At 72.3% G+C, this 57,464-nt stretch carries 46 protein-coding genes and 1 pseudogene (2 of these 47 cut by a window edge); 26 read left to right on the top strand and 21 right to left on the bottom strand.

Translation table 11 applies throughout. The features are described from left to right. On the top strand, positions 1–98 hold the final stretch of the coding sequence (locus tag ACGF8B_RS20765) for a thiamine pyrophosphate-binding protein (protein ID WP_392740460.1). The gene continues 1,588 nt to the left of window position 1, outside the view; 98 of the gene's 1,686 nt are visible here — the last part of the coding sequence; its start codon lies off the left edge, out of view; its stop codon occupies positions 96–98. Positions 99–133: 35 nt separating this feature from the next. Here the strand turns inward: ACGF8B_RS20765 and ACGF8B_RS20760 are convergent, their stop codons facing one another. Further along, positions 134–508: a hypothetical protein gene (locus ACGF8B_RS20760; RefSeq protein ID WP_392740457.1), complete on the bottom strand. Its 375-nt coding sequence runs from the start codon at positions 506–508 to the stop codon at positions 134–136. Between the two features lie 166 nt (positions 509–674). Between ACGF8B_RS20760 and ACGF8B_RS20755 the strand changes: the two genes are divergently transcribed. Next, entirely contained in the window at positions 675–1,646 is a 972-nt protein-coding gene (locus tag ACGF8B_RS20755; RefSeq protein WP_392740454.1) for a serine hydrolase, read from the top strand. 186 nt (positions 1,647–1,832) lie between these two features. Here ACGF8B_RS20755 and ACGF8B_RS20750 read toward each other — a convergent pair whose 3' ends face one another. Together ACGF8B_RS20750 and ACGF8B_RS20745 are read right to left on the bottom strand one after the other, a co-directional pair. Then, positions 1,833–2,291, bottom strand: a complete 459-nt coding sequence (locus ACGF8B_RS20750) for a helix-turn-helix domain-containing protein (RefSeq protein WP_392740451.1) — start codon at positions 2,289–2,291, stop codon at positions 1,833–1,835. Between the two features lie 13 nt (positions 2,292–2,304). Next, positions 2,305–2,674, bottom strand: a pseudogene (locus ACGF8B_RS20745) (type II toxin-antitoxin system RelE/ParE family toxin); the annotation flags it as partial. A gap of 240 nt (positions 2,675–2,914) precedes the next feature. Between ACGF8B_RS20745 and ACGF8B_RS20740 the strand changes: the two are divergent. Then, entirely contained in the window at positions 2,915–6,670 is a 3,756-nt protein-coding gene (locus ACGF8B_RS20740; RefSeq protein WP_392740448.1) for an ABC transporter ATP-binding protein, read from the top strand. A gap of 30 nt (positions 6,671–6,700) precedes the next feature. Here the strand turns inward: ACGF8B_RS20740 and ACGF8B_RS20735 are convergent, their stop codons facing one another. Beyond that, positions 6,701–7,201, bottom strand: coding sequence for a hypothetical protein (locus ACGF8B_RS20735; RefSeq protein ID WP_392740445.1), 501 nt, complete (start codon positions 7,199–7,201; stop codon positions 6,701–6,703). Between the two features lie 336 nt (positions 7,202–7,537). Between ACGF8B_RS20735 and ACGF8B_RS20730 the strand changes: the two genes are divergently transcribed. Together ACGF8B_RS20730 and ACGF8B_RS20725 are read left to right on the top strand one after the other, a co-directional pair. Then, on the top strand, positions 7,538–7,909 hold the full coding sequence (locus tag ACGF8B_RS20730) for a hypothetical protein (RefSeq protein ID WP_317866989.1): 372 nt from the start codon (positions 7,538–7,540) through the stop codon (positions 7,907–7,909). A gap of 119 nt (positions 7,910–8,028) precedes the next feature. Then, positions 8,029–9,498 carry a S28 family serine protease gene (locus tag ACGF8B_RS20725; RefSeq protein WP_392740442.1) on the top strand — a complete coding sequence of 490 codons (1,470 nt, stop codon included), beginning with the start codon at positions 8,029–8,031 and terminating at the stop codon, positions 9,496–9,498. A 62-nt stretch (positions 9,499–9,560) separates the two neighbouring features. On the opposite strand, the gene ACGF8B_RS20720 is transcribed toward ACGF8B_RS20725, so the two are convergent. Together ACGF8B_RS20720 and ACGF8B_RS20715 are read right to left on the bottom strand one after the other, a co-directional pair. Continuing rightward, on the bottom strand, positions 9,561–11,414 hold the full coding sequence (locus tag ACGF8B_RS20720; protein ID WP_392740440.1) for a glycoside hydrolase family 3 protein: 1,854 nt from the start codon (positions 11,412–11,414) through the stop codon (positions 9,561–9,563). A 213-nt stretch (positions 11,415–11,627) separates the two neighbouring features. Next, the gene (locus ACGF8B_RS20715; protein WP_392740438.1) at positions 11,628–12,536 is read right to left on the bottom strand and encodes a LysR family transcriptional regulator; all 909 of its coding nucleotides are present in this window, start codon (positions 12,534–12,536) and stop codon (positions 11,628–11,630) included. Between the two features lie 126 nt (positions 12,537–12,662). Here ACGF8B_RS20715 and ACGF8B_RS20710 point away from each other — a divergent pair, with 126 nt between their 5' ends. Further along, positions 12,663–13,580, top strand: coding sequence for an EamA family transporter (locus ACGF8B_RS20710; RefSeq protein WP_392740436.1), 918 nt, complete (start codon positions 12,663–12,665; stop codon positions 13,578–13,580). A gap of 162 nt (positions 13,581–13,742) precedes the next feature. Here ACGF8B_RS20710 and ACGF8B_RS20705 read toward each other — a convergent pair whose 3' ends face one another. From ACGF8B_RS20705 to ACGF8B_RS20685, 5 genes are all read right to left on the bottom strand, one after another. Then, positions 13,743–14,531 carry a sugar phosphate isomerase/epimerase family protein gene (locus ACGF8B_RS20705; RefSeq protein ID WP_392740434.1) on the bottom strand — a complete coding sequence of 263 codons (789 nt, stop codon included), beginning with the start codon at positions 14,529–14,531 and terminating at the stop codon, positions 13,743–13,745. A 452-nt stretch (positions 14,532–14,983) separates the two neighbouring features. Then, positions 14,984–17,905, bottom strand: coding sequence for a helix-turn-helix transcriptional regulator (locus tag ACGF8B_RS20700; RefSeq protein WP_392740432.1), 2,922 nt, complete (start codon positions 17,903–17,905; stop codon positions 14,984–14,986). Positions 17,906–17,975: 70 nt separating this feature from the next. Further along, a complete protein-coding gene (locus tag ACGF8B_RS20695) occupies positions 17,976–18,209 on the bottom strand; it encodes a hypothetical protein (RefSeq protein ID WP_392740429.1) in 234 nt (77 codons plus the stop codon). 257 nt (positions 18,210–18,466) lie between these two features. Next, positions 18,467–21,685, bottom strand: a complete 3,219-nt coding sequence (locus tag ACGF8B_RS20690; protein ID WP_392740427.1) for a type 2 lanthipeptide synthetase LanM family protein — start codon at positions 21,683–21,685, stop codon at positions 18,467–18,469. A 309-nt stretch (positions 21,686–21,994) separates the two neighbouring features. Further along, positions 21,995–23,128, bottom strand: a complete 1,134-nt coding sequence (locus ACGF8B_RS20685; protein ID WP_392740426.1) for a LacI family DNA-binding transcriptional regulator — start codon at positions 23,126–23,128, stop codon at positions 21,995–21,997. 130 nt (positions 23,129–23,258) lie between these two features. Here ACGF8B_RS20685 and ACGF8B_RS20680 point away from each other — a divergent pair, with 130 nt between their 5' ends. The 7 genes from ACGF8B_RS20680 (at position 23,259) to ACGF8B_RS20650 (ending at position 30,372) form a co-directional block, all read left to right on the top strand. Beyond that, positions 23,259–24,410, top strand: a complete 1,152-nt coding sequence (locus tag ACGF8B_RS20680; protein ID WP_392740423.1) for a Gfo/Idh/MocA family protein — start codon at positions 23,259–23,261, stop codon at positions 24,408–24,410. A gap of 43 nt (positions 24,411–24,453) precedes the next feature. Continuing rightward, positions 24,454–25,596: a dihydrodipicolinate synthase family protein gene (locus ACGF8B_RS20675; RefSeq protein ID WP_392740421.1), complete on the top strand. Its 1,143-nt coding sequence runs from the start codon at positions 24,454–24,456 to the stop codon at positions 25,594–25,596. Then, on the top strand, positions 25,593–26,420 hold the full coding sequence (locus ACGF8B_RS20670; RefSeq protein ID WP_392740418.1) for a sugar phosphate isomerase/epimerase family protein: 828 nt from the start codon (positions 25,593–25,595) through the stop codon (positions 26,418–26,420). The genes ACGF8B_RS20675 and ACGF8B_RS20670 overlap by 4 nt, the downstream gene beginning before the upstream one ends. 655 nt (positions 26,421–27,075) lie before the next feature. Continuing rightward, the gene (locus tag ACGF8B_RS20665; protein ID WP_392740416.1) at positions 27,076–27,606 is read left to right on the top strand and encodes a hypothetical protein; all 531 of its coding nucleotides are present in this window, start codon (positions 27,076–27,078) and stop codon (positions 27,604–27,606) included. A gap of 67 nt (positions 27,607–27,673) precedes the next feature. Further along, on the top strand, positions 27,674–28,519 hold the full coding sequence (locus ACGF8B_RS20660) for a DUF4097 domain-containing protein (RefSeq protein WP_392740414.1): 846 nt from the start codon (positions 27,674–27,676) through the stop codon (positions 28,517–28,519). A gap of 81 nt (positions 28,520–28,600) precedes the next feature. Beyond that, a complete protein-coding gene (locus tag ACGF8B_RS20655) occupies positions 28,601–29,593 on the top strand; it encodes an ATP-binding cassette domain-containing protein (RefSeq protein ID WP_392741016.1) in 993 nt (330 codons plus the stop codon). Then, positions 29,590–30,372, top strand: coding sequence for an ABC transporter permease (locus ACGF8B_RS20650; RefSeq protein WP_392740411.1), 783 nt, complete (start codon positions 29,590–29,592; stop codon positions 30,370–30,372). The genes ACGF8B_RS20655 and ACGF8B_RS20650 overlap by 4 nt, the downstream gene beginning before the upstream one ends. Before the next feature lie 27 nt (positions 30,373–30,399). On the opposite strand, the gene ACGF8B_RS20645 is transcribed toward ACGF8B_RS20650, so the two are convergent. Continuing rightward, complete coding sequence (locus ACGF8B_RS20645; RefSeq protein WP_392741014.1) at positions 30,400–30,801, bottom strand: winged helix-turn-helix transcriptional regulator; 402 nt, start codon at positions 30,799–30,801, stop codon at positions 30,400–30,402. 126 nt (positions 30,802–30,927) lie between these two features. On the opposite strand from ACGF8B_RS20645, the gene ACGF8B_RS20640 reads away from it, so the two are divergent. From ACGF8B_RS20640 to ACGF8B_RS20630, 3 genes are all read left to right on the top strand, one after another. Then, complete coding sequence (locus tag ACGF8B_RS20640; protein WP_392740408.1) at positions 30,928–31,584, top strand: NAD(P)-dependent oxidoreductase; 657 nt, start codon at positions 30,928–30,930, stop codon at positions 31,582–31,584. A gap of 54 nt (positions 31,585–31,638) precedes the next feature. After that, on the top strand, positions 31,639–33,960 hold the full coding sequence (locus ACGF8B_RS20635; RefSeq protein ID WP_392741013.1) for an ATP-dependent RecD-like DNA helicase: 2,322 nt from the start codon (positions 31,639–31,641) through the stop codon (positions 33,958–33,960). Positions 33,961–34,089: 129 nt separating this feature from the next. Next, on the top strand, positions 34,090–35,379 hold the full coding sequence (locus tag ACGF8B_RS20630; protein WP_093548651.1) for a citrate synthase: 1,290 nt from the start codon (positions 34,090–34,092) through the stop codon (positions 35,377–35,379). Between the two features lie 549 nt (positions 35,380–35,928). Here the strand turns inward: ACGF8B_RS20630 and ACGF8B_RS20625 are convergent. The 6 genes from ACGF8B_RS20625 to ACGF8B_RS20600 form a co-directional block, all read right to left on the bottom strand. Then, a complete protein-coding gene (locus tag ACGF8B_RS20625) occupies positions 35,929–38,364 on the bottom strand; it encodes a heavy metal translocating P-type ATPase (protein WP_392740404.1) in 2,436 nt (811 codons plus the stop codon). A 118-nt stretch (positions 38,365–38,482) separates the two neighbouring features. Next, on the bottom strand, positions 38,483–38,791 hold the full coding sequence (locus ACGF8B_RS20620) for a heavy-metal-associated domain-containing protein (protein ID WP_392740401.1): 309 nt from the start codon (positions 38,789–38,791) through the stop codon (positions 38,483–38,485). Between the two features lie 103 nt (positions 38,792–38,894). Further along, positions 38,895–39,899 carry a PrsW family intramembrane metalloprotease gene (locus ACGF8B_RS20615; RefSeq protein WP_392740398.1) on the bottom strand — a complete coding sequence of 335 codons (1,005 nt, stop codon included), beginning with the start codon at positions 39,897–39,899 and terminating at the stop codon, positions 38,895–38,897. A 177-nt stretch (positions 39,900–40,076) separates the two neighbouring features. Beyond that, positions 40,077–40,274: a helix-turn-helix transcriptional regulator gene (locus tag ACGF8B_RS20610; RefSeq protein ID WP_392740396.1), complete on the bottom strand. Its 198-nt coding sequence runs from the start codon at positions 40,272–40,274 to the stop codon at positions 40,077–40,079. 300 nt (positions 40,275–40,574) lie between these two features. Beyond that, entirely contained in the window at positions 40,575–41,003 is a 429-nt protein-coding gene (locus ACGF8B_RS20605) for a peptidoglycan-binding protein (RefSeq protein ID WP_392740393.1), read from the bottom strand. Positions 41,004–41,106: 103 nt separating this feature from the next. Next, positions 41,107–42,057 carry a sugar phosphate isomerase/epimerase family protein gene (locus ACGF8B_RS20600; RefSeq protein WP_392740391.1) on the bottom strand — a complete coding sequence of 317 codons (951 nt, stop codon included), beginning with the start codon at positions 42,055–42,057 and terminating at the stop codon, positions 41,107–41,109. Between the two features lie 132 nt (positions 42,058–42,189). Here ACGF8B_RS20600 and iolC point away from each other — a divergent pair, with 132 nt between their 5' ends. From iolC to mmsA, 5 genes are all read left to right on the top strand, one after another. Continuing rightward, on the top strand, positions 42,190–43,173 hold the full coding sequence (gene iolC, locus ACGF8B_RS20595) for a 5-dehydro-2-deoxygluconokinase (protein ID WP_392740388.1): 984 nt from the start codon (positions 42,190–42,192) through the stop codon (positions 43,171–43,173). Continuing rightward, complete coding sequence (locus ACGF8B_RS20590) at positions 43,170–44,105, top strand: deoxyribose-phosphate aldolase (RefSeq protein WP_392740386.1); 936 nt, start codon at positions 43,170–43,172, stop codon at positions 44,103–44,105. The genes iolC and ACGF8B_RS20590 overlap by 4 nt, the downstream gene beginning before the upstream one ends. Beyond that, positions 44,102–44,983: a 5-deoxy-glucuronate isomerase gene (gene iolB / locus ACGF8B_RS20585; RefSeq protein WP_392740383.1), complete on the top strand. Its 882-nt coding sequence runs from the start codon at positions 44,102–44,104 to the stop codon at positions 44,981–44,983. Before ACGF8B_RS20590 ends, iolB begins: the two co-directional genes overlap by 4 nt. 146 nt (positions 44,984–45,129) lie before the next feature. Beyond that, positions 45,130–47,013 (top strand): 3D-(3,5/4)-trihydroxycyclohexane-1,2-dione acylhydrolase (decyclizing), encoded by a 1,884-nt coding sequence (gene iolD, locus ACGF8B_RS20580; RefSeq protein WP_392740380.1) that lies wholly within the window; start codon positions 45,130–45,132, stop codon positions 47,011–47,013. Positions 47,014–47,025: 12 nt separating this feature from the next. Further along, positions 47,026–48,525: a CoA-acylating methylmalonate-semialdehyde dehydrogenase gene (gene mmsA / locus ACGF8B_RS20575; RefSeq protein ID WP_392740378.1), complete on the top strand. Its 1,500-nt coding sequence runs from the start codon at positions 47,026–47,028 to the stop codon at positions 48,523–48,525. A gap of 66 nt (positions 48,526–48,591) precedes the next feature. Here the strand turns inward: mmsA and ACGF8B_RS20570 are convergent, their stop codons facing one another. Together ACGF8B_RS20570 and ACGF8B_RS20565 are read right to left on the bottom strand one after the other, a co-directional pair. Next, on the bottom strand, positions 48,592–49,014 hold the full coding sequence (locus tag ACGF8B_RS20570; RefSeq protein ID WP_392740375.1) for a hypothetical protein: 423 nt from the start codon (positions 49,012–49,014) through the stop codon (positions 48,592–48,594). A gap of 190 nt (positions 49,015–49,204) precedes the next feature. Further along, the gene (locus ACGF8B_RS20565) at positions 49,205–49,933 is read right to left on the bottom strand and encodes a VC0807 family protein (RefSeq protein WP_392740373.1); all 729 of its coding nucleotides are present in this window, start codon (positions 49,931–49,933) and stop codon (positions 49,205–49,207) included. A 229-nt stretch (positions 49,934–50,162) separates the two neighbouring features. Between ACGF8B_RS20565 and ACGF8B_RS20560 the strand changes: the two genes are divergently transcribed. Next, positions 50,163–50,768: a DUF4291 domain-containing protein gene (locus ACGF8B_RS20560; protein WP_392740370.1), complete on the top strand. Its 606-nt coding sequence runs from the start codon at positions 50,163–50,165 to the stop codon at positions 50,766–50,768. A 103-nt stretch (positions 50,769–50,871) separates the two neighbouring features. On the opposite strand, the gene ACGF8B_RS20555 is transcribed toward ACGF8B_RS20560, so the two are convergent. Continuing rightward, positions 50,872–52,032, bottom strand: coding sequence for a DUF3103 family protein (locus ACGF8B_RS20555; RefSeq protein ID WP_392740367.1), 1,161 nt, complete (start codon positions 52,030–52,032; stop codon positions 50,872–50,874). Between the two features lie 262 nt (positions 52,033–52,294). Between ACGF8B_RS20555 and ACGF8B_RS20550 the strand changes: the two genes are divergently transcribed. The 4 genes from ACGF8B_RS20550 to ACGF8B_RS20535 all read left to right on the top strand — a co-directional run. Then, the gene (locus tag ACGF8B_RS20550) at positions 52,295–53,017 is read left to right on the top strand and encodes a DUF981 family protein (protein WP_392740365.1); all 723 of its coding nucleotides are present in this window, start codon (positions 52,295–52,297) and stop codon (positions 53,015–53,017) included. A gap of 173 nt (positions 53,018–53,190) precedes the next feature. Further along, complete coding sequence (locus ACGF8B_RS20545; RefSeq protein ID WP_392740362.1) at positions 53,191–55,851, top strand: alpha/beta fold hydrolase; 2,661 nt, start codon at positions 53,191–53,193, stop codon at positions 55,849–55,851. Continuing rightward, on the top strand, positions 55,848–56,726 hold the full coding sequence (locus tag ACGF8B_RS20540) for an ABC transporter permease (protein ID WP_392740359.1): 879 nt from the start codon (positions 55,848–55,850) through the stop codon (positions 56,724–56,726). Before ACGF8B_RS20545 ends, ACGF8B_RS20540 begins: the two co-directional genes overlap by 4 nt. A 132-nt stretch (positions 56,727–56,858) precedes the next feature. Beyond that, positions 56,859–57,464 carry the start of a von Willebrand factor type A domain-containing protein gene (locus ACGF8B_RS20535; protein ID WP_392740356.1) on the top strand. The gene runs 1,002 nt beyond the window's last position, so only the first 606 of its 1,608 coding nucleotides appear in the window; it begins with the start codon at positions 56,859–56,861; its stop codon lies off the right edge, out of view.

Genomic DNA, 57,464 nt, shown 5'->3' with positions numbered 1-57,464 from the left:
CACTCACCGCCGACCTGGCCGCGTCCCTCGCGGCGCCCGGACCCTCGGTGGTCGTGCTCCCGGCCCTGCTGAGGATGTTCGAGCCGACGCACCTGTAGGCGCCGGCCCGCTCGGCCGCAGGCGGGCGGCGCGTTCACCTGAGGGACGGATGCTCCTTCGCGAGGAGCGCCGCCTGCTCCTCCCTGCCCCGGTGGAAGTCCGGCCGCTCCTCCGGACGGAGGCTGGTGGGGACGCTCCTCGCCGGGGGCAGGAAGTCGGTCAGCGACCGGAAGACCGGGTCCGCCGCCGCTCCCTGCCCCCGGATCCGGGCCTGCACCAGGTAGTGGACGATCTCCCGCAGGGGCTCCCGCAGAACGGGTTCCGGCCGCGCGGCGGCCCTCTCCGCGGCTCCCGGCTGTCCCAGCCCGTGGTGTTCGTTCTGCGCGAGCCTCTGCAGGGCCGCGACCGCCGCGAAGAGCCGGCCGCAGTGGTATGCCTCGGCGTGCCGGACCGGCTGAGCGCTCGTCACGTTTCTCCCTCGGTCGATGTGCCGGGTCGCACCCGGTGACCGATACCCGCCCGACGGCGGCGAATCACAGCCCGCATCGCGCAACTTTCCGGCGCACCGGTGAGTCGTTACTCCCGGGTGCGCCGGGGGGCGCACCGTACCGATCCACCCATGGGGGACCAGCCGCATGAAAGAACAGCCCTGCATATCCCGTCGCGCCAAGGCCGCGCTCTCCGTCGCGCTCGCCGCGGGCGTGCTCGCGCCCGTGGCACTCGGCGCCGCGCCGGCCGTGGCGGCGACGCCCACGGTGAGCTGCACGTCCGGCAAGGCCGGGCTCGCCGCGAAGCTGACGAAGGACATCACCGCCGCGCTCAAGGGCCGGAAGTCGACGACGGCCGTGGCGCTCTACGACCGCAGGACCAAGACCAACTGCACCCTGCGGGCGACGACGAAGTACGACTCGGCCAGTGTCGTGAAGGCGACCGTGCTGGCGACGCTGCTCTGGGACAACAAGAAGCACAACCGCTATCTCACCCAGCGTGAGACCAACCTCGCCACCGCCATGATCACCAAGTCCGACAACAACGCGACCACCAGCCTGTGGAAGCAGCTCGGGGTGACCAAGGTCAAGGCGTTCCTCAAGGCCGCCGGGATGACACACACCGTGCCCGGCTCCGGCGGCTACTGGGGGCTGACCCAGATCACCGCCCAGGACGAGCTGCGGCTGCTGACCCTGCTGACCGCCAAGAACTCCGTGCTGAGCGACAACTCGCGCGCCTACGAGCTGGGCCTGATGCGTAAGGTCGTCTCCTCACAGCGCTGGGGCACGCCGGCCGGGGCGCCGTCCGGGACGACCGTGCAGGTCAAGAACGGCTGGCTGCCGCGCGCCACCCACGGCTGGCGGGTGCACAGCATCGGTGCGTTCACCGGTAAGGGGCACGACTACGGGATCACCGTGCTCACCCAGGACAACAAGACGATGAACGACGGCATCAACACCATCCAGGCCGTCGCCCGCGCCGTGCACAAGGACCTGAACCCGGCCGTGGCCGCGAAGACGACCTCGACCATCGCTCCGCCCGCCGCCCCGCAGGAGGCGGTGCCCGCGGTGCCGGAGGCCCCGGCCGTACGGATGCTCACCGCGACGCCGCGGCCGTAGGGACCGGCTTCGGCGGGGGGGGGGCGGGCCGGCCCCCCCCCCCCCCCGGGGCCCCCCCCCCCCCCGGGGGGGCGGGGCCCCGGCCCCCCCCCCGCCCCCCGCCCCCCCCCCCCCCCCCCCCCCCCCCCCCCCCCCCCCCCCGGCGGCGCCGCCCCCCCCCCCCCCCCCCCCGCGCCGGGGCCCCGCTCAGCCATGGGCTGCGCGGGCCCCGGCAGCCTCCGCGTCCGCGGCCCCGCCGTCCGTTCCCGCGTCCGCCCCGCCGTCCGTCCCCGCGTCCGATGCCGACCCCCCGGAACCCGCGTGCGCGGTGAAGGCCACCCGCATCGTGTCGCCGTCCAGCTCCATGCTGAACGTGGAGTCCATGGCCCGCGCCAGGCGGGCGAGGAGCGGAACCGTTGGCATGGTGCCTCCGAGTTCCAGCTTGGAGACCTGCGGCTGGGTCATCCTGGCGCGCCGCGCCAGTTCCGTCTGCGCGATGCCGAGCTCGGTGCGGCGGTCGTAGACCGCTTGCCCGAGATCCCAGGCCAGATCGAGCTCCTGGCGCCGCCGCACGCGCTCGGCACTCTCGGCGCCGTCCTCCCCCTCCGAGATGCTCTCTGCGACCTTCCGGTCCCGGGCGAGCTTCCACTCTGCGTGACTGACCACGTGCTCTTCCTTCCTGGACGTCGCGGGTGAACACGTCATGTGCCGGTTTGTGTTCCTCTTCGCAGACGGCCTTCGCCCGCCTGGCACGGACGACCTCGGCATTCTCGCGCTGCCGCGTCTTGCGGAAGACGGTCAGCAGCACGATGCGGCGTTCGGGCGCCAGCCGGTACGAGATCCGTACGGCTTCGCGGCTGCGCCCCAGATCGAAACGCAACTCCGGCACACCGTCGCCCAGGTGTCGTGCGGTGCGGCTCGACCAGCGTGGTCGCGCTCCGCGCGAGTCGGCCGACGGCGTGCTCCGCGCGTTCGTAGTCGGCCGCTGAGAGGTTGGTCAGCCACAGACGGACCTCCGGCTCGATCTCGACGGTGAAAAGATCATCCATGTAAAGAAGCGTATATACAGGGAAGCGTATATCGCCGTGAGGTGCCAATGAAGTCAGCAGGACGAGTGGGCGGGGCGCGCACGGTTGACGCAGTCGGTCGAGGGTCGGTCCTACGCCGGCCGTCGCACCCGCCCTACGTCAATGGCCCCGTCTTCGGCCCGCCTGTGTAACGGCGGGATGAAATCCGCTGCCCATGGCGTTGGTGCCTTCCGGTAGAGCAGGTCGGACGGGGAGGCACCGGTGACGGACGCAGGGGACGTACAGGGCGCGGCGCGGGCCCCGGGGTGGGCCCGGCGGCTGTGCGGGTACGCATGGCGCTACCGGCGCAACGTGCTGCTGGCGCTCGGCTCGTCGCTGGCCGGCATGGCGGTGATGGCGCTCGTCCCGCTGATCACCAAGGTGATCATCGACGACGTCGTGGTCGGCCACACCCGGTCCCTCGCCGTCTGGACCGGGCTCCTCATAGCCGCCGCCGGGCTCGTGTACATAGCCACGTACATCCGCCGGTACTACGGCGGCCGGCTCGCCCTCGACGTGCAGCACGACCTCCGTACCGAGATGTACGGGACGATCACCCGGCTCGACGGGAAGCGGCAGGACGAACTGTCCACCGGCCAGGTCGTCGGGCGCGCCACCAGCGACCTCCAGCTGATCCAGGGGCTGCTGTTCATGCTCCCGATGACCATCGGGAACGTACTGCTCTTCCTCATCTCCCTGGTGATCATGGCGTGGCTCTCGCCGCTGCTCACCCTGGTCGCGATCGCCGTCGCCCCAGCCCTCTGGTTCATCGCCCGCCGCTCCCGCGCCCGGCTCTTCCCCGCCACCTGGTACGCCCAGGGGCAGGCCGCCGCCGTCGCCGGAGTCGTCGACGGGGCCGTCTCCGGGGTCCGGGTCGTCAAGGGGTTCGGGCAGGAGGAGCAGGAGACCGGCAAACTGCGCGAGGTGGGGCGCAGGCTGTTCGCCGGGCGGCTGCGTACCATCCGGCTGAACTCCCGCTACACCCCCGCCCTCCAGGCCGTCCCCGCGCTCGGCCAGGTCGCGATGCTGGCGCTCGGCGGCTGGCTCGCCACCCGCGGCGAGATCACCCTCGGCACGTTCGTGGCGTTCTCCACGTACCTCGCCCAGCTCGTCGGGCCGGTCCGGATGCTCGCCATGGTCCTCACCGTCGGCCAGCAGGCCCGTGCCGGCGTCGAGCGCGTACTGGAGCTGATCGACACCGAGCCGACCATGAAGGACGGCACCAAGGACCTCCCGGCGGACGCCCCCGCCAGCGTCGAGTTCGACGACGTACGGTTCGGCTACGACGCCGAGCGCCCCGTCCTCGACGGGTTCTCGCTGACCATCGAGCCCGGCGAGACCGTCGCCGTCGTCGGCGCCTCCGGCAGCGGCAAGTCCACCGTCTCGCTGCTGCTGCCCCGCTTCTACGACGTGACGCACGGCGCCGTCCTGGTCGGCGGCCACGACGTCCGCGAACTGACCCACGCGTCGCTGCGCGCCGCCATCGGCCTCGTACCGGAGGACAGCTTCCTGTTCTCCGACACCGTCCGCGCCAACATCGCCTACGGATTCCCCGACGCCACCCGGGAACAGATCGAGGAGGCGGCCCGCGCCGCCCAGGCCGACCGGTTCATCGCTGAGCTGCCCGAGGGCTACGACACCAAGGTCGGCGAGCACGGGCTCACCCTCTCCGGCGGCCAGCGCCAGCGCGTCGCGCTCGCCCGCGCCATCCTCGCCGACCCCCGGCTGCTCCTCCTCGACGACGCCACCTCCGCCGTCGACGCCCGGGTCGAGCACGAGATCCACGAGGCGCTGCGCCAGGTGATGGCCGGCCGCACCACCCTGCTGATCGCCCACCGCCGCTCCACCCTCGGCCTCGCCGACCGGATCGCCGTCCTGGAGAACGGCAGGCTCGCCGACATCGGCACCCACGAGGAGCTGGAGCGCCGCTCCCCGCTCTACCGGCGGCTGCTCACCGACCCGGACGAGCTGGGCGGCACCTCGCCCGGACACCGGCCGGCGGCCGCCCCGGCCGACACCAGCCCCGAGGACGAGCGCGCGCTCCAGGAGGAACTGGACGCCGAGTTCGATGCCGAGCGCGGGATCAGCCCGCACCTGTGGGTGCGCAAGGAGGAGCCGCGCGACACCGACGCGGCCGGCATGCCCGCCACCCCCGAGCTGCTCGCCCAGGTCGAGGCGCTGCCGCCCGCCACCGACACCCCCGACATCGACGAGGCACGGGCCGTCCGCGCCGAGGACTCGTACGGGCTGCGCAGGCTGCTGCGCGGCTTCGGGCTGCCGCTGCTGGTGAGCCTGGCGCTGGTCGCGGTCGACGCGGGCGCCGGTCTGCTGCTGCCGGTGCTGATCCGGCACGGCATCGACCAGGGCGTCTCACAGCTCGCGCTCGGCGCGGTCTGGGCGGCGTCCGCGCTGGCCCTGGTGGTCGTCCTCGTGCAGTGGGCCGCCCAGATCGGCGAGACCCGGATGACCGGCCGGACCGGCGAGCGGGTGCTGTACTCGCTGCGGCTGAAGATCTTCGCGCAGCTCCAGCGGCTCGGCCTGGACTACTACGAGCGCGAGCTGACCGGCCGCATCATGACCCGGATGACGACGGACGTGGACGCGCTGTCGACGTTCCTGCAGACCGGTCTGGTCACCGCCTTCGTCTCCGTCGTCACCTTCTTCGGCATCATGGTCGCGCTGCTGGTCCTCGATGTGCAGCTGGCCCTCGTGGTCTTCGCGACGCTGCCGCTGCTGGTCATCGGCACGTTCTTCTTCCGCCGCAGGAGCGTCAAGGCGTACGAGCTGGCCCGCGAGCGCATCAGCGTGGTCAACGCCGACCTCCAGGAGTCCGTCTCCGGGCTGCGGATCGTGCAGGCGTTCCGCCGCGAGCACGACGGGGCGCAGCGGTTCGCCGGGCGCAGCGACCACTACCGCGAGGCCCGGGTCCGGGGCCAGTGGCTGATCTCGGTCTACTTCCCGTTCGTGCAGCTGCTGTCCTCGGTGGCCGCGGCAGCCGTCCTGATCGTCGGCGCGGGCCGGGTCGACAACGGCACGCTCACCACCGGTGCGCTGGTCGCGTACCTGCTCTACATCGATCTGTTCTTCGCCCCGGTGCAGCAGCTCTCCCAGGTCTTCGACGGCTACCAGCAGGCCACCGTCTCCCTCGGCCGCATCCAGGAGCTGCTGCGCGAGCCGACCTCCACCGACACCGCGGACGAACCGCTGGACGTGCTGTCGCTGCGCGGCGAGATCGCCTTCGAGGACGTGTCCTTCGCGTACGGCTCCGGTGACGGCGCCGAGGAGGCGCTGGCCGGGGTCGACCTGCGGATACCGGCCGGACAGACGGTCGCCTTCGTCGGCGAGACCGGCGCGGGCAAGTCCACCCTCGTCAAGCTCGTCGCCCGCTTCTACGACCCCACGGGCGGCCGGGTCACCGCGGACGGCACCGATCTGCGCCGCCTCGACCTCACCGCGTACCGGCACCGGCTCGGCGTCGTGCCGCAGGAGGCGTACCTCTTCGAGGGCACGGTCCGGGACGCCATCGCCTACGGGCGGCCCGAGGCCACCGACGCCGAGGTGGAGTCGGCGGCGCGGGCGGTCGGCGCCCACGACATGATCGCCACCCTGGACGGCGGCTATCTGCACGAGGTCGCCGAACGGGGCCGCAACCTCTCGGCCGGCCAGCGCCAGCTGATCGCGCTGGCCCGCGCCGAGCTCGTCGACCCGGACGTCCTGCTGCTCGACGAGGCGACCGCCTCACTGGACCTGGCCAGCGAGGCCCTGGTCAACCAGGCGACCGACCAGCTCACCGGCCGCCGCACCACCCTGGTCGTGGCCCACCGGCTGACCACGGCGGCCCGCGCCGACCGGGTCGTGGTGATGGACCACGGCCGGGTCGTCGAGGACGGCACGCACGACGAGCTCCTGGCCAGGGAGGGGCACTACGCCGTGCTGTGGCGCACGTTCATCGGGGAGGACGAGCCCGCACAGGTATGAGCGGCGGGCCCGTCCCGGCGGGTCTCCGGGTCAGTCGCCGATGCCGGAGATCTTTGCGGTCTGCAGGTCGGAGCGGACGGTCAGGTACGAGTACGTCGGGTGCTTGCCGGTGCTCCAGGTGAGCCGGACCGTCGACCAGGTGTGGCCGGCGGCGCTGTCGCCCGGGGTGACCCGGAAGGCGAGCGGGGTGTTCTGGGCGCGGAGCACACCGTCCGCGTGGTTGCGCTGCTCCCAGGTGCTCAGCCGCTCGCGCAGCTGGCGGGTCAGATAGAAGTTCCGCAGGTCGGTGGCGAGCCTGCCGCCGTTCTCGGCCGTGACGGCATCGATGTAGGCGCCGTAGAAGTGGGCGACCTGCTGGTACGCGGGGGCGCCGGTCGCGTTGCGGGCCGGGGCCGCCGCGGTCGCCGGGGTCTGCGGGGCCGCCGCCGCTGCCGGGAGAGCGGCGACGGCGGTGAGGAGAGCGGAGGCGAGCAGTGTCCGGCCGATGAGGCGCCGGGCGCGGGGGCCCTGTGCGTTGCGGAGCTGAAGCATGACAGTTCCTGCCTTTCGTATGGCTCTGTCCTGTTGGAGTCATGCTGTGGCGGTTCGGTTGCCCGGGGTGCGGAGCGCGCCGTGCGCAACCTCCGGATGGCCTCCTGCGTCGTACGCATGTATGCGTATGCGCCGCGCAGGGGCGTAGGTGTTCGAACGGTGATGGAGTTGCTGGTGCTCAGAGGGACGCGAAAGTCCGGAAAGGTCGAAATTTCCGACGAGGGTCACGGCAGAGGCAGAGGCAGAGGCAGAGGCAGAGGCAGAGGCAGGGGGACGGGCGGGGACGGAGGCAGAGGCACGGGCCGGGACGGAGGCGGGAGTGCTCGCACCCGTCGGATGCTGGTGTGTTCGGTGGTCCTGCCGCTGGTGGCCGCCCTCGGCCTGGTGCTCGGCGGCCCCTCGGCCGGCCGCGCCGACGCCGCTTCGGTCTGCGCCGGTCGCCCCGCCAAGACGGTCTCGTTCAAGACCGGCGAGCTGCGCGTCTACAAGAGCCGTTCCTACGCCTGCGCGATCGCGGTCGCCAAGAAGTCCGGCCCGCGCCGCGCCATGTCCGTGACGCTCCAGGCGCGCGGCGGCAGCCCCGTCGTCGACCGGGGCCGGTACACCAAGCAGGCCGGCCCGGTGACGGTGCACGCGCTGAACCGGTGCGTCAGGGCCTCGGCCACCATCTCGGGGAAGTCGGGCAGCACGGGCTGGATCCTCTGCTGACCCGGAACCTCCCGTTCGGACCGTGCCCGACCCGCAGCCGCTCCGTGTCGACCGGGTCTGGCGGCACGGGTGTCGCCCCGCTAGGTTCACGGCGACTGTTGTGACTCCTGGGAGGGCGTATGCGCAAGGCGTTCAGAGGGTTCCTGTCGCTCGCGGTGCTCATCGGCACGGTGGGCGTGACGGGTGCCTCGGCCGGGGCGGCCACCGCCGCGGAACCGGCCGCGATCCGGACCGGCCCCGCCGCGGACGACGGCACCGGCACGGACATCAAGGACCGCATCCTGGCCATCCCGGGGATGAGCCTCATCGAGGAGAAGCCCTACGCGGGCTACCGCTACTTCGTCCTCAACTACACCCAGCCGATCGACCACCGGCACCCGTCCAGGGGCACCTTCCAGCAGCGCATCACCGTGCTGCACAAGGACACCTCCCGTCCGACGGTCTTCTCCACCAGCGGGTACAACGTCTCCACGAGCCCCGGCCGAGCCGAGCCGACCCGGATCGTCGACGGCAACCAGGTCTCCCTGGAGTACCGCTACTTCACCCCGTCCCGGCCGGCCCCCGCAGACTGGTCCAAGCTCGACATCCGGCAGGCCGCCGACGACCAGCACCGCGTCTTCACCGCGCTGAAGCGGATCTACACCAAGAAGTGGCTGACCACCGGCGCCTCCAAGGGCGGCATGACGGCCACCTACTACGAGCGCTTCCACCCCGGGGACATGGACGGCGTCGTCGCGTACGTCGCGCCCAACGACGTGGTGGACAAGGAGGACTCGGCCTACGACCGGTTCTTCGAGAACGTCGGCACCAAGGAGTGCCGTGACCGGGTGAACGGTGTCCAGCGCGAGGCACTGGTCCGCCGCGAACCGCTGGAGAAGAGGTACCGGGAGTACGCCGCCGCGAACGGCTACACCTTCGACACCACCGGTTCGCTCGACAAGGCGTACGAGGCCGTCGTCATGGACTACGTCTGGGCGTACTGGCAGTACAGCCTGCTGTCCGACTGCGACACCGTCCCGGCCGACGCCGGATCCGCCACCGACCAGGCGATCTGGGACTCCATCGACTCGATCTCCGGCTTCTCCACCTACACCGACCAGAGCCTGGAGCGGTACACCCCGTACTACTACCAGGCGGGCACCCAGCTCGGTTCGCCCGACATCCGCCAGCCGTGGGTGGGCGGTCTCAGCCGGTACGGGTACCAGCCGCCGCGCACCTTCGTGCCGCGTTCCATCCCGATGAGGTTCCAGCCGTCGGTGATGCGCGACATCGACAACTGGGTGAAGCACCACGCCGACCGGATGCTGTACGTGTACGGGGAGAACGACCCCTGGGGCGCGGAGCGCTTCCGGGTCGGCGCGGGCTCCCGTGACAGCTACGTCATGACGGAGCCCGGCGGCAACCACGGCGCCAGCGTGGCCGGGCTCGCCGAGAACGACAGCGCGAAGGCCACCGCGGCCATCCTGCGCTGGGCGGGCGTCGCCCCGGCCGCCGTGCGGGACGACCCGTCGAAGGCGAAGCCACTCGCGAAGTTCGACGCACGGCTCGACCGGCAGGACGTGATGAACGAGCGCAGGCTGCGGCCGTAGGGGCCGCCGTCCGCCCGTGACGGGGAGGGGCCGCGCATCGCGCACGGCTCCTCCCCGTTCCGTCAGTACCTCAGCCCGTAACCCACCGGGTGCAGCACCACGGCCGGGTCGTCCGCGCGCTGCACCGGGACCGGCAGGGTGCCCCGCGGTTCGGCGCGGCCCGCGATCACCCGGGCGGCGGCGCGCAGTTCGACATCGGTCCAGGAGTACGTGGCCAGGTTGGCCGCGAACCCGGTCCCGGCCAGCTGGGCGATGTCGTACGGATTGCGGATCGCCACCGTGATCACCGGGACGCCGGTCGCCGCCAGCGCGCTCACCAGGGTGCGCTGCGAGCCGGTCGCCGAGACGTTGTACGTCGCCACGACCACCGCGTCCTTGCCCTGTGCGGCGGCCACCGCCTCGGCGATCTTCGCCGCGGTGGGGGCGGTGCCGGTGGACAGCGCGGTCGCCGCGTACCCGAGTTCGCCGAACGCCGTGGCCAGGGTGGTGGTCGGCGGTCCGGTGGTGCCGGACGGGGAGGCGGGATCGGCGCCGACCACCAGCAGGTCGCGGTGCGAGCGGCGGGAGAGCGGCAGCAGTGCCCCGTCGTTGGCGAGCAGCGTGGTGGTGCGCTCGGCGATCCGGTCGGCGGCGGCGAGGTGCGAGCGGGTGCCCACGGTGCGGTCCACTCCCGAGCGGCTGACGAACGGGTCGTCGAACAGCCCGAGCTTCGCCTTCAGCCGCAGAATGCGCAGGATCGATTCGTCAATCCGGGCCTCGCTGATCTCACCGCCCTTCACGGCCTCCAGCACGGCGTTCCAGGAGACGCTCAGGTCCGGCGGGTTGAGCAGCTGGTCGACGCCGGCCTGAAGGGCGAGGACCGGCACGCGCTCGTCGCCGTACTTCGTCCGCACCCCCTCCATGCCGAGCGAGTCGGTCACCACGACACCGTCGTAGCCGAGCTCCTCGCGCAGGATGCCGGTGAGGATCGGGCGGGACAGCGTCGCCGGGTCCTCGGCCGGGTCCAGGGCCGGGACCACGATGTGCGCGGTCATGATCGAGTCGATGCCCGCGGCGATCGCGGCCCGGAACGGCGGCTCGTCCAGCTCCGCCCACTGCTCCCGGGTGTGGGTGATGACGGGCAGCCCGGTGTGGCTGTCGGTGCTGGTGTCGCCGTGGCCCGGGAAGTGCTTGGCCGTCGAGGCGATCCCGCTGCTCTGATACCCCTTCACCTGCGCGGCGACCATGGCGGCCACGGACCGCGGGTCGGAGCCGAAGGAGCGAACGCCGATCACCGGGTTGGCCGGGTTGACGTTGACGTCCGCGTCCGGGGCGTAGTTCTGGTTGATGCCGATCGCGGCCAGTTCGGCGCCCGCGATCTGCCCGGCCCGGCGGGCGTCCGAGCGCGAACCTCCCGCGCCCAGTGCCATCGCGCCCGGCATCAGGGTGGCCGGCTCGCCGACCCGGCAGACGATGCCGTGCTCCTGGTCGGTGGAGACGAGGAGCGGCAGGGGAGTGGGGCCGGCCAGACCGGCGCGCTGGATGCCGTTGGAGAGTTCGGCGATCTGGTGCGGGTCGCGGGTGTTGTGCGCCCAGGTGAAGTAGATGATCCCGCCGACGTGGTACTTGGCGATCATCTCGGCGGCGGTGCGAACCCCGATCTCGGCCAGGTTGGCGTCGATGTCGGCCTGGTCGGGGTCGGTGGCGGAGTGCCCGTACACCCGCATCACGAAGAGCTGCCCGACCTTCTCCTCCAGGGACATCCCGGAGATGATCCGCTTGAGGCGCCTGGTCGTGGCGGCTGAATGGTGCTGTCCGCTGCTCGCGGACCGCTGGGCGGCGACCGCGCCGGGGGCGAGGCCCGCGCCCGTGACGGCGGCGACTGCCGTCGCGGCGGTGGCGGTGAGGAGGGTGCGTCTGGAGGTGCGGTGGTGCACGTGAGCTCCTTCGGCCGTACTCGGGGACGAGAGGTGGTGAGAACTGGTGAAAGAAACTTCCAAGGAGCACGGATATCCAGAAAATAACTTCCGGTCAAGGGTCCGGACCGATTTGAGCCCGTGCGGCGTGGCAGCGGACGCGCTCCCGCCGGGCGCGCCTGGCGCCCGTTGCCCGGCGCCTGTTGCCCGTTGCCCGGGGGTGGGGCGCCGGGCTCAGCTCAGTCCCACCGCTGCCCCGTGGGCCCGCAGCGCGGACACCGCCGCCGTGATCGCCGGCCGCCGGGCCGCCTCGGTGCGCCACAGCGCGTACAGCCGACGCACCGGTACGGGATCCAGCGGCACGGCCACCACCCCCGGCGGCAGCGCCCCCCGCCCCAGGCGCGGGATCATCGCGACCCCGAGGCCGGCCGCGAGCAGGGCCAGCTGGGTGTGGTTCTCCTCCGCCTGGTGCCGGATGTCCGGCTCGTAACCCGCCGCCCGCAACGTCCGTACGAGCCAGTCGTGGCAGACCGTCCCCGGCGGCTGGCAGATCCACCGCTCCTTCGCCAGTTCCTCGCGCCGTACCGCGTCCCGCCCGGCGAGACGGTGCCCCTCGGGCACCAGCAGATCGCAGCGGTCGTCCCCGATCACCGCCTGCGCCACGCCCTCCGGGGCGGGCAGCGGAGCGATGTCCCAGTCGTGCGCGACCGCCAGGTCGATCACACCCTTGGCCACCAGGTCGACCGAGAGATGCGGATCGACCTCGGTCATCCGGACCTCCAGCGCCGGGTGCTCCCGGTCCAGCCCCGCCAGCACCCCGGGCAGCAGCCCGCGCGCCGCGGACGCGAACGCGCCGATCGACAGCCGCCCGGTCGGCAGCCCTCTGCGCTCCTCCAGCGTGGTCTCCGCGCGCTCCACGATCGCCAGCAGCTGCTGGGCCGTCGCGGCCAGATGGAGCGCCTCCTCGGTCAGCGCGACCCCGCGCCCGCGCCGTTCGAGCAGTGTCGTACGGGTCTCCCGCTCCAGCTTGGTGATCTGCTGCGAGACCGCCGACGGGGTGTACCCGAGCGCGGCGGCGGCGCCCGCGACGGAGCCGTGGACGGAGACGGCGTGCAGGGCGCGCAGCCGGGCCAGATCGAGCACCGGACCTCCCGTTCCCCTCAGGGGTGCTTCATGGGTGACTCATGAGCGATTCATTAGCGATGCTCAATTCCACCATGAAGAAGTCCGCGCTGGTGCTACATGGTCGGTGCGGGTGATCCTCGGTGCATGCGTCCCCTCCACATCGCCCTGGCCGCCCTGGTGGCAGCCGTCTGGGGCGTCAATTTCGTCGTCATCGAGGTCGGCCTCGGGCACTTCCCGCCGCTGCTCTTCTCGGCCCTGCGCTTCCTGGTCGCCGCGCTGCCCGCGGTCTTCTTCGTCGGCCGGCCCAAGGTCGCCTGGAAGTGGATCGTGGGCGTCGGGCTGGTCCTCGGGGTGGCGAAGTTCGGCCTGCTCTTCATCGGCATGGACCGGGGGATGCCCGCCGGCCTCTCCTCCCTCGTGCTCCAGGTCCAGGCGGTCTTCACCGCCCTGTTCGCCGCCCTCGCGCTCGGTGAACGGCCCGGCAGGACACGGGTGCTGGGGATGGCGGTGGCGCTCGCGGGCATCGGGGTCGCCGCGGTCGACGAAGGGGCGGGCGGGCCCGTGCTCGCCTTCGTCCTGGTGATCGCGGCGGCGGCCTGCTGGGGCGTGTCCAACGTGCTGACCCGCAAGGCCGCCCCGCCCGACTCGCTCAACTTCATGGTCTGGGTCTCGACCGTGCCCGTGCTCCCGCTGCTCGGCCTCTCGCTCCTCTTCGAGGGCTGGGACCGCGACGCCCGGGCACTGGCCGGGCTCGACTGGAGCGGCGCCGGGATCATCGTCTACGTCGCCTGGATCACCACCGTCTTCGGCTTCGGCGCCTGGGGCTTCCTGCTGCGCCACCACCCGGCCTCCTCGGTGGCCCCCTTCACCCTGCTCGTCCCGGTCTTCGGAATGTCCTCGGCCGCTCTGCTGCTGGACGAGTCGGTGAGCCCGCTGCGGTGGTGCGCGGCGGCGCTGCTGGTCGGGGGAGTGGCGCTCACATCGCTGGCGGGCGCGCGGCGGTCACGCGCCGCGGCACCGCAGTCCCCGGAACCCGAGCCGGAGGTGGCGCGGACCGGCTGAACCCGGGCCTGAGGTGGGACGGACCGCGCGAGTTCGAGCCGGAGGTGGCGCGGACCGCCCGGACCCGGGCCGGAGGTGGCGCGGACCGGCTGAACCCGGGCCCGAGGTGGCGCGGACCGGCTGAACCGCGCGGGCCGCGCCACCTCCGGGCAGGGGCGCCGCCTACTGCCCGCGTGCCCCCAGCCGCAGCAGGTGGTCCCGCCCGGCGGCCAGCAGCCCCGGCAGTTCCGGTGCGTCCGGGTGCCAGCGCTTCTCGTACTCCCAGCAGACCCAGCTGTCCGGGTCCAGCGTGTCCAGGCAGGCCCCCAGCGGCAGCACCCCGGCGCCCAGGGCCAACGGCGCGGCGTCCTCGGCCGACGCGATGTCCTTCACCTGTACGTAGCCCAGGTGCGGGGCCAGCACCGCATGGCTGGCGGCCGGGTCCTCGCCCGCCAGCCAGGTGTGCATGATGTCCCAGAGCGCGCCGATCTGCCGGTGCCCGACCGTCCCGACGACCCGGGCCACATCGGCACCGGCCCGGTGCGAGTCGTGGGTCTCCAGCAGGATGCGCACGCCCTGGTCGGCGGCGTGCGGGGCGGCGGCGGCCAGTCGGCGGGCGGCGGTCGCGTCGGCCGTGGCGGGGTCCTGGCCGCCGCCGCCCGGGAAGACCCGGACGTTCTGCGCGCCCAGGTCGTGCGCCAGGTCCACCAGCCCGGCCAGCTCGTCCAGCGCCGGCGCGTCGTCGCCCTCGGCGGCGGCCCGGACGTAACCGGCGACGGTCAGGATCTCGACGCCGCCCGCCTCGAACTCCTGGACGACCGAGGCCCGTTCTGGCACGGAGAGGCCCGGGTGCACCGGCTCCTCGGGATGGGCGCGCAGCTCCACCCCCTGGTAGCCGTGCCCGGCGGCGAGCCGGACGACATCGGCGACCGGCATCCCCGGGACTCCGAGGGTCGAGAAAGCGAGCTTCACGTGCGTGGTCCTTCCGTCGTCGTCCGGCCACCCTTCCGGCCCGGCCTCAGCAGGGCTCCCGGAGCGGCTGCCCCAGCCTATCCAGCAGCCTCGGCGCGCCCGCCCGCTGCCGGGCCCGGCCCTCCCGCCCGGGCTACGGTGCACCGGCGCCGCCCGGGGCGTACGCCGTCCGCCGCGACGCCGCCCGCCGCCGCCCGCCGCCCGCCGCCCGCGCCGCCGCGCCGGGCCAACGCCGCGAGCAGATCCGGTCCCCCAGCCCGCCGTCACCCGGCCCGTCGTCCCGCGACCGGCCGGGAACCGGCAGCCGTCAGGAACTCCTCGCCCCGGCCCGAGACCGCCGGGAAGCCCAGTCCGTCCGCCTCCTCGTCGGGCGGGAGGGCCGGACCCACCGGCCCGGCGCCGAAGCTCGCGCGGGGCCGACAGGGCGGAGGCCGGACGGGGGTGCCCCCCGGTCAGTCGCGTTCGGCCGCGCATTCGGCGGAGAACTCGCACAGTGCCGCACGGTCCGCGCGTCCCGTCTTGCTCAGCAGACTCGCCATGTGCTTCTCCACCGTGCGCGGCGATATGGACAGCCGCCGGGCGATCTGCTGATTGCCCGGCCGCTCCGTCAGCAGTACGAAGACCTCGTACTCACGCGGTGTCACCCCGCTCGTCCGCAGCTGGGCCGGGATGCGGTCCCAGCCGCCCCGGTGCTGCCCGACACTGGCGCCCGCCTGTCGCAGCGCCGCCCGGCACGCGGCGGCGACCGGCTGGATGCCCGCCCCGTAGAAGTACTCCTCCGACGCCCGCAGCCAGCTCACCGGCTCGCCCCACTGCTCGGCGAGCGCCGCGCCGGCGACCAGTCGCAGCCCCAGATGGCGGGCGAGCGGAAAGGCGGCGGCGTCGGCGACGGCCGCCCCGACCGACCGGGCGGCCCGGTCCGCATCGCCCGTGCGGCCGTGCAGCACGGCATCGGCCAGCCGCAGGAACAGCTGGTTCCACGCCAGGTCCGCGCCGGGGCTCTCCAGGATCGCGTCGAGCTCCGCCCGGCCGTCCAGGCCGTCGAGTATCCGCAGCAGCGGACGCAGACCGTAGCGCCCGCTCAGGTAGAAGAAGCTGGGGTGCTCGCGCTCCCAGACCAGCGAGGTGTCCAGGTCGGCCAGCGCGCCCTCGCGGTCCTCCTCCAGCAGCGCCGCGAAGGCCCGGCAGAGCCCCAGTTGCAGCGGGACGAGTAAGGACTCCTCGCCGCCCGCCCGGCGGAACCGGACCATGGCCCGGTCCAGGTCCCGTCTTCGGCCCCGGTGCGCGGCGAGCGTCGCCGAGGCCAGCAGCAGATAGCGGTGCGCCCCCAGATTGCGGACCCGCGCGCTGGCGGCCAGCGACCGCTCGATGATCTCGTGCGCCCCGTCCCACTCGCTGCGCATCACCGCGTTCATGGCCAGCAGCCCGTCCACGGTCTGCGTCGGCACCAGCGCGCCCAGCGACTGGGCGGCGGTACGCGCCGTCTCCAGCCCGGCCGGGTCACCGGTGCGCATGAACGTGTTGGCGCCGAGCCGGACCAGCGCCTCCACCCGCCACACCGGCAGGGCGTGCTGCTCGGAGACCGCGAGCATCCGTTCCAGGCACGCGTCGGCCTCGTCGAAGCCACGCTCCCGGGAGAGCAGTGCCAGTAACTGCCAGGCCTGGCAGGCGACCACGGGGAGATTGCGTTCCTCCGCCACGGCGGCGGCCCGGCGCGCGGCGTCCTGCGCGGACTCCTGCCGCCCGTGGCCCTCACGGCCGGGCAGCAGCGCCAGATGACCGTGCACCACGTCGAGCGCCGCTTCCTGCTCGGGGCGGACAGCCGTACCGAGCACGTTCCGCGCGGTCCGGATCTGCCCGGCCGCCTCGTCCACGCGCTCCGCCATCACGGCCGCCCAGGCGATCCGGATATGGGTCTCCCCGCGCTGCTCGGAGGCGTCCGAGCGCGACGGCACCGGGGGGAGCTCCGCGGTCAGCGCCAGCGCCGTGTCCAGCTCACCGGCCTCGGCGTGGGAGACGGCGAGCGACTCCGTGATGCTCCGCAGATCGCGCTCGTGGGCGAGCGAGCGGGCCCGTTCCAGCAGGATGACCGCCGAACCGGACGCGCCCGCGGCCAGCATCCGTCGGCCGACGTCGGCGAACTGACGGGCCGCGCCGTGCCGGTCGCCCCCGGCCAGTTGCAGCGTTGCCATCAACTGTCGCTGCTCATCACCCAGTTGATGACCGGCGGCGGCCAGGGAGTGCGCCGCGCGGCGGGCCGTCGCGGCCCGCTCCGCCGGTGCCAGCGAGGCCACCAGCGCCTCGGCGGTCAGCGCGTGCCGGAAGGTGTAGCGATCGGGGTCCGCCCCGTCGGGGGCGATGATGTTCGCCTCCACGGCGGAGCGCAGATGGCTGAAGAGCGTACGGTCGTCGAACCCGGTGACCGTCTGGAGCACGGTGACCGAGAACCGGTTGCCCAGCGTGGCCGCGCACAGGAGCAGTTCACGCACCGGCTCGTCGAACCGGTCGAGCCGCCGCGACCAGCTGCGCACCACCCCGGTCGGCACCGACGCGTCCGGGTTGACGTGCTCCTCCCAGCGGCCGCCGGCCCGGCGCAGCTGGCCGGAGTCGAGCAGATCGGCGAGCAGCACCTCGACCAGGTACGGATTGCCGCCCGCCCGGCCGGCCAGTCGTTCGTGGGTGGCCTGCGGCACCTCGTCCGGGGCGGCGGCCTCCAGGCAGGAGGCGGTCATCTCCCGCACGTCCGTGTCCCCGAGCGGCGCCAGCTCGCGCACCGTGGCGACCTGCCGCCGTTCCGCCGAGCGCACCAGGTCGAGTGCGACACCGGGCTCCGGGCGCAACGTTCCCAGCAGCAGCACCGGCAGGTCCGCCACGTTGTCGATGACGTACTCCACCACCGCGATCGTCTCGGTGTCGGAGTCGTGCAGGTCCTCCAGCAGGATCACGCAGCCGTGCTCCTGGCCGAGCACCGACAGCAGCCGCAGCAGCGCCTCGGCCAGCTCGACCACGGTCTCCGGATAGCCGGGGGAGGAACCCCGGCGCCACTCCGGCACCAGCCGGGCCAGCGCCGGACGGTACGGGTCCAGCTCCGGGTCGGTGGGCGTACCGGCCGCCCGGAACCGTGAGGACAGCGCCTCGATCAGCGGGCGGAACGGCACCACGAGCCCGGTCGACGTGGCCCTGCCGCGAAGCACCGGCATGCCCCGCTCGTACGCCTGGTAGGCGCACTCACCGGCCAGCCGGGATTTCCCGATGCCCGCGTCACCGACGAAGAAGACCGCATGCCCCGAACACCGCGACGCGGCGTCCAGGGCATCGCTCAGCAGGCCGGTCTCAGCGACACGCCCGACAATCACTGACGAAGTGGCACGCATGGACGCAGGCTACTTGAGGCACTACCCAGCAGTCAGTGCGTCAAAGCCCTTGATCCCCAAAGGAATTGACTCAGGACCAGGTCATTGTGGTCCACGGCAGGTCTCCGGTGCAGTCGCCGATGCCGTCCGCGGCGCCGAGGATTCTGCTGCGCAGCCCCAGCCCGCCGCTCGCACCCAGGGAGATCCTGCCGACAGGGTGCTCGTCCGCGAACTCCGTGAACTCCGTGAACTCCGCGAACCGGTCGACCTCGGTGAAGTCGTCGAACCGGGCGGCGTGGAAGGCGGTGGCTTCGGTGGTCTGCATGGTCTGCCTCTTCTCGTGGGAGGTTGTCGTTGCGTGAGTCGAGCGACGAGCTGTGTACGACGTGGTGGTACCTGAGAGGTGAGTAAGTACGTTCGTTGGTCCGGGAGTTACGTGCGAGGGGCGAAGGCGTGAGGGAAGGGCGGGGCGGGTCCGGTGCGGGGCGGGCGGTGAGGTGTGAGCCGCGCGTGGACGCCGGCTCAGGGCGTTCGCCCGCCTTCGCCACGGTCCCGTCCCCGCCCGCCCCGTCCCGTGACCGTTCAGCCGGGCGCCGCCGAAACGGTGGGCCCGGCGAGCAGCAGCATGGACGGCACCCGGTCGGGGAATCCGGCCCGCAGCAGCCCGTGCCCGATCCCCGCGAGGCCGGTCAGCAGCCCCGGATGCGACACCTGGCCGGGCGTTCCGCAACGCGGCTTCGCCCGGTCGGCCGCCGCGAGCAGCGCCCCGGCCCGCTCCACCCAGCGGGTGCGGACACCTGGCGGCTCGCCCCGGCGCAGCAGTTCGAGAACGCCGAGCTCGCCGTGGCACAGGCTGTCGTCCGGCGGCGGTTCGGCCCGTGCGATGTCCGCCGCCGCCTCGTGCGCCCAGGCGGACAGCACCGGGTCGGCCCGCGCCGCCGGGCTGTCCAGCACGGCCAGTGCCACGCCCGTCCTGCCCCGGCACCAGGAGATGTCGCGGTCCACGGAGCCGGTCGCGGCCCGCAACGCGGCGAGCCCCGAGGCGCGGTACGGCTCGCCGCCACCCGCCTCGGCGAAGCGCAGCAGCGCCCAGCCGATTCCGGCGGATCCGTCGGCGAACCCCGATGCGTCCGGCAGCGGCGCCTCGCGCAGCAGCCCGGCGCAGCGTTCCGCCGTACGCCACACATCGGCCCGCCCGGTGACCCGGTACCCGGCGAGCAGACCGGCCAGCCCGCCGGCCGTACCCCCGCGCACCCCGTACTCGCTCTCGCCGACGGCCGCCGCACCGGTCAACCGCAGTGCGGGCAGCACCAGTCCACCGAGGCTCGGGTCGTCCAGCGCGTCCGCGACCTGGGTCAGCGCGTACGCGATCCCGCCGATCCCGGCGAACGCACCCGAGCCCACCGGGCCCAGGTCGTCCGGGCGCGAGTGCAGCGAGTCCAGCAGCCCGGTGAGGGGTACCAGCGCGTCCCGGGCGGCCGCGGCGTACCGGTCCGCCCCGGTCAGCGAGGCGAGCTGGGCGAGGAAGCACGCCGTACCGGTGTAGCCGCCCGCCAGATCGGCGGCCATCGGGCCCAGCCGCCAGTACCGCTCGTCGAGCAGCTCCAGGCCGATCCAGTTGAGCCGGGTGGGCCCGGAGTAGGCCTGGGACACCAGCGCGTCGCCGACCGACCGGGCCGCCGCGAGCAGCTGGTCCGGATCCGGCGCGGTCGCGGCCGTACGGACCCGGCGCGGGCCCGGCCGGGGTTGGTGGGCGGGCCCCCGCGAGGTGGTCGCCATCGCGGCGCGGATGATCCGTTCCTGGTCCTTGCGGTCCACCGCGCCCATGGCCGCCAGCTTCGCGCGGACCAGGGACAGCCCGGTCCGGGCGAGCGTGCCGGGCAGCATCCGGCCGGTCCCGCTCCACAGGTCGGTGCCTTCGGGCAGGGCGGTGAACAGCGGCACGTCGCCCGACCAGAGCTGGGCGATCTCCTCGTCCAGCAGGCCGGGCAGCGAGGCGGATCCCAGGGTGTCGGTGCCCAGCAGCGCGAGCACCTCGTGCCGTTCGGCGGCTTCCTTCATCAGGTCCGGGTGCGTGGACTCGTCCAGGAGTGAGGCGTAGATCCAGGTGGGCCGCACCACGACCCGTACCTCGTCGCGTGCGAACCGGTCCAACAGGCCTCCGGGGCGCAGGAGTTCGGCGCGGGCTTCCTTGATCGCGGTGTAGCCGGCGCGGAATCCGGCGCACAGCGCCCGGGTGAAGGCGGACGGGTTGGCGGGCGTCCCGGTCAGCCGGGGCCGGTTCGCCGAACCGCCGAACCGGGCCGCCCGGCGCACCAGCCGCATCCGGTCGGTCCCCGCGTCCGCCCAGTCCACGCCGCGCACCGGGGAATCGGCCGCCTGCCCACCACCGATCCCGGACATGTCGAGCGCCGACTCGTCCCCGACGAGCAGCTGCGGCAGCAGCCCCACCCGGTGCACCGAGTCGTGCAGGGCACGGGCCGCCGGATCGTCCGAACCCGCGGTGGGCAGCGGCGGGTGGAACAGCGTCTCCACGTCGACGAGCACCGGGTACTCCCCGTCCGCGATCAGGTTCTCGTGGTGCAGGTCGGTGCCGTCCAGCGCGTGCAGCAGGGCCAGCAGTGCGCCCTGGCGCCGGTAGAAGGTCTCGACCTGGCGGCCCGAGCGGCAGGGCCGTTCGGCGACGAACTCCACCCAGCCGTAAGGTCCCCGGTCCAGCAGGGCGAGCGTACGGAGTCCAGGAGTGCCGGGCAGCGCGTTGAACCACTGGACCAGCTCGTTGAAGTGCTGGTGCGCGGCGAGCGGGCGCGGTTTGTAGACCAGTCGGGTGCCGTCCTCGAACCGGAGCAGCATCACGGTCCGCCCGCCCCGGTGGCCGTCCCCGGCACCGGGTTCGACCCCCACCAGCCGACCGCCTCGGGCTTCTTCTTCCCTGGCTGCGTCGCCCCTGGCTTCGGCGTCTCCGGCTTCGGCGTCCCGGGCTTCGTCGTCCCTGGTCCCGCTCCCCCTGGCCTCATCGCCCCGGGCTCCGTCGCCCGCGGCCTCTTCGTCCCGGGGCTTGTGGATGCCGGGCAGCACCGGTCGGTCCGCGGCGAACCGCACCAGCATCTCGGCCAGCGCGGCGGCGGCGTCGAGCGCGGTACGTGCCAGGATCCGGGCCAGTACGGGGTACGTGGTGCAGAGCGCGGCCAGTCCGGACCGGGCGCCGGTCAGCCGCAGGAAGTCGGTGAACCGGCTCTCGGGACCGTCCCCGGCCAGCCGCCCGTCCCGTCGCGCCGTGTGCAGCTCCAGGACCAGGGTCCGGGCGGCGAGCCGTGCGAGCCGCCGGGACAGATGCCGCTCGAAGTCCTCCTGCACGGAATCCAGATCGACGTACCGGCTCAGTCGCGTCGGCAGACCGTCCCGCATCCGCCGCGCCGCGCAGTCGGTGAACGGGGCGAGAACACGCTCGAATCCACGCAGCCCCGGCAGGTCCTCCCGGTCGCCGACCGCCGCCCGCTCGGGCGCGTCGGCAACCGCTTCCTGGACGAACACCGCCCAGTCCGGGGCGTGTTCGGGAAGCGCGTCACCGGTCGGCGCATCGCCGCGCAACGTATCGCCGCGCATCGCCCCACCGGCCGGCGCCTCACCGGTCAGTGCCGGCCGCCACCACGGACCAGCGGCACAGGAAGCCGCGTCCGCCGTCGGACGGCCGGTCTCCAGCAGGCCGACCGCATCGGCGGAGGAACCCGCTGCCGCAGCCGGACGTGACGCGGAAGAGACGCCCAGCCGTCCGCCGCCACCCGCATGGATCTCCGCCATCGCACCTCCTCGGTCCGGCGCCGGCACCACCGGTCCGCCACGCCCCATACTTCCGGCGATGCCGCTGGCGGACATGGGGGCAACGCCCCCATCTTTCTGCCCACGATCCCGAACAGGAACCGGAACGGGCCCGGCTCGCCCCTGCCGGGTGGGCGGGTACGGGTCCGGCGCACCCCCGCCCGGAGGGGTGGAGCGGGTCCGGCGCACCCCCGCCGGGCGGGCGGGTACGGGCTCGGCGGGGGTGCCCCGCCGGGCGGGCGGGTACGGACCCGGCGCACCCCCGCCCGGGGCCGGGTCACGGGCTGCTGATCAGGTCCGGGGCGGTGCCGTCGACCCCCGCACCATCAGCTCCGCCGCGATCGTCGCGATGCCCCCGGGCGGCGGGGTCTCCTTGCCCATCGCGAGCCGGCCCGCGCGGGCGCCCGCCTCGAAGAGCGGCAGCCGTACGGTCGTCAGCGCCGGGACCGCGTCCACCGAGAACGGCAGGTCGTCGAAGCCCGCCACCGAGATGTCCTCGGGGATGCGCAGCCCCCGGTCCCGGACGGCCGCGCACGCGCCCAGCGCCACCGTGTCGTTGGCCGCGACGATCGCCGTCACCTCCGGCTCGCGGCGCAGGAGTTCGAGGGTGGCGTCGTACCCGGAGCGACGGTCGTAGGGGCCGTGGACGGTGAGACGCTCCTCGTCGTACCCGTCGCCGGGGAGCCCTGCCGTGCCCGTACCCCCGCCGGGGAGCCCTGCCGTACCCGTACCCCCGCCGAGGAGCCCCGCCGCCCGCATCGCGTCGCGGTGGCCCTCCAGTCGGTGGCGGGTCGTGGTGCGCTCCAGGGGGCCCGCGACATAGCCGATCCGCCGGTGGCCGAGCGAGAGCAGGTGCTCGGTGAGGCGACGCCCGCCGCCCCGGTTGTCGAAGGCCAGCGCGGCCACGACCGCCTCGCCGTCCGGCAGCGGGGGCCGGCCGCACAGCACCACCCGGGTGCCCGCGTCCGCGAGCTTGGCCAGCTTGGCGGACACCGCCGCCTGGTGCACCGGGTCCTCCACCGCGCCTCCGGTCAGGACGACGGCCGCGGCGCGCTGGCGCTGGAGCAGGGTGAGATAGGTCAGTTCGCGCTCGGGGGAGCCGCCGGTGTTGCAGACCACCGCGAGCTTCTCGCCGCCCGCCCGCCCCGAACCGTCGCCCGGCCCGCCGATCTCGGTCTGCGCCGCGCCCGCCATGATCCCGAAGAACGGGTCCGCGATGTCGTTGACCAGGATGCCGACCAGGTCGGAGGTGGCCGCCGCGAGCGAGCTGGCCGGCCCGTTGAGCACATAGTCCAGATCGTCCACCGCGCGCAGGACCCGTTCACGGGTGGACGCGGCCACCGGGTAGTTGCCGTTGAGCACGCGGGAGACGGTGGCCGGCGACACCCGGGCGCGGGCCGCCACATCCGCCAGGGTGACTGTCATCGCTTTCCTCCGAGGAGTGACAAGGAGTGAGTGGAGTTATCAGCGCGCCCCCTCTTGTCCGGGCCGCTGTCGGCAGGCTAGCGTCATACCGTATAGAAAGCGCTTGCTACGGCTGTATGGAGGAAGTTTCGTGACACGCAGGACAGTGCGCATCGCCATGAACGGCGTCACGGGTCGCATGGGATACCGGCAGCACCTGGTGCGCTCGATCCTCGCGATCCGCGAGCAGGGCGGCCTCGACCTCGGCAACGGCGACGTGCTGTGGCCCGAGCCCGTGCTGGTCGGCCGCCGCGCCCATGCGCTGGAGGAGCTCGCCGCGCAGCACGGCCTGACCGAGTGGTCGACCGACCTCGACGCGGTCCTCGCCGACGACACCATCGACATCTACTTCGACGCCCAGGTCACCTCGGCCCGGGTGGACGCGATCAAGAAGGCGATCGCGGCGGGCAAGCACATCTACACCGAGAAGCCCACCGCCACCGACGTCGAGGGCGCCCTGGAGCTGGCCCGGCTGGCCCGCGAGGCCGGGATCAAGCACGGCGTCGTCCAGGACAAGATCTTCCTGCCGGGCCTGCTGAAGCTGAAGCGCCTCATCGACGGCGGCTTCTTCGGCGAGATCCTCTCCGTGCGCGGCGAGTTCGGCTACTGGGTCTTCGAGGGCGACTGGCAGGAGGCCCAGCGCCCGTCCTGGAACTACCGCGCGGAGGACGGCGGCGGCATCGTCGTCGACATGTTCCCGCACTGGGAGTACGTGCTCCACGAGCTGTTCGGCCGGGTCTCCACCGTCCAGGCGCACGTCCAGACGCACATCCCGCAGCGCTGGGACGAGCAGGGCAAGCCCTACGCCGCGACCGCCGACGACGCCGCGTACGGCACCTTCCAGCTGGAGAGCGGCGCCATCGCGCAGATCAACTCCTCCTGGACGGTCCGGGTCAACCGCGACGAGCTGGTCGAGTTCCAGGTCGACGGAACGCACGGCTCGGCCGTCGCCGGCCTGCGCAACTGCCGGGTCCAGCACCGCTCGGCCACCCCCAAGCCGGTCTGGAACCCCGACCTCCCGGTCACCGAGTCCTTCCGCGACCAGTGGCAGGAAGTCCCCGACAACGCGGTCTTCGACAACGGCTTCAAGGCCCAGTGGGAGCTCTTCCTGCGCCACATCGTCCTCGACGAGCCGTACACCTGGGACCTGATGGCCGGCGCCCGCGGCGTGCAGCTCGCCGAGCTGGGCCTGAAGTCCCACGCGGAGGGCCGCCGACTCGACGTCCCGGAGCTGTCCCTGTGACCGCCCACCCCGTACACGTACGGCGCATCGGAGCTGATCTGAGTTGACCATCCACCTCCCGCAGGGCCCGTACGAGCCCCGCACCACCCCGCTCGACCTCGGGCGCGGCGGCAGCCCGCTCGCCTCCCGCACGGTCTTCTCGGCGGCCCACGTCGTCGCCGACCCGTACGCCGACATCAGCCCCGACTCGCCGGCCGCCGTCGACTGGGACGCCACCCTCGCCTTCCGCCGCCACCTCTGGTCGCACGGCCTCGGCGTCGCGGAGGCGATGGACACCGCCCAGCGCGGCATGGGCCTGGACTGGGCCGGTGCCGCCGAGCTGATCCGCCGCTCCGCCGCCGAGGCGAAGTCGGTCGGCGGCCGCATCGCCTGCGGCGTCGGCACCGACCAGCTCACCGGCCCGGCCACCCTCGCCGAGGTCCGCGCCGCGTACGAGGAGCAGCTCGCGCTCGTCGAGGAGAGCGGCGCCCAGGCCATCCTGATGGCCTCCCGCGCGCTCGCCGCGGCGGCGAAGGGGCCCGAGGACTACCTGGAGACGTACGCGCACCTGCTGCGCCAGGCATCGGAGCCGGTCGTCCTGCACTGGCTGGGCCCGATGTTCGACCCCGCGCTGGACGGCTACTGGGGCTCCTCGGACCTCGACACCGCCACCGCTACGTTCCTGAAGGTCATCGCGGAACACCCGGACAAGGTCGACGGCATCAAGATCTCCCTCCTCGACGCGGAGCGCGAGATCGACGTCCGCCGACGGCTGCCGGGCGGGGTGCGCTGCTACACCGGCGACGACTTCAACTACCCCGAGCTGATCGCGGGCGACGACCAGGGATTCAGCCACGCCCTGCTCGGCATCTTCGACCCGCTGGGCCCGCTGGCCGCGCACGCGGTACGGGTCCTCGACACGGGTGACACCCAGGGTTTCCGCGACCTCCTCGACCCCACGGTCGAGCTGTCCCGGCACCTCTTCCAGGCGCCCACCCGGTTCTACAAGACGGGCGTGGTGTTCCTCGCCTGGCTGGCCGGCCACCAGGACCACTTCACGATGGTCGGCGGCCTCCAGTCCGCCCGCTCGCTGCCGCACCTGGCCAAGGCGTACGAACTCGCGGACCGGCTGGGCCTGTTCCCCGACCCGGAGCTGGCCGAATCCCGGATGCGCGCCCTGCTCGCCGTCAATGGAGGCACCCGATGAGCGACGGCCGTCTCTCCATCAACCAGGAGACCATCAAGCAGTGGTCGCTGCCCGAGCTGGCCGAGGGCTGCGCCAAGGCGGGCATCGACAAGGTCGGCCTGTGGCGGGCCCCCGTCCAGGCGTACGGCGTCGAGCGCACCGCCCGGCTCCTCGCCGATTCCGGCCTGTCCGTCACCAGCCTGTGCCGCGGCGGCTTCTTCACCGCACTGGACCCGGCGGAACGGGCCCGTGCCCTGGACGACAACCGCGCCGCGGTCGACGAGGCGGCGGGACTGTCCACCGACACCCTGGTCCTGGTCTCCGGCGGTCTCCCCGAGGGAAGCAAGGACCTGCGCGGCGCCCGTGAGCGGATCGCCGACGCGCTCGCCGAGCTGGCCCCGTACGCGGCCGAACGTGGCGTACGCCTGGCCATCGAACCGCTGCACCCGATGTTCGCCTCGGACCGCTGCGTGGTCTCCACGCTGTCCCAGGCACTGGACATCGCGGAACGCTTCCCGGCCGACCAGGTGGGCGTGGTCGTCGACACGTACCACATCTGGTGGGACGACCAGGCGCCCGCGCAGATCGCCCGCGCCGGTGCGGGCGGCCGGATCCACTCCTTCCAGCTGGCCGACTGGATCACCCCGCTCCCGGCGGGCGTTCTGCTCGGCCGGGGTCAACTCGGCGACGGAGCGGTGGACTTCCGTGCCTTCCGCTCCCTGGTCGAGGCCGCCGGCTTCGACGGCCCGATCGAGGTGGAGATCTTCAACGAGTCCCTCTGGGCCCGGGACGGCGCCGAAGTCCTCGCGGAGGTGGCCGCCCGGTACGCCGAGCACGCCTGCTGACAAGGCTCTTTGCCACCAAGGCAAAGAGATCGTCAAGGCGTGCAACCGTTTGGCGCCCGACCGAGTCGTATCTGGCGTCGGGTGCTTCCGGGGAGGGATCTGGGGGGATCAGGAAGCCTCGACGTTGGGGGAAAGCGAGGGGGCCCGGTCGTTTCGACCGGGCCCGTTTCGTTTTCCGGGAGCTCCGGTGCCGGAGGCGGCGGCATCGGCTGCTCGATTCCGTCGACGGCCCCGAGGAACTGCGGCGTGGCCCGGGGCCGCCCCGCGCCGGGGCCGGCCGTCATCCCTGCACCGGACTCACAGGTCTCTGACAAGTGCGGGCCAGTCCGGGACGCGTCCGTCCCCGACGCGTGGAGCACAGCAGCCCGGTCGCGGGTGGCACCCCGCGGCGCCGCGTCGCTGCCCGTGGCACCTCGGGGCGCCGCAAAGCACCCGGTGACACCTTGCGGCGCCGCGTGGCACCCACATGACGCCTAGTGGCACCGCGTGGTGCCACTGGAGGTGCCAGAGGGGCCAGGTCCCCTCGTGGTGCCGTATTGGCGCAACGTGGGTGTCGTCGCGTTTTTGCAGGTCAGGGCCGTTGGACGAGAGGTAGCCCGGAATTGCTCCCCGTGCGGGGTTGCGGGTGGCGCCACTGTGGTGCCACTATGGCGTCATGGACCTCACGCCGTATGTCGACAACCTCCGCCGCGAACTCGCGGTGGCCGCCGAAGCCGGCGGCGAAGAAGCCCGCGAGCTGGCCGAGCGGCTCACCGCTCCGCTGGAGTCGGCGACCCGCCTGACGATGCTCAACGTGCTCTCCGCCGCGATGGACGAGATCACTCGTGAACTCGCCCCCGGCTCGGTCGACGTACGGCTGCGCGGGCTCGACCCCGACTTCGTGGTGACGAAGCCGGCGGGCGAGGAGGTGCCCGAGGAGCGGAGCGCGCCCGCCGAGCCGCTCAGGACCCCGGCCCCGGCGCCCGCCGACGGTGACGAGGGCGGCACCGCCCGCGTCAATCTGCGGCTGCCCGCCCACCTCAAGGCGCGCGCCGAGGAGGCCGCGAACCGCGAGGGCCTCTCGGTCAACGCGTGGCTGGTGCGAGCCGTGTCGGCCGCGGTCGACGGCGGAGACCGGCCGCGTACCACGGAGAAGACCCGCACCACCCGCAGTTACGGACAGAGCTTCACGGGCTGGGTGCGCTGAGCGCGCACCCGACCCTGCCTGAATTCAACCGGAATTTCACCCTGAGACCCAAGAGGACGGGACAGCCATGCCTTCTTTCAACACGCCCCAGCCGATCTCCGTGACCGCCAATGTGGAGGCCGGATCCATCCGGTTCGTCGCCACCGACCGGCCCGACACCGTCGTCGAGGCGCGGCCCCGCGACCCGAAGAAGGACCAGGACGTGCGGGCGGCCGAGCAGACCGAAGCCACCTGTGCGGGCGGTCTGCTGACCGTCAGGACGCCCAAGGGGCGCCGCCTCGTCGGACCCTCCGGCGCCGTCGACGTGACGGTCGAACTGCCCGCGGGCTCGCAGGTGGAGGTGACCGGCGCCTGGGCCCAGGTGCAGGGCGAGGGCCGGCTCGGCGAGGTCCGGGTGAAGACCTCCGTGGGGGACGTACGCCTCGACACCACCGGTCCGCTGACGCTCGCCACGTCGCACGGCTCGATCGCCGTGGACCGGGTCGAGGGCCGGGCCGAGGTCACCACCAGCACCGGCAATGTGCGCGTCGGCTTCGTGGACGGACCCGCCGTCCTGAAGAACGCGAACGGCACCACGACCGTCGGCACCGTGACCGGCGAACTGCGGGTGGGCGGCGCCAACGGCAGCATCGACATCGCGCGTGCCGAGGCGTCGGTCACCGGCACCGCGACCAACGGACTGCTGCGCGTCGCCGACGTCGCCCGTGGCGAAGTCCAGCTGGAGACCTCCAACGGCTCCATCGAGATCGGCATCCGCGAGGGCGCCGCCGCCTGGCTCGACGTCAGCTCCAACCGCGGACAGGTGCGCAACTCGCTCGCCGCGTCCGGGGCCCCCGAACAGGCCGAGGACTCCGTCAAGGTCCGCGCGCGGACCAACTGGGGCAACATCGACATCCTCCGCGCCAAGGCCTGACCCGCTCAAGCAGTCGGCAGATCACTCCACTTCACCGCTCGGCACGCCTTCCAGGGGGAGGACCCCATGTCTTTTTCTGTCATGCCCACGCCAAGGATTGACGGCGGGCAGCCGCCCGCCCTCGCCGTCTCCACCGCCGACCTGCGCAAGTCGTACGGCGACAAGACCGTCCTCGACGGCATCGATCTGCGGATCCCCTCCGGCACCGTGTTCGCCCTGCTCGGGCCGAACGGCGCCGGCAAGACCACCACCGTGCAGATCCTGTCCACGCTCATCGCCGCCGACGGCGGGCTGGCCCAGGTCGCGGGCCACGACGTCGCCACGGCGCCGGACGGGGTGCGCGCCGCGATCGGCGTCACCGGACAGTTCGCCGCACTGGACGATCTGCTCACCGCCGAGGAGAACCTGCTTCTCATGGCCGACCTGCTGCACCTCGGCAAGCGCGAAGGGCGCAAGCGGGCCAAGGAGTTGCTGGAGCGGTTCGACATCGCGGACGTCGCGGACAAGCGCGCCGCGTTCTTCTCCGGCGGCATGCGGCGCCGGCTCGACCTCGCCATGACGCTGGTCGGCGACCCGCAGGTGATCTTCCTGGACGAGCCGACGACCGGCCTGGACCCGCGCAGCCGCCGCACCATGTGGGAGACCGTGCGTTCACTGGTCGCCGGGGGCGTCACCGTCTTCCTCACCACGCAGTACCTGGAGGAGGCGGACCAGCTGGCGGACCGGATCGCGGTGCTCGACGGCGGGCGGATCGTCGCCGAAGGCACCGCCGCCGAACTCAAGGCACAGATCCCCGGCAGCCACGTACGGCTGCGGTTCACCGACCTCGACGAGTACGAGCGCGCGGCCGCCGCCTTCCCCGGCGCGGCCCGCGACGACGAGGAGCTCGCCCTGCGCGTGGCGAGCGACGCCGGCATGGAGGCGCTGCGCGCCCTGTTCGACCAGCTGGACGCGGCCGGAGTGCGGGCCGCCGACTTCTCCGTGCACACCCCCGACCTCGACGACGTCTTCCTCGCCCTGACCGGCGACGGCAGCGCCGACACCGCGCTCCACGTGAAGGAGACCCTGCGATGAGCACCCTCACCTACGCCGTGCACGACTCGACGACGATGCTGCGGCGCAACCTCAAGCACGCGCTGCGCTACCCGGCGGTGTCCCTGGGCCCCGTCATGACACCCATCCTGATGCTGCTGCTGTTCGTGTACGCCTTCGGGGACTCGATCGGCGCCGGAATGGGCGGCGGCCGGGACGCGTACCTGGAGTATCTGACGCCCGGCGTCATCATCATGGGCGTGGCGGCCGGGGCGATGTCGACCTCGATCGCGGTCTGCACCGACATGACCGAAGGCATCATCAACCGCTTCCGCACCATGAACATCTCGCGCTCGTCGTTCATGACGGGGCATGTCGTCGGCAGCGTCCTCACCACCCTGGTGAGCCTCGTCCTCGTCGTGGGCGTCGCCCTCGCCCTCGGCTTCCGCTCCGCGGCGAGCCCGCTGGAGTGGCTCGCCGCCGCCGGCCTGCTCGCGGCCATCACCTTCGCCGTCACCTGGCTGTCCTGCGCCCTCGGCCTGATCTCCAAGACCGTGGAGTCCGCGAGCAACAAGCCACTGCTCGTCCAGTTCCTGCCCTTCCTCGGCTCGGCGTTCGTACCGGCCGACTCGATGTCCCCGGGCCTGCGCTGGTTCGCCGAGTACCAGCCCTTCACCCCGATGACCGAGACCCTGCGCGGCCTGCTCTCCGGCTCGGAGATCGGCAACAACGGCTGGATCTCACTGGCCTGGTGCGCCGGCATCACCCTGGTCGGCTACCTCTGGTCGCGCTCGCTCTTCAACAGCAGCACCAAGCGCTGAACACCGCCACGACCGAGGGCGGGGTGCTCACCCACCGGCAGCGAGCCGGCCGGGAGCGAGCGCCCCGCCCTCGTCGGTCACCGGCCCGGGGACGAGGTTCTCGTACGCCTCCCTCGCGTCGATCAGCTCCGGCAGATGCTCCGCCGCCCACGCACAACAGGCGGCCATCGGTGCGAGCAATGAGCGGCCCAGGGCACTCAGTTCGTAGTCCACCCGCGGTGGGATCCCGCCACGGACGGTACGGATGACGAGGCCGTCCCGCTCCATCGACCGCAGTGTCTCGGTCAGCACCTTCGGCGTGATGCCGCGCAGCGGGACCTCCAGTTCACTGAAGCGCCGGGGCCCGGACTCCAGGCACCGGATGATCCTCGGGGTCCACTTGCCGCCGATCCGGAACGGCGAGGGGGCATGGGAGCAGCCCGTGAACATTTCGGGATCAAGTGGTTGGCTCACGTCGGCGAGCGTACGTAACTATCGTTGCGGAAACCATGGGGTGCGGGGCTAGCGTCCGCCGTACCGGCCCGCGGAGCGCGGGCCTCGGCGAGGGGAACTCCCATGAGCAGCAGGATCGTTGTCTTCGGGGCCGGCGGGCGGGCCGGCCGGCGCGCGGTCGCCGAGGCGGTGGCCCGCGGGCACCGGGTCACCGCGGTGGTGCGGGACGCCGACAAGTACCGGGATCTGGCCGGTGACGGTGTGAGCGTGGTCGCCGGTGACGTCACCGTGGCGGACAGCGTCGCGGAGCTCGCGGCGGGACACGACGCGGCGATCGGTGCGGCCGGCCGGCTCGACGTGCCGTCGGAGGAGTTCTACGTGGGCGCGGCCCACGCGCTGCTGGACGGCCTGGCCCGTGCCGGGGTCGGCCGGCTGGTCCTGGTCGGGATCGGCTCCACGCTGGAGACCGCACCCGGGGTGGTCGTCCACGACGCCCCCGGCTTCCCCGAAGAGGCACGGGCCTTCTCGCTGGGCCACACCGCGGAACTCGACGTGCTCCGCGCCGCCGAGACGGACATCGACTGGGTCGTCATCGCGCCGCCGCCCGTACTCCTCGACAACGAGGCGCCGCGGACCGGCCGCTACCGGACGGGGGACCACCGGGTACTGCCGGTCACCGACGGCGTGTCCGCCTTCTCCTACGCGGACCTGGCGGTCGCGCTCGTCGACGAGATCGAGGCACCGAAGCACCACCGGTCGCTCACCGCGGTGGCCGGCTGACCGCACCGGCACGGGCTGTCGGACCCGCCCGGTACCGTCACGGGTATGGCCACCATGTCCTCCACGACCTCCTCCACACCCAACATGGCCGTCCTCGAAGGTGTGCTGGAGCGCATCACCTACGCCAACGAGGAGAACGGATACACGGTCGCGCGCGTCGACACCGGTCGCGGTGCCAACGACCTGCTCACCGTGGTCGGTTCGCTGCTCGGTGCGCAGCCGGGGGAATCGCTGCGCATGGAAGGCCGCTGGAGCTCGCACTCGCAGTACGGCAAGCAGTTCACCGTCGAGAACTACACGACGATCCTGCCCGCCACCATCCAGGGCATCCGCCGCTACCTCGGCTCCGGGCTGATCAAGGGCATCGGCCCGGTGATGGCCGACCGGATCACCACCCACTTCGGCGTCGACACCCTCGACATCATCGAGAACGAACCGAAGCGGCTCGTCGAGGTCCCCGGCCTCGGCCCCAAGCGCACGAAGATGATCGCGGCCGCCTGGGAGGAGCAGAAGGCGATCAAGGAGGTGATGGTCTTCCTCCAGGGCGTCGGCGTCTCCACCTCCATCGCCGTCCGTATCTACAAGAAGTACGAGGACGCCTCGATCTCCGTCGTGAAGAACCAGCCCTACCGGCTGGCCGCCGACGTCTGGGGCATCGGTTTCCTCACCGCCGACAAGATCGCCCAGGCGGTCGGCATCCCGCACGACAGCCCGGAGCGGGTCAAGGCCGGGCTCCAGTACGCGCTGTCGCAGTCCACCGACCAGGGGCACTGCTTCCTCCCCGAGGAGCGGCTGATCGCGGACGGGGTGAAGCTGCTCCAGGTCGACACCGGCCTGGTCATCGAGTGTCTCGCCGAACTGGCCGAGGACCCGGAGGGTGTCGTACGGGAGAAGGTGCCGTCGCCCGAGGGCGGTGAACTCGTCACCGCCATCTACCTCGTGCCGTTCCACCGTGCCGAGGTCGCCCTCGCCGCCCAGGTGCAGCGGCTGCTGCGGACGCCCGAGGAGCGGATGCCGGCCTTCGCGGACGTGGACTGGGACAAGGCGCTGGCCTGGCTCGGTACGCGTACGGGGGCGAAGCTGGCGCCCGAGCAGGAGGCGGCGGTCCGGCTCGCGCTCAGCCGGAAGGTCGCGGTGCTGACCGGCGGGCCCGGCTGCGGGAAGTCGTTCACCGTCCGGTCGATCGTGGAGCTGGCGCGGGCCAAGAAGGCCAAGGTGGTGCTGGCCGCGCCGACCGGGCGGGCGGCCAAGCGGCTCTCCGAGCTGACCGGCGCCGAGGCGTCCACCGTGCACCGGCTGCTCGAACTGAAGCCGGGCGGCGACGCCGCGTACGACCGGGACCGTCCGCTGGACGCCGATCTGGTGGTCGTCGACGAGGCGTCGATGCTCGATCTGCTGCTCGCCAACAAGCTGCTGAAGGCGGTGGCACCCGGTGCCCATCTGCTGCTCGTCGGCGACGTCGACCAGCTGCCCTCGGTCGGCGCGGGGGAGGTGCTGCGCGATCTGCTCGCCGACGGCAGCCCCGTTCCCGCGGTCCGGCTCACCACGATCTTCCGCCAGGCCCAGCAGTCCGGCGTCGTCACCAACGCACACCGGATCAACTCCGGCATTCCGCCCCTCACTCAGGGCCTCAAGGACTTCTTTCTCTTCGTGGAGGACGAGACGGAGGACGCCGGAGTGCTCGCGGTGGATGTGGCGGCCCGCCGCATTCCGGCCAAGTTCGGGCTGGACGCGCGCCGGGACGTGCAGGTCCTCGCCCCGATGCACCGCGGCCCGGCCGGTGCGGGCACGCTCAACGGACTCCTCCAGCAGGCCATCACCCCGGCCCGCCCCGACCTCCCCGAGAAGCGGTTCGGCGGCCGGGTCTTCCGGGTCGGCGACAAGGTCACCCAGATCCGCAACAACTACGACAAGGGGGAGAACGGCGTCTTCAACGGCACGGTCGGCGTCGTCACCGCCCTCGACCTGGACGAACAGACGCTCACGGTGCTCACCGACGAGGACGAGGAGATCGGCTACGACTTCGACGAGCTCGACGAGCTGGCCCACGCGTACGCCATGACGATCCACCGCTCCCAGGGCAGCGAGTACCCGGCCGTCGTGATCCCCGTGACGAAGAGCGCCTGGATGATGCTCCAGCGGAACCTGCTGTACACCGCCGTGACCAGGGCCAAGAAGCTCGTCGTGCTGGTCGGCTCACGGCAGGCGATCGGCCAGGCGGTCCGCACGGTTTCCGCAGGCAGACGCTGTACGGCGCTGGATTACCGGCTGTCGGGGGGCTCGGGCGGAGGATCGGCGGAAAAAATGATCGATCAAATCGGTGGGAAACATCACGCAGCCCTTCCGGAACCGGAACCGAGGGGGCAGGATGAGTAAGTTCGCGGCACTCAGTGCCGCGAGTAGGTCCAATGGACGACCCCGAGTGCACTCTCCTGAGCCAAATGGGGGAGGGTGGAGACAGTCAGGGAACCTCGAAGAAGAGGCACTACGTCGGTGAGGGATGACGTGAGCGACAACTCTGTAGTACTGCGGTACGGCGACGGCGAGTACACCTACCCGGTGATCGACAGCACCGTCGGCGACAAGGGCTTCGACATCGGGAAGCTCCGGGCCAATACCGGTCTGGTGACACTGGACAGCGGATACGGCAACACCGCAGCCTATAAATCCGCCATCACCTACCTCGACGGTGAGCAGGGCATTCTCCGCTACCGCGGCTACCCCATCGAGCAGCTCGCCGAGCGCTCGACGTTCCTGGAGGTCGCGTACACGCTCATCAACGGCGAGCTTCCCAAGGTCGACGAGCTGTCGACCTTCAAGAACGAGATCACCCAGCACACGCTGCTGCACGAAGACGTCAAGCGTTTCTTCGACGGCTTCCCGCGCGACGCCCACCCGATGGCCATGCTGTCCTCGGTCGTCAGCGCGCTGTCCACGTTCTACCAGGACAGCCACAACCCGTTCGACGAGGAGCAGCGCCACCTCTCGACGATCCGGCTGCTGGCCAAGCTGCCGACGATCGCGGCGTACGCCTACAAGAAGTCGATCGGCCACCCCTTCGTCTACCCGCGCAACGACCTCGGGTACGTCGAGAACTTCCTGCGCATGACCTTCTCGGTCCCGGCCCAGGAGTACGACCTGGACCCGGTCGTCGTCTCCGCGCTCGACAAGCTGCTCATCCTGCACGCGGACCACGAGCAGAACTGTTCGACCTCCACCGTGCGTCTGGTCGGCTCCTCGCAGGCGAACATGTTCGCCTCGATCTCCGCCGGCATCTCGGCGCTGTGGGGTCCGCTGCACGGTGGCGCCAACCAGTCGGTGCTGGAGATGCTGGAAGGCATCCAGGCCAACGGCGGCGACGTCGACTCCTTCATCCGCAAGGTGAAGAACAAGGAGGACGGCGTCCGCCTGATGGGCTTCGGCCACCGGGTGTACAAGTCCTTCGACCCGCGCGCCAAGATCATCAAGGCCGCCGCCCACGACGTGCTGTCCGCGCTCGGCAAGTCCGACGAGCTGCTCGACATCGCGCTGAAGCTGGAGGAGCACGCGCTCTCCGACGAGTACTTCGTCTCGCGCAACCTCTACCCGAACGTGGACTTCTACACGGGTCTGATCTACCGGGCCATGGGCTTCCCGACCGAGATGTTCACCGTGCTCTTCGCGATCGGCCGGCTCCCCGGCTGGATCGCCCAGTGGCACGAGATGATCAAGGAGCCGGGTTCCCGCATCGGCCGCCCGCGCCAGATCTACACCGGCGAGGTCCTGCGCGACTTCGTCCCGGTCGAGGGCCGCTGAACCTCGTAACACCCCCCGCACGACCCCGGCCACCGAGGCCGGTCGACTTCGCCCCGCGTACCGCGCTTTCGCACAGAGCGCGGTGTCCGGGGCGATTTGCGTGCCCGGTGCGTCCGGTGCGCCACGGACCGGCGAGCGGTCCGCGCACGGGCCGGCGCACGGTCTGCCGGCAGGGCAGAAAGAAGCGCCTCGCCATCGATCCCCCCACGGGCCGACAGCGAGGCGCTTCCCATGTCCCGGAGCGGATTCCCCCCACGGGATCCGGCCGGGCGTCTGTGGGAGCCGAAGCTCCTGCGTTCCTCACCGCTGCGCACTGCGTGCGCTGCGCTCTTCAGTTGTCCTTCCGGTGCGATCTGCCGGGGTACGTACGCACGGGAGGGCCGCTCAAAGCTCCCCGGTGCACGTGCCCCGGCCAACGCTTGCCCGCAGCGTCCCCCAAGACGCTCCGACGGACGTCCCCCAAGACATCCTTGGCATCGCACTCTTAGACTCACGAACCCGCCGGATGGTTACCCCGAAATCCATGTGATCTGGATCTCTTTGTGGAAATTACGTGAAGGCGCGCAACCGGAGGCTGTTCGTCACGACGAAGACCGATGAGAACGCCATCGCCGCTCCCGCAATCATAGGGTTGAGCAGGCCAAATGCCGCAAGGGGCAGGGCGGCTGTGTTATAGCCGAATGCCCAGAAAAGGTTGCCTTTGATCGTGGTCAGAGTGCGCCTGGAGAGCCGGATCGCGTCCACGGCCACCTTGAGATCTCCACGAACCAGTGTGAGGTCGCTCGCCTCGATCGCGGCGTCCGTGCCGGTCCCCATCGCCAGCCCGAGGTCCGCGGTGGCGAGGGCGGCCGCGTCGTTGACCCCGTCCCCGACCATGGCGACGGAGCGCCCACGGGCCCGCAGCCCCTCGATGACGTGCACCTTTTCCTCGGGGAGCACCTCGGCGTGGACCTCGTCGATCCCGACGGTACGGGCCACGGCCTCGGCCACGGCACGGTTGTCACCGGTCAGCAGAACGGGATGGAGGCCGAGCGCGCGGAACTCGGCGACCGCCTCCGCGCTGGAGTCCTTGATCCTGTCGGCCACCGCGAGGACGCCGCGTGCCTTTCCGTCCCAGGCGACCACGACCGCGGTACGGCCCTCGGCCGCCGCGTCCGTGACGGCGCCGGACAGGGCCTCGGGGATGTCGATGCCCGCGTCGGCGAGCAGTTGCGGACGGCCGACGAGGACGGTGTGGCCCTCGACGACGCCCTGGACGCCGAGTCCGGCGATGTTGGTGAAGTCCTCGGGGGTGGGCAGGGGTGCGCCGGTGCGTTCGGCGGCTCCGGCGGCGACGGCCTGGGCGATGGGGTGTTCGGAGGAGTGTTCCAGTGCTCCCGCGAGCCGGAGCACGTCGGTTTCGTCGGTGTCTTCGGCGGTGTGGATGTCGAGGAGGGTCATCCGGCCGGTGGTGACGGTGCCGGTCTTGTCGAGGACGATCGTGTCGACGCGGCGGGTGGTCTCCAGGACTTCGGGGCCCTTGATCAGGATGCCGAGCTGGGCGCCGCGTCCGGTGCCGACCATGAGGGCGGTGGGGGTGGCCAGGCCCAGGGCGCAGGGGCAGGCGATGATCAGTACGGCCACCGCCGCGGTGAACGCGGCGGTCACGTCGTCCGTGACGAGCAGCCATGCGATCAGGGTGACGAGCGCGATCAGCAGCACCACGGGTACGAAGACGGCGGCGATCCGGTCGGCGAGGCGCTGCACCTCGGCCTTGCCGTTCTGGGCGTCCTCGACGAGCTTCGCGATCCTGGCGAGCTGGGTGTCGGCGCCGACCCGGGTGGCCTCGACGACGAGCCGGCCGGAGGTGTTGACGGTGGCCCCGGTGACGGAGTCGCCGACCCCGGCCTCCACGGGGACCGACTCACCGGTCAGCATCGACGCGTCCACGGCCGAGGCACCCTCGACGACGGTGCCGTCGGTGGCGATCTTCTCGCCGGGGCGGACCACGAAGCGGTCCCCGACGGCGAGCCGGGCGACGGGGACGCGTACCTCCGTGCCGTCCCGGAGCAGGGAGACGTCCCTGGCACCCAGGTGCATCAGCGCGCGCAGGGCGGCACCGGCCTTCCGCTTGGACCTCGCCTCCAGATAGCGGCCCAGCAGGATGAAGGTGACGACGCCGGCCGCGACCTCCAGATAGATGGTCGAGGAGGCCCCGTCGCGCGAGACGGTGAAGTCGAAGCCGTGCCGCATCCCCGTCATGCCCGCGTCGCCGAGGAAGAGCGCCCACAGCGACCAGCCGAAGGCGGCGAGGGTGCCGATCGAGACCAGGGTGTCCATGGTGGCCGCGCCGTGCCGGAGGTTGGTCCAGGTCGCGCGGTGGAAGGGCAGCCCGCCCCAGACGACGACGGGGGCGGCGAGGGTGAGCGAGAGCCACTGCCAGTTGTCGAACTGGAGGGCCGGGACCATCGCGAGCAGGACGACGGGGGTGGCGAGGACGGCCGAGACGATCAGACGCTGCCGCAGTGGGGCGAGAGCCGGGCCGGCGTCCTGGTGTTCGGAAGCGCTCGTGCCGGCACCGACGCTGGCACCGTTGCTGGTGCTGGTGCTGGTGCTGGTGCTGGTGTCGGCGCGGTGCGTGGCCCGGTCTCCGGTGTCGGTGCGGTGCGTGACCCGGTCGTCGGTGTCGGTGCGGGCTCGGGCAGTCGAGGCCGACGGTGGCGGAGTCGGTGGTGGGGTGGGCGCGGGCGGTTCGGGGCGGCGCACCGGCTGCGCGGTGTAGCCGGTCCTCTCGACCGTGGCGATCAGATCCGCGAGGCCGGTCCCCGGCCCGAAGGCCACCTTGGCCTTCTCGGTCGCGTAATTGACGGTGGCGGTGACACCGTCCATCCGGTTGAGCTTCTTCTCGACGCGGGCCGCGCAGGAGGCGCAGGTCATCCCGCCGATCGTGAGCTCGGCGGTCGAGTCCTCCGCCGTCCGGGCCTCGGTCTCCGCTGTGCTGTGCATGTCCGAACTCCTGAAATGCCGACCGGGCCGTACTCCACCAGTATCTGCTGGCAGGTCCGGCCCGGCGGCACAGAGGGGGCGCGGGTGCGCCCGGTGCAGCGGGTGCTGCCGACGGTGTTCAGGCCCGGCCGACGAGCTCGTAGCCGGCCTCGTCGACGGCGGCGCGCACGGCGTCGTCGGCCAGCGGGGCCGCCGAGACGACGGTCACCTGGCCGGTGGAGGCCACGGCCTTCACCGAGGTGACACCCTCGATGCCGGAGATCTCCTCGGAGACGGCGCCCTCGCAGTGCCCACAGGTCATGCCGGACACCTGGTAGACGGTGGTCACCCCGCCCTCCTGGGCGGCGGCGCCCGCGCCGTCGTGGCAGGAGCCGCTGGGCGAGCAGCAGGAGCCGGTGGCCTGGGGGAGCTGGGTCTCGGCGGTCATGGTGTTCTCCTCTTCGACGAGCACAAAGGGTGAGGGGTACAGAAGGCGGTGCGTCGGGAACTCCGGGAGCCCGGTGCGCCCCGACACGCTTCACACTATACCCCTAGGGGGTATGAATGCGAGCGGGTGGCCGTCCGTCCGCTCCGGCGTCCCGTGCGCCGCGCGCCAGTGACCGCAGCCAGGCCAGTGCGACGAGCGTGATCACGACCAGGCCGCCGATGGAGAAGGCGGTGAACAGGTGCCGCTGCTCGTCGGTGGGGGCCGGGATGTATCCCTGCGCGAAGAGCGCACGGCTCAGACCCGTGTCGGTGACCCTGGCCACCAGCCAGATCGCGATGCCGTGCATCGAGTCCCAGAGCGAGTGCAGCACGGCGACTCCGAGATATGTGCCGATCACGGGCGCGGCGAGGCGGAAACGCCCGTTCGGCTTCCGGAACGAGAGCAGTACGCCACCGGCGATCGCGGTCCAGAGCCCGTGCCCGAACGGCGCGAGCACCCCGCGCAGCACCTCGGTCTCCAGCAGTGCGCGCAGGTCGATGCCCTTCATGGTGACGGCGGCGTTGAAGGCGTAGCCGGCGCTCTCGAACGCGGCGAACCCGAATCCCACCGTCGCGCCCAGCACCAGCCCGGCCCGCATGCCGTGGACGCCGGGGTGGCGGCGGAGCACGAACATCAGCGCCAGGAGCTTCACGGCCTCCTCGATCAGTCCGACGCCCAGGAACATCCAGAGGGACGGGTGCAGCAGGTAGGACTCCATGAGGGAGGCGCCGAGCACGCCCAGGATCCCGCCCGTCAGGAAGCAGCCGGGGATGAGGCTCGCGCCGAGGTCGCGGCCGTGCCGCTCGTACGCCCACAGCACGAAGACGGCCGGGACCAGGAAGCTGCCGAGCAGGATGAGGGTCGGCAGCAGGGTGGTGTTCCGGGTGGTGTACGTGACAACCGCGGTCAGCAGCCAGAGGGCGATGCCGCCCCACAGGCACCGCTTCCAGAGCCCCGGACGCGGCTGCGGCGGAGCCGGTGGGGGCGGGGCGTGCCCGGGGGCGGGCCCCGGCCGGCCGGTGGAAGAGGCGGCGGACGGCGGACCGGCGGGGTCGCTGTACCAATTCACACGGACTCCCTCTGCGTCTCGCGTGCACGTCGCACATATCTGGTGATTCGTCCGACCCTATGGCGTATGACGCCGTGCGGCATTCGGGCGAGGCGAGGTGGGGAGGGGGAGACGGCGAGGGGGGACTCCCGTACGGCGGCGAGCGCTCCCGCCCGCCGCCGTACGGGAGTGGGGGCGTCAGGCCCCGCGCCCCCGGTTGCCGGGTCTTGAGGCGACCCAGGCGCGGACGGTGTCCGCGTACCAGTAGGGCCTGCCGCTCTCCACCCGGTCGGGCGCCGGGAGGAGGCCGCGCTTGCGGTAGGAGCGGACGGTGTCCGGCTGCACCTGGATGTGCGCGGCGATGTCCTTGTAGGACCAGAGCCTTCCGTCCGTCATGAGTGACACCTCTCTGCACCGCAGCGGCGGCCCGGAAGGCCGCCGGGGGAGCTGCGCGCCGCTGACGATCACTCAGCCGGCGCCCGGTGCAACGACATCGGACGGACTCGGGGGAGCGGCTGTCGACCCCCTGTGACCGAACGGCAGCGAAATGGTGACATCGGTGACGAGGGGGTGAACTTCCGGACAGAAGGCGCCGCACGGTGTTCAGGGGCACCGCACGGCGTTCGGGAGAGGCCCACGCGGTGTTCAGGGGCACCGCACGGTGCTCAGGAGGGGCCTGCGGAGGGAGCGGGCGCGCTACGGGAAGGGCAGCGGGGTCACACGGTTCGGTCCCGCGTGCCAGAGCGCCGACCAGGTGGCCCCGTCGACCCGGCCGTCCGGCACCAGCGGCGGGTGGTCCGCCTGGAAGCGCTGCACGGCGACGAGCGTCTCGGCCCCGAACGTCCCGTCGACCGCGGACCACCGCAGATAGTGACGGTTGGCCAGCAGGCACTGCACCTGGGAGACCGGCTCCCCCTGCTCGCCGAAGGCGGTCGGCCGATCGCCGTCGTAGAAGGCGCAGACCGGGCTGGAGCCGGGCGGCGGTGCCGGGTTGCCCGTGCCGTCGGCCGAGGCTCCCGGCGCCGAGGCGAGGGCGGCGACCAGGGCGACCGAGGTCAGGGCGGCCGCGGTCAGTGCCGGGGCGGTGACCGTCCCGAGGGGCGGCAGCGACTTACGGAGGATCATGGCGAACTGCTCCTTGTGCGGTGGTGTGGCGTACGGCGGAGGGACGCGACCGGGGCCGCGCCCCGGCCTCTCACCGAGGACAACACCGCACACCGCCGCTACGTCACGTCCCCGGACCGCTCGGCGTGTCCGGCCCCCGCCCCGGACCCCCGCAGGAGCGGAGGAAGTCCCGGGTGCGGCGGGCGATCGGGAACGGTTTGTCGGGCGGGCACGGGTACATGTCCTGCTCGACGACGGCGAACAGGTCGACGCCCAGCCCGCGGGCGGCGGCCAGCACGGGTTCCAGCGCGGGCACCCCGCCCGGTGGTTCGCACATCACACCGCGCGCCACGGCCGGGCCGAACGGCACCTCGTCCGCCACCACCCGGGCCAGGACCTCCGGGTCGACCTGCTTGAGGTGCAGATAGCCGATCCGCTCGCCGTAGGTCTCGATCAGCTTGACGCTGTCGCCGCCGCAGTAGGCGTAGTGCCCGGTGTCGAGGCACAGCGAGACGAGGTCCGGATCGGTGGCGTCGAGGAAGCGGGCGACGTTCTCCTCGGTGTCGATGTGGGTGTCGGCATGCGGATGGACGACGATGCGCAGCCCGAAGCGGTCCAGCACCTCGCGGCCCAGCCGCTCCGTCTGGGTGGTGAGATCGCGCCACTGCCGCGCGGTGAGGCCGCGGTCCTCCAGTACCTCGCCCGTGCGGTCGTCGCGCCAGAACGAGGGAATGACCACCAGATGCCCGGCGCCCATCGCCCGGGTGAGTGCCGCGATGTCGGCGACATGCGCCCAGGTCCGGTCCCAGACACCCGGCCCGTGGTGCAATCCGGTGAAGACGGTCCCGGCCGAGACCGAGAGCCCCCGGCGGCGGGTCTCGTCGGCGAGGCGGACCGGGTCGGTCGGGAGGTAGCCGTACGGGCCCAGCTCGATCCACTCGTAACCCGCCGCGGAGACCTCGTCGAGGAAGCGACGCCAGGGCACTTGACGCGGATCGTCGGGGAACCACACCCCCCACGAGTCGGGTGCCGAACCGATGCGGATACGGGACGGGGCCACTGCGGAGGAGGTCATGCCGTCCAGGGTTCCGGCCGGGGCGGCAGGTGTCAATCATTCGTCCGTATGTCCGGACAAAGCATTGACAGGGTTCCGGGGGAGGGCTAGACCTGGGGGCAGTCACCCCGGACGGCGGTCGAAGGGATGGTCATGCCTGAGCGGTACGACGTCATCACCATGGGCCGCATCGGTGTGGATCTCTACCCGCTGCAGACCGGTCTGCCCCTGGCGCGGGTCGAGAGCTTCGGGAAGTTCCTCGGCGGCTCACCGTCCAACGTCGCCGTCGCGGCGGCCAGGCTGGGCCGGCGGACGGCGGTGGTGACGCGCACCGGCCGGGACGCCTTCGGGGAGTATCTCCACCACCAGCTGCGGGAGTTCGGGGTGGACGACCGGTGGGTGACGCCCGTGGACGCGTATCCGACACCGGTCACCTTCTGCGAGATCTTCCCGCCCGACGACTTCCCCCTCTACTTCTACCGGCAGCCCAAGGCCCCCGATCTGGAGATCCACGCCTCGGAGCTGGACCTCGCGGCGGTCCGCTCCGCCCGGGTCTTCTGGATGACCGGCACCGGGCTGTGCGCCGAACCGAGCCGGACCGCGACCCTCGCCGCACTGCGCGCCCGCGACCGCTCCGGCACCACCGTCTTCGACCTCGACTGGCGCCCGATGTTCTGGAACGCCCAGGAGGACGACCCCGGAGCCCGCTACCGCGAGGCCCTCGCCCTCGCCACCGTCGCCGTCGGCAACCTCGACGAATGCGAGATCGCGACCGGTGAGCGCGAACCGCACGCGGCCGCCCGCGCCCTGATCGGCGCGGGCGTCGAACTCGCCGTCGTCAAACAGGGCCCCGCGGGTGTGCTCGCCGTCCACCGCGACGGCACGGTCGCCGAGGTGCCGCCACTGCCCGTCGAGGTGGTCAACGGCCTCGGCGCCGGTGACGCCTTCGGCGGGGCGCTCTGCCACGGGCTCCTCGCGGGCTGGGGGATCACGCGCGTCATGCGGTACGCCAACGCCGCCGGGGCCATCGTCGCCTCCCGGCTCGCCTGCTCGTCGGCCATGCCGTTCCCGTCCGAGGTCGAAGCGGCCCTGACCGAAGGCGCCGTCACCTCCCGCCCCACCGGAGCCACCCCATGACACCCGCGGCCTCCTCCGTCTCCGAGCTCGTCCAGCTGCGCATGCGCCACCCCGAGGCCGTCGCCGAAGCCGCCGCGCGACGCCGCAGACGCCCCCTGGTCGGCGGCGGCGGACGGCTGATGATCATCGCGGCCGACCATCCGGCCCGCGGCTCGCTCTCCGTCGGCGACCGCGCACTGGCCATGGCCAACCGCTTCGAGCTGCTGGAACGGCTCCGCCTCGCCCTCTCCCGCCCCGGTGTCGACGGAGTGCTCGCCACCGCCGACATCCTCGACGACCTGCTGCTCCTCGGCGCGTTGGAGGACAAGGTCGTCATCGGCTCGATGAACCGCGGCGGGCTCGCGGGCGCGGCCTTCGAGCTCGACGACCGGTTCACCGGCCACCGCCCCGAGGACCTCGCCCGGCTCCGCTTCGACGCGGGCAAACTGCTGCTCCGGATCGACTACGACGACCCCGGCTCGCTCGACACCATGCACGCCACCGCCCGCGCCATCGACGCCATGGCCGCGCACCGGCTGCCGGTCTTCGTCGAGCCGTTCCTCTGCCGCCGCACCGACGGCCACGTCCGCAACGACCTCGGTGCCGAGGCGGTCACCACCTCGATCGCCATCGCGTCCGGGCTGGCCGGGACGTCCGCGTACACCTGGCTCAAGGTTCCCGTCACCGAGAACCCCGACGACATGGCCCGGGTGATGGAGGCGTCGACGCTGCCCGCGGTGCTGCTGGGCGGGGAGGTGGGCGACGACCTGGACGGGGCGTTCGAGAAATGGCGCACGGCGCTGCGACTGCCCACCGTGCAGGGGCTCGTGGTGGGGCGTTCGCTGCTGTACCCGGCCGACGGTCAGGTGACCGCGGCCGTCGACACGGCCGTTTCGCTGCTGGAGCCGAGAGAGCCGGAAACGGGCCGGACAACGGATGGGGAGCGACCATGACGACGGACGACGGATCGCGGCACCACCTGAAGGCCGGGAGCACGGCGAACGGTTCGTACACCCTGGACATCGGCCCGGAGCGGGCCGGCTGGGACCGGTCGAGCCTGCGGGTCCTGGAACTCGCCCCCGGCGCAGTCCACACGCTCGTCACCGGCGGGAGCGAGTGGATCGTGCTGCCGTTGACCGGTGGCTGTACGGTGCACTCCTCAGGTGAGATCTTTGAACTGCTGGGCCGGGAAAGCGTGTTCAGCGGGGTATCCGACTTCGCGTACGTACCGCGTGACGCCCATGCACAGATCGCCTCCGGCGCAGGAGGCCGCTTCGCCCTGGCAGGAGCGAAGTGCGAGCGACGACTCCCCGCTCGCTACGGCCCCGCGCCGGAGGTACCCGTCGAACTGCGCGGCTCCGGGAACTGCTCCCGCCAGGTCAACAACTTCGCCGCCGCCGACACCTTCGAGTGCGACCGGCTGATCGCCGTCGAGGTGCTCACCCCCGGCGGTAACTGGTCGTCCTACCCGCCCCACAAGCACGACGAGCACCGCCCCGGCGCCGAATCCGTGCTGGAGGAGATCTACTACTTCGAGGTGGAGCACGACGGCCTCGGCTACCACCGGGTCTCGCCCTCCCGCCCCGGCGGTACGGACGTCCTCGCCGAGGTCCGCAGCGGTGACGCGGTCCTGATCCCCGACGGCTGGCACGGCCCGTCCATCGCCCCGCCCGGCCGCACCCTCTACTACCTCAACGTGATGGCGGGCCCGGGGGAGCAGCGGGAGTGGCTGATCAGCGACCATCCGGACCACGGCTGGATCCGCGACACCTGGCCCGCGCAACCGGTGGACCCCAGACTCCCCTTCCACGGGACGGAGCCGCGCCCGTGACCGGACTCCCCTTCCACGGGACGGAGCCGCGCCCGTGACCGGACTCCCTCTCCACGGGACGGAGCCGCGCCCGTGACCGGACTCCCTCTCCACGGGACGGAGCCGTCCATGACCACACTCCCCTTCGACGGGACGGAGCCGCGCCCATGAGCAGTACCCGCCGCCTCACCACCGCCCAGGCCCTGATCTCCTTCCTGTCCCGCCAGTACACCGAGCGCGACGGCCGCCGGCAGCGCCTGATCAGCGCCACCTGGGGCATCTTCGGCCACGGCAACGTCGCCGGCGTCGGCCAGGCGCTCGTCGAGTCCGGCCGGGCGATGCCCTACCTCCAGGGCCGCAACGAACAGGCCATGGTGCACGCCGCCGTCGGCTACGCCCGCCAGTCGGGCCGGCTCTCCGCGCAGGCCGTCACCACCTCCATCGGCCCCGGCGCCACCAACCTCGTCACCGGTGCCGCCCTCGCCACCGTCAACCACCTCCCGGTCCTCCTGCTGCCCGGGGACACCTTCGCGACCCGGCCCGCCGACCCCGTGCTCCAGCAGCTCGAAGTCCCGTTCGCGGGTGACATCTCCGTCAACGACTGCCTGCGCCCCGTCTCCCGCTACTTCGACCGGATCACCCGCCCCGAGGCCCTGGTCCCGGCCGCCCTCCAGGCGATGCGGATCCTGACCGACCCGGCGGAGACCGGCGCCGTGACGCTCGCGCTGCCCCAGGACGTGCAGGTGGAGGCGTACGACTGGCCGGCGGAGTTCTTCGCCGAACGCGTCTGGTACGTGCGCCGCCCCGCCCCCGATCCGTACGAACTCGACCGGGCGGTACGGGCGGTGCGCACCGCCCGCAGGCCGCTGATCGTGGCGGGCGGCGGGGTCCACCACAGTGCCGCCGAGGAGACCCTCGCCGCGTTCGCCGCCGCCACCCGCATCCCCGTCGCCACCACCCAGGCGGGCAAGGGCTCGCTGCGCCACGACCACCCCGCCGACGTCGGCGGCATCGGCCACACCGGCACCGCGACCGCCGACGAGCTGGCTCGCACCGCCGACCTCGTCATCGGCATCGGCACCCGCTACTCCGACTTCACCACCGCCTCCGGCACGCTCTTCGCCGACCCGGCGGTCCGCTTCCTCAACATCAACATCACCGGCTTCGACGCCCACAAGCTCGGCGCCCTCCCGCTCGTCGCCGACGCCCGCACCGCCCTCGAAGCCCTCACCGCCGCGCTCGCCGCCCGCAACCACCGGGTCGACCCCGCCCACGAGACGGAGTACACCGACGCCAAGGAGAAGTGGGAGCGGCGCGTCACCGCCGCGTTCACCGCCCCGGACCCGCACGCCCGGCCCACCCAGGCCCAGGTCCTCGGCCTCCTGGACGCCCTGGTCACCGACGACGACATCCTGATCAACGCGGCCGGTTCGCTCCCCGGCGACCTGCACAAGCTCTGGCGGGCCCGCTCCCCGCACCAGTACCACGTGGAGTACGGCTACTCCTGCATGGGCTACGAGATCCCGGCCGCGATCGGGGTCCAGCTCGCCGCCCCCGGCCGTCCCGTCTGGGCGCTGGTCGGCGACGGCACGTATCTGATGAACCCCACCGAGATCGTCACCGCCGTCCAGCTGGAACTCCCGGTGAAGCTGGTCGTCCTCCAGAACCACGGCTACGCCTCCATCGGCGGCCTGTCCGAGCAGGTCGGCGCCGAGCGTCTCGGTACCGCCTACCGGCACCGGGGGACGGACGGCCTGTTCACCGGCCCGCCGCTGCCCGTCGATCTCGCCGCCAACGCCGGCTCGCTCGGCATGCGGGTACTGCGCGCCAGGACGGTGCGTGACCTGCGTGAAGCGCTTGCCGAGGCGCGTGGTGCGGACCGTCCCACTTGTGTCTACGTCGAGACCGAAACGGCAGACATTGTGTCGGGCCCCCCTCCGGCGCAGGCGTGGTGGGATGTTCCCGTAGCCGAAACGGCCACCCGGCCACCGGCTGTGAAAGCCCGGGAAGTGTACGAACGTCACGTCGCCGACCGACGCCCCCACCTCTGAAGGAGTTTTGTCATGAAGACCGTCAACCACTGGATCGGTGGCAAGACCGTCGAGGGCGCGTCGGGCAACTACGGCCCGGTCACCGACCCGGCCACCGGCGCCGTCACCACCCAGGTCGCGCTCGCCTCCCTCGAAGAGGTCGACGCCGCGGTCGCCGCCGCCAAGGACGCCTACGCCACCTGGGGCACGTCCTCGCTGGCCGCCCGCACCGCGGTGCTGTTCCGCTACCGGGCACTGCTCGACGCCCACCGCGACGACATCGCCGCGCTGATCACCGCCGAGCACGGCAAGGTGCACTCGGACGCGCTGGGCGAGGTCGCCCGCGGCCTGGAGATCGTCGAGCTGGCCTGCGGCATCACCACCCAGCTCAAGGGCGAGCTGTCCACCCAGGTCTCCAGCCGGGTCGACGTCTCCTCGATCCGCCAGTCGCTCGGCGTCGTCGCCGGCATCACCCCGTTCAACTTCCCGGCCATGGTGCCGATGTGGATGTTCCCGCTCGCCATCGCCTGCGGCAACACCTTCGTCCTCAAGCCCAGCGAGAAGGACCCCTCGGCCGCCAACCTGCTGGCCGAACTGGCCGCCGAGGCCGGTCTGCCGGACGGCGTGCTGAACGTCCTGCACGGTGACAAGGTCGCCGTCGACGGGCTGCTGAACCACCCGGACGTCGCCGCGGTCTCCTTCGTGGGCTCCACCCCGATCGCCCGCTACATCCACAACGCCGCCACCGCCAACGGCAAGCGCGTCCAGGCGCTCGGCGGCGCGAAGAACCACATGCTGGTGCTGCCCGACGCGGACCTCGACGCCGCGGCCGACGCCGCGGTCTCCGCCGCGTACGGCTCCGCCGGTGAGCGCTGCATGGCCATCTCCGCGGTCGTCGCCGTCGGCTCCATCGCCGACGAGCTCGTCGCGAAGATCAAGGAGCGCGCCGAGAAGATCAAGATCGGCCCCGGCAACGACCCGGCGTCCGAGATGGGCCCGCTGATCACCGCCGCCCACCGCGACAAGGTCGCCTCCTACGTCACGGGCGCCGCCGCCCAGGGCGCCGACGTCGTCCTGGACGGCACCGGCTTCACCGTCGACGGCTTCGAGGACGGCCACTGGATCGGCCTCTCCCTCCTCGACAACGTGTCCACCGACTCGGACGCGTACAAGGACGAGATCTTCGGCCCGGTCCTGTGCGTGCTGCGCACCGAGACGTACGAGGAGGGCGTCGCCCTCATGAACGCCTCGCCGTTCGGCAACGGCACCGCGATCTTCACCCGCGACGGCGGCGCCGCCCGCCGCTTCCAGCTGGAGATCGAGGCCGGCATGGTCGGCGTCAACGTGCCGATCCCGGTGCCGGTCGGCTACCACTCCTTCGGTGGCTGGAAGGACTCGCTCTTCGGCGACCACCACATCTACGGCAACGACGGCGTGCACTTCTACACCCGCGGCAAGGTCGTCACCACCCGCTGGCCGGACCCGGCCGACGCCCCGGCCGGTGTGGACCTGGGCTTCCCCCGCAACCACTGATCAACGGCCCGGCCCCGACGGCCCGTACGGATGCCCCCGCGCCCGTACGGGCCGTCGCCGTACGGCTCACAGCCGCCGCAGCCCCGCGTACTGCAACGCCCCCATCGCCCCCACCACCACACCCTGGAAGACGATCCAGCCGTTGCCGACGCCGGTGGCGGTCAGCGCGTCCACGGCGACGGCCAGTACACCGGCGAGCGCCCACGCCGTGTTCAGGGCGATGACGAAGGCGACCGCGCCGCGGCCGATGTCCTCCCGGCGGGCGACGGCCAGCAGCCACAGGGCGTACCCCGTGAGGAACACCCCCACCGGGTAGAGCACCGAGCGGTCCACGCCGAGGAACGAGTCCAGGACCGTGGCGAGCGCCAGATAGCCGATGCCGTTGGCGCCGGTGAGGACCACGTCCGCCAGCAGGGCGAACCGGAGCAGGCTGTCGGAACGGGCGGCGTCCGCGGCCGTGACCGTACCCGCGTCGTGGGACGACATCATGGGGTCTTCCTTCCGTTGTCACGCGGGCGGCGAGCAGCCGCCGGCCGGCCCGTACGGGAACGGTAGGAGCGGGCGGGGGGCGGCTCAATTACCTCCCAGGTAATCGCCGGAGCCCCGAAGAGACCCGGAAGGGGCCGGTGGGGGAGCCGTTCGCGGCTCCCCCACCGGCCCCTTCGCCGGGTCCGGTCCGTCAGAGCGCGGCGTCCGCCGCCTTCCCGGCACCGGCCTCCTCGGCGATCATCCGCTCCATCGGGACCGCGCCCACCCGGCCCGAGAGCAGGAACGCGAACACCAGCGTCATCACCATGACCACCGTGCCGAGCCACACCATCGTCTCCACCGGCAGCGTGTACGCGCCCACGGCCCGCAGCACGCACTCGCCCAGCAGCGCCGCACCCCACACCGCCGAGAACCGGATCTCCGCCCGCCGGAACGCCGCCGACCCCGCCGCGAGCCGCTGCCAGGCGCGGTCCTTGGCCGCGTCGCCCTTCACCAGCCAGGGCCGCACCCCCGCGGTCATCATCGGCTGCCCCTTCAGCGCGGTCACCAGGATCACCAGCCCGATGACGCTGCTCACCCCGCTGTCCTTGGCGAGCATCAGCCGCGGGTCCCCGACCGCCAGACTGGTCAGCAGGCTCACCACATTGACCGTCACGATCAGCGCCGCCAGCCCGTTGAGCCGGCGCTTGCGCACCACGCCCCACACGGTGCGCACCGCCGGCAGCACACTGCTCCAGGCCAGCGCGGCGAAGGTGCCCAGGCCCGCCGCCTTCAGCGCGTAGTACGAGGCGAGCGGCACCCCCACATCCACCAGCAGTGGCATCAGGCTGTCCAGCAGGGCATTGCGCGGCGGGTGCGGGGCGGTGACGGCCGGAGCATCTGCGACCGGGGCGGTGACGGTGGCGGCCGGGCTGGTCATGAGGGGGTCCTCTCCCGCGTATCGGCGGCGCCTTTCCGGCCCCGCCCTCGATACGTACAGACTGGCCGCCGGGGCCCGGTGCCCGGCAGAGCCGCGTGTACCGGACTCCGTATGACGAATGTCAGCCCCCTCGGATGACAGGTCCGCCCACCCACCCTGCGGAGCCCCGGACTCCGGTACGACCGTAAACCGTTCGCCGCGCCCGACGGGCCGGTGTTCTGATGGGGCCATGACCGCTCCGACCAGGCCGCAGTACGAGATACGCGCCCAGCACACGGACACCACCGTCACCGTCTACCAGGCGTACGCCCCCTTGATCGGCGTGCCCGCCGCCCGTGACGGGCGCTTCCCCGAAGCCTGGAAGCGCGATCGCATGACATGGATCAAGCCGAGCTTCCTGTGGATGATGTACCGCTGCGGCTGGGCGCTGAAGGAGGGTCAGGAGATCGTGCTGGCCGTCGAGATCACCCGTGAGGGCTTCGACTGGGCCCTGGAGCACGCCGAACTCTCCCACTACGTCAGGGGAGTCCACCCCGACCGCGCCGCCTGGCAGCGGGACCTGCGCCGCGCCCCGGCCCGCGTCCAGTGGGACCCCGAGCGTGACCTGTGTCTGAACCGGCTGCCGTACCGCTCCCTCCAGCTCGGGCTCAGCGGCGAGGCGTCACGGCGGTACGCGGACGAGTGGACGGTGTCCGTCCGCGACGTCACCCCGCTCGCCCGGCAGGTCCACGAACGGGTGCGTGCCGGGCGGCTCGACGACGCGGCGGCGCTCCTGCCCGAGGAGACCCCGTACCCGCTCGGCGGCGTCCCGCTCCCGGCACGGGCGGCGGCCTGACTCCGGCCCGGCCCGGCCGGACCCCGGAGCATGCGCGGCACCGCGCTCCGCGCACGCTCCGGCGCGTGATGGTGCGTGATGGTGCGTGGGATGTCCCGGGTGGTCAGAGCTCCGGCACGTGGTACGGCGAGACGGTCATCCAGCCGTTGCCCGCGGCGCCGTTGCGCTGACCGCTGCTGCTCCTGGCGAGGGTGTACCAGGACTCGACGTAGTCCGGGTCGTCGGTCCACCAGCTGGTGGGGATGGCGTCGAGCAGCGCGTCGACCAGCGGGATGTACGCGCCCTGGTCGGTGATGGTGAGCAGGACCGCGGCGATGGCCTTGGCCAGCGCCTGGTAGTTGGTGTCCCCGTCGTCCTCCATCATGACCGCGTCGGCCATGTCGTACTTGTAGGAGGACCAGTTCACCAGGACCTGGCCCGGGTAGTAGGTCGTGTCCTCCTTGTTCAGATAGGGCATCTCGACGGTGTCGACGCGTGGTTTGCCGTCCTTGCCGAATCCCGTGACGAGGGTGAAGATCTCGGCGTCGCCCTTGAAGAACGGCTCTTCGACGTCGCTGAGCCGTACCGAGTCGATCCGGGTGGTGTCGATGCCCGACGCGGCGGACAGGCCGGCTCCGGCGGACGGCGCGGTCGGGCCGAGGCCCTTGGCCTCCAGAGTCTTGTCGATGACCTTCAGCCCCTCGGCGACGGCCTTCGCGCCGTCGATGTCGACGAGGTAGACCGGCCGGTCGGTGGCGCTGTCCAGGGGCAGTTCATGGGCCGCGCCCCGGCTGTCGTACGCGGTGAAGGTCGAGGCGCCGTCGTCGTCGGACGGAGCGGCCGCCACCAGAGGGGCGGTGCCCCGGGCGAGCCGGTCCTTCATCGACGCGTCCGCCAGGCCGAGCCGCAGCAGCGGACCCGCGCCGCTGCCCAGGCCCTTGGCGGCGGCGACGCCCCGGTCGGCCGCGGTGATCCGGGCGGCGAGCTTCCGGCCGGCCGGGGCGGTGGCGTCGCCGGCCAGTGCGCCGAGGCCGACCGCGTCCGCGGACAGGGTGGCTCTGCGGACCTCTCTGTTCCAGTCCGGATCGGCCAGGGACCGGGCGAGCGCGAGCGCGGTGGCGTCCTCGATTCCGGAGACCGAGGAGGAGGTGGAGACGGCGGTGGTGGCGGCCGCCGTGTCCGTTCCGGACGGTGCTGCCAGCGCGGTGCCCTGGAGCGGGACCAGGGCGGTCGCGGCCAGGGCGACACCGATCAGTGCCGTGCGCAGCGGTGTGGAAGTACTCAAGAGGGTCTCTCCTGCCGGGAGTCGGAGCACTGCGGGGGCGCCGGTGCGACCACCGGCATCCGGTGGGCGGGAGGGGGGCGATCGCATCGGTCTATGCGAGTAGAGCGCGACCGGGTGTCCATGACAAGACCGCCTGGGTCCGGTCGGGCGCCGGTGATCCGTGAAGGGCGGGCCCGAGGAGTGGAGGTGCGCACACGCATCCGTGGCCCGGACGAGTGGACAAATGCCGCATCAAGCGCATATTCATCGATACGCTCCCGGAATGATTCACCATGTCATCCCCCTGGCGGCATCCGGCCTGAAGATCGACTGGGCCAGGATGCCGACGTACAACACGATCATGTCGGTGGCCGCCGGCGCGGGGCTGCTGCTCGTGGTGGCGCTGGGCCGTCAGCTCCTCACGCCCGGACGCACCGTCAACCCCGAAGGCTGGGTCCTCGCGTTCGGAGCCCTCGGCTTCACCCTGGTGACCACGGGCCTCCACATGACCCTGACCTGGCCGCTCGCCGGGCAGGGCTTCCCGTTCGACAACGTCATCTTCGGTGAACCGGCGCTCGCCTTCGGGGTCTTCCTCTTCGCCGCGGCCTTCTACCTCTGGAAACGCGGAGCCGAACTCAACAGTGCGGACCGCATCGTCCAGTCGGCCCGCGTCGCCATGCCCATCTCCGTCTTCGTGTTCGGGATGGGGCTCGCCTGCTTCGGGATCGCCGCCGCGGGCTGGAAGTACACCCTCTTCGCCGCACCGCCCGAGGAGCCCATCTCCGGGGAGTTCGCGCGGTGGCCGATCCTGGAGGCGAGCTTCATGTCCGGGCTGTACGTCCTGGTGGGCATCGGTGCGCTGCTGTTCCCGTTCGTGCTGCGGCGGCCGTCGAGCCGGATGGCCCCGGTGACCGGCGTCGTCTGGGCACTGGCCGGTCTGGCGTTCCTGCTCTTCGGCGGGCTCAACTACTTCACCCACATCGGCCTCATCGTCAACACCATGTGAGCCACCGGGCATCCGGCCGCCCTCGCCACCGGGCATCCGGCCGCCCTCCGCGCACCGACGGCCCGGCATACCGCGCATGGAGTACGGGCGCCGATCGCGTACGCCGCAAGGAGGCCGGAGACCTCCCCCTGGTGGCTGGCCGCCCGCCGCGGCAGCCCGCTTAAAGTCGCACCATGGAGACTCCCGAAGCGAGCAGGTCCAGGTGGCGGTGGCCGGCGCGCCGCAGAGGCGGCCGGTGGGCCGCGGGCCTCGCGGCGCTCGCCGTGGTGGCCGGAGCCGGCACCTGGAACGCCGCGGCCGGCGACAGCGGGCCCGCCGTGCACCGCCAGGACCGGATGATGAAGGCCGACGGAGTGTCCCTCGACACCTCGTACTTCACCGCCGGCGGTACCGGACGCCGGCCCGCCGTGCTGATCGGGCACGGCTTCGGCGGCAGCAAGGACGATGTGCGGGCGCAGGCCGAGCAGTTGGCCCGCTCCGGGTACGCCGTGCTCACCTGGTCCGCCCGAGGGTTCGGGAAGTCGGGCGGGGACATCTCGCTCAACGCCCCCGACCGCGAGGTCGCGGACGTGTCCCGGCTGATCGACTGGCTCGCGGCCCGGCCCGAGGTGGAACTCGACGCGAAGGGCGACCCCCGCGTCGGGGTCACCGGCGCCTCCTACGGCGGAGCCGTGTCCCTCCTCGCCGCCGGGTACGACAAGCGGGTCGACGCCATCGCCCCGCAGATCACCTACTGGAACCTCGCCGACGCGCTGTTCCCCGACGGGGTCTTCAAGAAGCTCTGGGCCGGAATCTTCGTCACCACCGGCGGCGGCTGCCAGAAGTTCGAGAAGCGGCTCTGCGAGATGTACGAACGCGTCGCCGTCAGCGGCAAGCCCGACGCCGCGGCGCGTGCCCTGCTCACCGAACGTTCGCCGAGCGCCGTCGCCGACCGGATCAAGGTGCCCGCGCTCATCGTGCAGGGCCAGTCCGACTCCCTCTTCCCGCTCGGGCAGGCCGACGCCATGGCCGAGGCCATCAGCGGCAACGGCGCACCGGTCGCCGTCGACTGGATCGCCGGCGGACACGACGGCGGCGACCCGGAGACCGACCGGGTCCAGCGGCGGATCGGCGACTGGTTCGACCGCTACCTGAAGGACGACGAGGGCGCCTCCACCGGTCCCGGCTTCCGCGTCACCCGCACCGGAGGCATCGACTCCACCGACGGGGCCGCCCTCACCCGGGGGGCGACCAGCGCCACCTACCCGGGGCTGAGCAGCGGCGCACGGAGCGTCGGCCTGGGCGGGCGCGCGAAGACGTTCCGCAACCCCGCCGGGGCCAACCCGCCCGCCATCTCCGCCGTACCCGGAGTCGGCGGCGGCCTCGCCCGGCTGTCCTCCCTCGGCGTCGGCCTCTCCATCGACTTCCCCGGCCAGTACGCCCGCTTCGACTCCGCCCCGCTGAACGAGCCGCTGAGCGTCACCGGCTCGCCGGCCGTCCAGGTCGACGTCAGGGCCGAGCACGGCGACGCGGTGCTGTTCGGCAAGGTGTACGACGTGTCGCCGGACGGCAAGCAGCAGGTACTGCCCGCCCAGCTCGTCGCCCCCTTCCGCATCACCCCGGACCAGCAGGGCAAGCCGGTCCGGCTGACCCTCCCCGCCATCGACCACCGGTTCGACGCCGGACACCGGCTCCGGCTCGTCCTGGCCGCCACCGACCTCGGCTACGCCTCACCGGCCGAGCCGACGACGTACACCGTCACCCCCGCGGGACCGCTGAGCCTGCCCACGGCCCCCGCTCTGAAGACCGCCGCGGCCGGGCTGCCCTGGTGGGCCTGGGGACTCCCGGCCGCCGCCGTCGTGATCGCCGCCCTGCTGCTGCTCACCGCCCGCCGCCGCACCGCGACGCCCGCACCCGATCCGGCCCTGGCCGACGTACCGCTGCGGATCACCGGCCTGTCGAAGAAGTACTCCGGATCCGCCGACAGGTACGCCGTGCGGGAGCTGTCCTTCGGGGTCGAGAAGGGGCAGGTGCTCGGACTGCTCGGCCCCAACGGCGCGGGCAAGACCACGACCCTGCGGATGCTGATGGGGCTCATCACCCCCGACGACGGCGAGATCCGGGTCTTCGGCCAGGCCATCCGGCCAGGGGCGCCCGTACTGTCCCGGGTCGGCTCGTTCGTCGAGGGCGCCGGCTTCCTGCCGCACCTGTCCGGGCGCGCCAACCTGGAGCTGTACTGGCAGGCCACCGGGCGCCCCGCCGAGGACGCGCACCTGGAGGAGGCCCTGGAGATCGCCGGGCTCGGCGACGCCCTGGCCCGCGCCGTCCGCACGTACTCGCAGGGCATGCGGCAGCGGCTCGCCATCGCCCAGGCCATGCTCGGCATGCCGGACCTGCTGATCCTCGACGAACCGACCAACGGCCTCGACCCGCCCCAGATCCGCGAGATGCGTGACGTGATGATCCGTTACGCGGCCAGCGGCCGGACCGTCATCGTCTCCAGCCACCTGCTCTCCGAGGTCGAACAGTCCTGCACCCACCTCGTGGTCATGGACCGCGGCCGACTCGTCCAGGCGGGACCGGTCGCCGAGATCACCGGCTCCGGCGACATGCTGCTCGTCACCACCGCGCGGGAGGTCCCCGAGCCCCTGGTGGAGAAGATCGCCGCGCTCGCGGGGATCGGCTCGGCGGTCCGCACCGACGACGGACTCGGACTGCTGGTCCGGCTCGACGGCGCCACCGCGTCCGGGCTGATCACCGAACTGGTCAGGCTGGACGTGCCGTTGACCGGTGTCGGACCGCACCGCCGCCTGGAGGACGCGTTCCTCACCCTGATCTCCGGAGGCTCCGCATGAGTGCCGCAGTCGATCTCACCGGGGGCGCCGCGGCCCCCGGCTACCGGGCCCGGCACACCCTGCCGCTGCGCGTCGAGGCGATGCGCCAACTGCGCAGGCGCCGCACCCTGATCATGGGCGGCGTGCTGGCCGCGCTGCCGTTCGTCCTGATCGTCGCGTTCGCGATCGGCGGCACCCCGGACTCGCGGGGCGGCGGCGGCGACCGGATCACCCTGATGGACACCGCGACCGCGTCCGCCGCGAACTTCGCCGCGACCTGCCTGTTCGTCTCCGCCGGCTTCCTGCTGGTCATCCCGGTCGCGCTGTTCTGCGGCGACACCGTCGCCTCGGAGGCCGGCTGGTCGTCGCTGCGCTACCTGCTGGCCGCACCCGTGCCACGGGCCAGGCTGCTGTGGAGCAAGCTCGTCGTGGCGCTCGGCTTCAGCCTGGCCGCGATGGTGCTGCTGCCGCTCGTCGCGCTGGCCGCGGGAGCCGCCGCGTACGGCTGGGGGCCGCTCGAACTGCCCACCGGGGGCGTGCTCGCCGCCTCGGCGACCGTGCCCCGGCTCGCGCTCGTCGTCGCGTTCGTCTTCGTGTCCCAACTGGTCACCGCGGGACTGGCGTTCTGGCTGTCCACGAAGACCGACGCACCGCTCGGCGCGGTCGGCGGCGCGGTCGGACTGACCATCGTCGGCAATGTGCTGGACGCCGTCACCGCGCTCGGGTCCTGGCGCGAATTCCTGCCCGCGCACTGGCAGTTCGCCTGGGCGGACGCGCTCCAGCCGGACCTGGAATGGGGCGGCATGGCCAAGGGGGCGGCGGTCTCGGTGACCTGTGCCCTGATTCTGTTCGCGCTCGCCTTCCGGGGGTTCAGTCGTAAGGACATCGTGTCCTGACCTTGACGTTCCGCCGGATCCCCGGCCTTCGTTGCCGCATCGAGACAGATCCGCAACGTCTTCGTCTGCTCCCCGGCGCCGCCTCGCACGTCACATTCACAAGTGCTGGTACGACGACGTTGGGGGCAGGCGATGGAACGCCGGACGGACAAACGCACAGGGCGGCACGTACGGACATGGCGGGGAACGCGGGCCGCACTCGGGGCGCTGGTGGCGGGCGGGGTGCTGCTCACCGGGTGCTCGGGAACGTCGAGCGGCACCAAGGCCGCCACCGACAGCCGGGGCGGCTCGCGTCCGGGACCCGGGCCCGCGGCCTCGGCCGGCGCGGCCGAGAGCGACGGCGCGAAGAGGCAGGACGGGCTGCGGGAATCCGCACCCCCCGACTACCTGTCGACCTTCGCCCTGGACGTCGACACCGCCTCGTACGGCTACGCCCGCCGCACCCTCGCCGACGGCAGTCTGCCGGAGCCGTCGACCGTGCGGCCCGAAGAGTTCGTCAACAGCTTCCGCCAGGGCTACCGGCGCCCGGACGGCAACGGCTTCAGCGTGAACGTCGACGGGGCCCGCGCCGGGGACAAGGGCGAGGACTGGTCGCTGGTACGGGTCGGGCTGGCCACCCGGGCCGCCCCCGCCCGTGACGAACGCCCGCCCGCCGCACTCACCTTCGTCGTCGACATCTCCGGCTCGATGGCCGAGGCGGGCCGCCTCGACCTGGTGAAGAAGTCCCTGGACATCCTC

The organism is Streptomyces sp. NPDC047917 (assembly GCF_043204345.1).
GTDB classification, from domain to species: Bacteria; Actinomycetota; Actinomycetes; order Streptomycetales; family Streptomycetaceae; genus Streptomyces; species Streptomyces sanglieri.
The sequence above is the reverse complement of the archived record's forward strand: the minus strand, read 5'-3'. Positions and strand labels throughout refer to the sequence as shown.

What these genes read in the sequence shown, in the direction of transcription:
- ACGF8B_RS20755 (WP_392740454.1), top strand. Translation starts at nt 675, where the DNA reads ATGAAAGAACAGCCCTGCATATCCCGTCGCGCCAAGGCCGCGCTCTCC.
- ACGF8B_RS20735 (WP_392740445.1), bottom strand. Translation starts at nt 7,201, where the DNA reads ATGCTTCAGCTCCGCAACGCACAGGGCCCCCGCGCCCGGCGCCTCATC.
- ACGF8B_RS20730 (WP_317866989.1), top strand. Translation starts at nt 7,538, where the DNA reads ATGCTGGTGTGTTCGGTGGTCCTGCCGCTGGTGGCCGCCCTCGGCCTG.
- ACGF8B_RS20725 (WP_392740442.1), top strand. Translation starts at nt 8,029, where the DNA reads ATGCGCAAGGCGTTCAGAGGGTTCCTGTCGCTCGCGGTGCTCATCGGC.
- ACGF8B_RS20710 (WP_392740436.1), top strand. Translation starts at nt 12,663, where the DNA reads ATGCGTCCCCTCCACATCGCCCTGGCCGCCCTGGTGGCAGCCGTCTGG.
- ACGF8B_RS20700 (WP_392740432.1), bottom strand. Translation starts at nt 17,905, where the DNA reads ATGCGTGCCACTTCGTCAGTGATTGTCGGGCGTGTCGCTGAGACCGGC.
- ACGF8B_RS20695 (WP_392740429.1), bottom strand. Translation starts at nt 18,209, where the DNA reads ATGCAGACCACCGAAGCCACCGCCTTCCACGCCGCCCGGTTCGACGAC.
- ACGF8B_RS20690 (WP_392740427.1), bottom strand. Translation starts at nt 21,685, where the DNA reads ATGGCGGAGATCCATGCGGGTGGCGGCGGACGGCTGGGCGTCTCTTCC.
- ACGF8B_RS20685 (WP_392740426.1), bottom strand. Translation starts at nt 23,128, where the DNA reads ATGACAGTCACCCTGGCGGATGTGGCGGCCCGCGCCCGGGTGTCGCCG.
- ACGF8B_RS20670 (WP_392740418.1), top strand. Translation starts at nt 25,593, where the DNA reads ATGAGCGACGGCCGTCTCTCCATCAACCAGGAGACCATCAAGCAGTGG.
- ACGF8B_RS20665 (WP_392740416.1), top strand. Translation starts at nt 27,076, where the DNA reads ATGGACCTCACGCCGTATGTCGACAACCTCCGCCGCGAACTCGCGGTG.
- ACGF8B_RS20660 (WP_392740414.1), top strand. Translation starts at nt 27,674, where the DNA reads ATGCCTTCTTTCAACACGCCCCAGCCGATCTCCGTGACCGCCAATGTG.
- ACGF8B_RS20655 (WP_392741016.1), top strand. Translation starts at nt 28,601, where the DNA reads ATGCCCACGCCAAGGATTGACGGCGGGCAGCCGCCCGCCCTCGCCGTC.
- ACGF8B_RS20650 (WP_392740411.1), top strand. Translation starts at nt 29,590, where the DNA reads ATGAGCACCCTCACCTACGCCGTGCACGACTCGACGACGATGCTGCGG.
- ACGF8B_RS20645 (WP_392741014.1), bottom strand. Translation starts at nt 30,801, where the DNA reads ATGTTCACGGGCTGCTCCCATGCCCCCTCGCCGTTCCGGATCGGCGGC.
- ACGF8B_RS20640 (WP_392740408.1), top strand. Translation starts at nt 30,928, where the DNA reads ATGAGCAGCAGGATCGTTGTCTTCGGGGCCGGCGGGCGGGCCGGCCGG.
- ACGF8B_RS20635 (WP_392741013.1), top strand. Translation starts at nt 31,639, where the DNA reads ATGTCCTCCACGACCTCCTCCACACCCAACATGGCCGTCCTCGAAGGT.
- ACGF8B_RS20625 (WP_392740404.1), bottom strand. Translation starts at nt 38,364, where the DNA reads ATGCACAGCACAGCGGAGACCGAGGCCCGGACGGCGGAGGACTCGACC.
- ACGF8B_RS20620 (WP_392740401.1), bottom strand. Translation starts at nt 38,791, where the DNA reads ATGACCGCCGAGACCCAGCTCCCCCAGGCCACCGGCTCCTGCTGCTCG.
- ACGF8B_RS20610 (WP_392740396.1), bottom strand. Translation starts at nt 40,274, where the DNA reads ATGACGGACGGAAGGCTCTGGTCCTACAAGGACATCGCCGCGCACATC.
- ACGF8B_RS20605 (WP_392740393.1), bottom strand. Translation starts at nt 41,003, where the DNA reads ATGATCCTCCGTAAGTCGCTGCCGCCCCTCGGGACGGTCACCGCCCCG.
- ACGF8B_RS20600 (WP_392740391.1), bottom strand. Translation starts at nt 42,057, where the DNA reads ATGACCTCCTCCGCAGTGGCCCCGTCCCGTATCCGCATCGGTTCGGCA.
- iolC (WP_392740388.1), top strand. Translation starts at nt 42,190, where the DNA reads ATGCCTGAGCGGTACGACGTCATCACCATGGGCCGCATCGGTGTGGAT.
- ACGF8B_RS20590 (WP_392740386.1), top strand. Translation starts at nt 43,170, where the DNA reads ATGACACCCGCGGCCTCCTCCGTCTCCGAGCTCGTCCAGCTGCGCATG.
- iolB (WP_392740383.1), top strand. Translation starts at nt 44,102, where the DNA reads ATGACGACGGACGACGGATCGCGGCACCACCTGAAGGCCGGGAGCACG.
- iolD (WP_392740380.1), top strand. Translation starts at nt 45,130, where the DNA reads ATGAGCAGTACCCGCCGCCTCACCACCGCCCAGGCCCTGATCTCCTTC.
- mmsA (WP_392740378.1), top strand. Translation starts at nt 47,026, where the DNA reads ATGAAGACCGTCAACCACTGGATCGGTGGCAAGACCGTCGAGGGCGCG.
- ACGF8B_RS20570 (WP_392740375.1), bottom strand. Translation starts at nt 49,014, where the DNA reads ATGATGTCGTCCCACGACGCGGGTACGGTCACGGCCGCGGACGCCGCC.
- ACGF8B_RS20565 (WP_392740373.1), bottom strand. Translation starts at nt 49,933, where the DNA reads ATGACCAGCCCGGCCGCCACCGTCACCGCCCCGGTCGCAGATGCTCCG.
- ACGF8B_RS20560 (WP_392740370.1), top strand. Translation starts at nt 50,163, where the DNA reads ATGACCGCTCCGACCAGGCCGCAGTACGAGATACGCGCCCAGCACACG.
- ACGF8B_RS20550 (WP_392740365.1), top strand. Translation starts at nt 52,295, where the DNA reads ATGATTCACCATGTCATCCCCCTGGCGGCATCCGGCCTGAAGATCGAC.
- ACGF8B_RS20545 (WP_392740362.1), top strand. Translation starts at nt 53,191, where the DNA reads ATGGAGACTCCCGAAGCGAGCAGGTCCAGGTGGCGGTGGCCGGCGCGC.
- ACGF8B_RS20540 (WP_392740359.1), top strand. Translation starts at nt 55,848, where the DNA reads ATGAGTGCCGCAGTCGATCTCACCGGGGGCGCCGCGGCCCCCGGCTAC.